General features: G+C 62.7%; 58 protein-coding genes (2 of these 58 running past the window's edge). 40 read left to right on the top strand and 18 right to left on the bottom strand.

Annotation, left to right across the window (positions count from 1 at the left end; translation table 11 throughout):
• The 9 genes from FEZ60_RS13880 to FEZ60_RS13840 form a co-directional block, all read left to right on the top strand.
• Positions 1-108 carry the end of a 3'(2'),5'-bisphosphate nucleotidase CysQ gene (locus FEZ60_RS13880; RefSeq protein WP_033235482.1) on the top strand. It extends 639 nt beyond the left edge of the window, so only the last 108 of its 747 coding nucleotides appear in the window; its start codon lies off the left edge, out of view; its stop codon occupies positions 106-108.
• Positions 105-1010 (top strand): sulfate adenylyltransferase subunit CysD, encoded by a 906-nt coding sequence (gene cysD, locus FEZ60_RS13875; protein ID WP_172936313.1) that lies wholly within the window; start codon positions 105-107, stop codon positions 1008-1010. The genes FEZ60_RS13880 and cysD overlap by 4 nt, the downstream gene beginning before the upstream one ends.
• Positions 1010-2911 carry a sulfate adenylyltransferase subunit CysN gene (gene cysN / locus FEZ60_RS13870; protein WP_172936312.1) on the top strand — a complete coding sequence of 634 codons (1902 nt, stop codon included), beginning with the start codon at positions 1010-1012 and terminating at the stop codon, positions 2909-2911. Before cysD ends, cysN begins: the two co-directional genes overlap by 1 nt.
• Before the next feature lie 24 nt (positions 2912-2935).
• Entirely contained in the window at positions 2936-3295 is a 360-nt protein-coding gene (locus FEZ60_RS13865) for a nuclear transport factor 2 family protein (protein WP_172936311.1), read from the top strand.
• On the top strand, positions 3289-4080 hold the full coding sequence (locus tag FEZ60_RS13860) for an SDR family oxidoreductase (RefSeq protein WP_172936310.1): 792 nt from the start codon (positions 3289-3291) through the stop codon (positions 4078-4080). Before FEZ60_RS13865 ends, FEZ60_RS13860 begins: the two co-directional genes overlap by 7 nt.
• A 38-nt stretch (positions 4081-4118) precedes the next feature.
• Complete coding sequence (locus tag FEZ60_RS13855) at positions 4119-5261, top strand: sulfotransferase (RefSeq protein ID WP_172936309.1); 1143 nt, start codon at positions 4119-4121, stop codon at positions 5259-5261.
• A gap of 35 nt (positions 5262-5296) precedes the next feature.
• The gene (locus FEZ60_RS13850; protein ID WP_045063830.1) at positions 5297-6358 is read left to right on the top strand and encodes a DUF1214 domain-containing protein; all 1062 of its coding nucleotides are present in this window, start codon (positions 5297-5299) and stop codon (positions 6356-6358) included.
• 119 nt (positions 6359-6477) lie between these two features.
• A complete protein-coding gene (locus FEZ60_RS13845) occupies positions 6478-8091 on the top strand; it encodes an ABC transporter substrate-binding protein (protein ID WP_172936308.1) in 1614 nt (537 codons plus the stop codon).
• Positions 8092-8216: 125 nt separating this feature from the next.
• Positions 8217-9092, top strand: a complete 876-nt coding sequence (locus FEZ60_RS13840; protein WP_172936307.1) for a TIGR03619 family F420-dependent LLM class oxidoreductase — start codon at positions 8217-8219, stop codon at positions 9090-9092.
• 5 nt (positions 9093-9097) lie between these two features.
• Here FEZ60_RS13840 and FEZ60_RS13835 read toward each other — a convergent pair whose 3' ends face one another.
• Positions 9098-9658 (bottom strand): TetR family transcriptional regulator, encoded by a 561-nt coding sequence (locus FEZ60_RS13835; RefSeq protein ID WP_172936306.1) that lies wholly within the window; start codon positions 9656-9658, stop codon positions 9098-9100.
• Between the two features lie 135 nt (positions 9659-9793).
• Between FEZ60_RS13835 and FEZ60_RS13830 the strand changes: the two genes are divergently transcribed.
• Positions 9794-10816: an ABC transporter permease gene (locus tag FEZ60_RS13830; RefSeq protein ID WP_172936305.1), complete on the top strand. Its 1023-nt coding sequence runs from the start codon at positions 9794-9796 to the stop codon at positions 10814-10816.
• Between the two features lie 38 nt (positions 10817-10854).
• On the opposite strand, the gene FEZ60_RS13825 is transcribed toward FEZ60_RS13830, so the two are convergent.
• Positions 10855-12786: an acyl-CoA dehydrogenase gene (locus tag FEZ60_RS13825; protein WP_033235472.1), complete on the bottom strand. Its 1932-nt coding sequence runs from the start codon at positions 12784-12786 to the stop codon at positions 10855-10857.
• A gap of 43 nt (positions 12787-12829) precedes the next feature.
• Entirely contained in the window at positions 12830-13177 is a 348-nt protein-coding gene (locus tag FEZ60_RS13820) for a hypothetical protein (RefSeq protein ID WP_033235471.1), read from the bottom strand.
• 110 nt (positions 13178-13287) lie between these two features.
• Here FEZ60_RS13820 and hemL point away from each other — a divergent pair, with 110 nt between their 5' ends.
• From hemL to FEZ60_RS13785, 7 genes are all read left to right on the top strand, one after another.
• Complete coding sequence (gene hemL, locus FEZ60_RS13815) at positions 13288-14613, top strand: glutamate-1-semialdehyde 2,1-aminomutase (RefSeq protein ID WP_051730613.1); 1326 nt, start codon at positions 13288-13290, stop codon at positions 14611-14613.
• Positions 14614-14672: 59 nt separating this feature from the next.
• A complete protein-coding gene (locus FEZ60_RS13810; RefSeq protein ID WP_033235469.1) occupies positions 14673-15332 on the top strand; it encodes a histidine phosphatase family protein in 660 nt (219 codons plus the stop codon).
• Positions 15329-15940: a TlpA disulfide reductase family protein gene (locus FEZ60_RS13805; protein WP_033235468.1), complete on the top strand. Its 612-nt coding sequence runs from the start codon at positions 15329-15331 to the stop codon at positions 15938-15940. Before FEZ60_RS13810 ends, FEZ60_RS13805 begins: the two co-directional genes overlap by 4 nt.
• Positions 15937-16767, top strand: a complete 831-nt coding sequence (locus FEZ60_RS13800) for a cytochrome c biogenesis CcdA family protein (RefSeq protein ID WP_033235467.1) — start codon at positions 15937-15939, stop codon at positions 16765-16767. Before FEZ60_RS13805 ends, FEZ60_RS13800 begins: the two co-directional genes overlap by 4 nt.
• Entirely contained in the window at positions 16764-18428 is a 1665-nt protein-coding gene (locus FEZ60_RS13795; RefSeq protein WP_172936304.1) for a cytochrome c biogenesis protein ResB, read from the top strand. The genes FEZ60_RS13800 and FEZ60_RS13795 overlap by 4 nt, the downstream gene beginning before the upstream one ends.
• Positions 18425-19387: a c-type cytochrome biogenesis protein CcsB gene (gene ccsB, locus FEZ60_RS13790; RefSeq protein ID WP_045063821.1), complete on the top strand. Its 963-nt coding sequence runs from the start codon at positions 18425-18427 to the stop codon at positions 19385-19387. The genes FEZ60_RS13795 and ccsB overlap by 4 nt, the downstream gene beginning before the upstream one ends.
• A gap of 177 nt (positions 19388-19564) precedes the next feature.
• Positions 19565-21211, top strand: coding sequence for a MinD/ParA family protein (locus FEZ60_RS13785; RefSeq protein ID WP_172936303.1), 1647 nt, complete (start codon positions 19565-19567; stop codon positions 21209-21211).
• Positions 21212-21330: 119 nt separating this feature from the next.
• Here the strand turns inward: FEZ60_RS13785 and FEZ60_RS13780 are convergent, their stop codons facing one another.
• Both FEZ60_RS13780 and FEZ60_RS13775 read right to left on the bottom strand, forming a co-directional pair.
• A complete protein-coding gene (locus tag FEZ60_RS13780; protein ID WP_033235464.1) occupies positions 21331-21537 on the bottom strand; it encodes a hypothetical protein in 207 nt (68 codons plus the stop codon).
• Between the two features lie 138 nt (positions 21538-21675).
• Positions 21676-21882 carry a BldC family transcriptional regulator gene (locus FEZ60_RS13775; protein ID WP_033235774.1) on the bottom strand — a complete coding sequence of 69 codons (207 nt, stop codon included), beginning with the start codon at positions 21880-21882 and terminating at the stop codon, positions 21676-21678.
• A gap of 285 nt (positions 21883-22167) precedes the next feature.
• Between FEZ60_RS13775 and FEZ60_RS13770 the strand changes: the two genes are divergently transcribed.
• Positions 22168-22506, top strand: coding sequence for a DUF4229 domain-containing protein (locus tag FEZ60_RS13770; protein WP_230590287.1), 339 nt, complete (start codon positions 22168-22170; stop codon positions 22504-22506).
• The gene (locus FEZ60_RS13765; RefSeq protein ID WP_172936302.1) at positions 22503-23606 is read left to right on the top strand and encodes a pyridoxal-phosphate dependent enzyme; all 1104 of its coding nucleotides are present in this window, start codon (positions 22503-22505) and stop codon (positions 23604-23606) included. The genes FEZ60_RS13770 and FEZ60_RS13765 overlap by 4 nt, the downstream gene beginning before the upstream one ends.
• Here FEZ60_RS13765 and FEZ60_RS13760 read toward each other — a convergent pair.
• Complete coding sequence (locus FEZ60_RS13760; protein ID WP_172936301.1) at positions 23572-24108, bottom strand: GNAT family N-acetyltransferase; 537 nt, start codon at positions 24106-24108, stop codon at positions 23572-23574. The two genes, FEZ60_RS13765 and FEZ60_RS13760, sit on opposite strands and share 35 nt — an antisense overlap.
• A 93-nt stretch (positions 24109-24201) precedes the next feature.
• Here FEZ60_RS13760 and FEZ60_RS13755 point away from each other — a divergent pair, with 93 nt between their 5' ends.
• From FEZ60_RS13755 to FEZ60_RS13740, 4 genes are all read left to right on the top strand, one after another.
• A complete protein-coding gene (locus tag FEZ60_RS13755) occupies positions 24202-24939 on the top strand; it encodes a 1-acyl-sn-glycerol-3-phosphate acyltransferase (RefSeq protein ID WP_095886722.1) in 738 nt (245 codons plus the stop codon).
• 72 nt (positions 24940-25011) lie between these two features.
• Complete coding sequence (locus FEZ60_RS13750; protein WP_033235460.1) at positions 25012-25245, top strand: HTH domain-containing protein; 234 nt, start codon at positions 25012-25014, stop codon at positions 25243-25245.
• A 4-nt stretch (positions 25246-25249) separates the two neighbouring features.
• On the top strand, positions 25250-25795 hold the full coding sequence (locus tag FEZ60_RS13745) for a Clp protease N-terminal domain-containing protein (RefSeq protein ID WP_095886721.1): 546 nt from the start codon (positions 25250-25252) through the stop codon (positions 25793-25795).
• Between the two features lie 39 nt (positions 25796-25834).
• Positions 25835-26215, top strand: coding sequence for a phage holin family protein (locus FEZ60_RS13740; protein ID WP_033235458.1), 381 nt, complete (start codon positions 25835-25837; stop codon positions 26213-26215).
• A gap of 46 nt (positions 26216-26261) precedes the next feature.
• Here FEZ60_RS13740 and FEZ60_RS13735 read toward each other — a convergent pair whose 3' ends face one another.
• Positions 26262-27131 carry a 1,4-dihydroxy-2-naphthoate polyprenyltransferase gene (locus FEZ60_RS13735; RefSeq protein ID WP_095886720.1) on the bottom strand — a complete coding sequence of 290 codons (870 nt, stop codon included), beginning with the start codon at positions 27129-27131 and terminating at the stop codon, positions 26262-26264.
• 61 nt (positions 27132-27192) lie between these two features.
• Here FEZ60_RS13735 and FEZ60_RS13730 point away from each other — a divergent pair, with 61 nt between their 5' ends.
• Positions 27193-30387, top strand: a complete 3195-nt coding sequence (locus FEZ60_RS13730) for a BTAD domain-containing putative transcriptional regulator (RefSeq protein ID WP_346343359.1) — start codon at positions 27193-27195, stop codon at positions 30385-30387.
• A 10-nt stretch (positions 30388-30397) separates the two neighbouring features.
• Here FEZ60_RS13730 and FEZ60_RS13725 read toward each other — a convergent pair whose 3' ends face one another.
• Together FEZ60_RS13725 and FEZ60_RS13720 are read right to left on the bottom strand one after the other, a co-directional pair.
• Entirely contained in the window at positions 30398-31225 is an 828-nt protein-coding gene (locus FEZ60_RS13725) for an ABC transporter permease (protein WP_033235455.1), read from the bottom strand.
• Complete coding sequence (locus FEZ60_RS13720; RefSeq protein ID WP_033235454.1) at positions 31222-32229, bottom strand: daunorubicin resistance protein DrrA family ABC transporter ATP-binding protein; 1008 nt, start codon at positions 32227-32229, stop codon at positions 31222-31224. The genes FEZ60_RS13725 and FEZ60_RS13720 overlap by 4 nt, the downstream gene beginning before the upstream one ends.
• Before the next feature lie 242 nt (positions 32230-32471).
• On the opposite strand from FEZ60_RS13720, the gene FEZ60_RS13715 reads away from it, so the two are divergent.
• The 4 genes from FEZ60_RS13715 (at position 32472) to FEZ60_RS13700 (ending at position 38342) form a co-directional block, all read left to right on the top strand.
• Positions 32472-33365 (top strand): type IV toxin-antitoxin system AbiEi family antitoxin domain-containing protein, encoded by an 894-nt coding sequence (locus FEZ60_RS13715; RefSeq protein WP_172936299.1) that lies wholly within the window; start codon positions 32472-32474, stop codon positions 33363-33365.
• Positions 33366-33634: 269 nt separating this feature from the next.
• On the top strand, positions 33635-34861 hold the full coding sequence (locus FEZ60_RS13710) for an ABC transporter substrate-binding protein (protein WP_172936298.1): 1227 nt from the start codon (positions 33635-33637) through the stop codon (positions 34859-34861).
• A gap of 26 nt (positions 34862-34887) precedes the next feature.
• Positions 34888-37608, top strand: a complete 2721-nt coding sequence (locus FEZ60_RS13705; RefSeq protein WP_172936297.1) for a branched-chain amino acid ABC transporter permease/ATP-binding protein — start codon at positions 34888-34890, stop codon at positions 37606-37608.
• Entirely contained in the window at positions 37605-38342 is a 738-nt protein-coding gene (locus FEZ60_RS13700; protein WP_172936296.1) for an ATP-binding cassette domain-containing protein, read from the top strand. The genes FEZ60_RS13705 and FEZ60_RS13700 overlap by 4 nt, the downstream gene beginning before the upstream one ends.
• An 18-nt stretch (positions 38343-38360) precedes the next feature.
• Here the strand turns inward: FEZ60_RS13700 and menE are convergent, their stop codons facing one another.
• The 5 genes from menE to FEZ60_RS13675 are packed head-to-tail and all read right to left on the bottom strand — an operon-like array spanning position 38361 to position 41657.
• Entirely contained in the window at positions 38361-39500 is a 1140-nt protein-coding gene (gene menE / locus FEZ60_RS13695; RefSeq protein ID WP_172936295.1) for an o-succinylbenzoate--CoA ligase, read from the bottom strand.
• A complete protein-coding gene (locus FEZ60_RS13690; protein ID WP_033235450.1) occupies positions 39497-39802 on the bottom strand; it encodes a DUF3349 domain-containing protein in 306 nt (101 codons plus the stop codon). Before FEZ60_RS13690 ends, menE begins: the two co-directional genes overlap by 4 nt.
• 4 nt (positions 39803-39806) lie before the next feature.
• Positions 39807-40139 carry a DUF3349 domain-containing protein gene (locus FEZ60_RS13685; RefSeq protein WP_033235449.1) on the bottom strand — a complete coding sequence of 111 codons (333 nt, stop codon included), beginning with the start codon at positions 40137-40139 and terminating at the stop codon, positions 39807-39809.
• A gap of 55 nt (positions 40140-40194) precedes the next feature.
• Positions 40195-40458: a hypothetical protein gene (locus FEZ60_RS13680; RefSeq protein ID WP_141484749.1), complete on the bottom strand. Its 264-nt coding sequence runs from the start codon at positions 40456-40458 to the stop codon at positions 40195-40197.
• Between the two features lie 14 nt (positions 40459-40472).
• Entirely contained in the window at positions 40473-41657 is a 1185-nt protein-coding gene (locus tag FEZ60_RS13675) for an inorganic phosphate transporter (RefSeq protein ID WP_033235447.1), read from the bottom strand.
• A gap of 262 nt (positions 41658-41919) precedes the next feature.
• Here FEZ60_RS13675 and FEZ60_RS13670 point away from each other — a divergent pair, with 262 nt between their 5' ends.
• The 5 genes from FEZ60_RS13670 (at position 41920) to FEZ60_RS13650 (ending at position 47507) form a co-directional block, all read left to right on the top strand.
• Complete coding sequence (locus FEZ60_RS13670) at positions 41920-43344, top strand: ABC transporter substrate-binding protein (RefSeq protein WP_045063800.1); 1425 nt, start codon at positions 41920-41922, stop codon at positions 43342-43344.
• Between the two features lie 75 nt (positions 43345-43419).
• Positions 43420-45672, top strand: a complete 2253-nt coding sequence (locus FEZ60_RS13665) for an ABC transporter permease (RefSeq protein WP_172936294.1) — start codon at positions 43420-43422, stop codon at positions 45670-45672.
• Positions 45665-46408, top strand: a complete 744-nt coding sequence (locus tag FEZ60_RS13660) for an ABC transporter ATP-binding protein (RefSeq protein WP_092801985.1) — start codon at positions 45665-45667, stop codon at positions 46406-46408. Before FEZ60_RS13665 ends, FEZ60_RS13660 begins: the two co-directional genes overlap by 8 nt.
• Positions 46405-47148: an ABC transporter ATP-binding protein gene (locus tag FEZ60_RS13655; RefSeq protein ID WP_172936293.1), complete on the top strand. Its 744-nt coding sequence runs from the start codon at positions 46405-46407 to the stop codon at positions 47146-47148. Before FEZ60_RS13660 ends, FEZ60_RS13655 begins: the two co-directional genes overlap by 4 nt.
• Positions 47145-47507: a hypothetical protein gene (locus tag FEZ60_RS13650; RefSeq protein ID WP_172936292.1), complete on the top strand. Its 363-nt coding sequence runs from the start codon at positions 47145-47147 to the stop codon at positions 47505-47507. The genes FEZ60_RS13655 and FEZ60_RS13650 overlap by 4 nt, the downstream gene beginning before the upstream one ends.
• A gap of 75 nt (positions 47508-47582) precedes the next feature.
• On the opposite strand, the gene FEZ60_RS13645 is transcribed toward FEZ60_RS13650, so the two are convergent.
• Complete coding sequence (locus tag FEZ60_RS13645) at positions 47583-47969, bottom strand: VOC family protein (RefSeq protein WP_033236479.1); 387 nt, start codon at positions 47967-47969, stop codon at positions 47583-47585.
• 49 nt (positions 47970-48018) lie between these two features.
• Positions 48019-48912, bottom strand: a complete 894-nt coding sequence (locus tag FEZ60_RS13640) for a 1,4-dihydroxy-2-naphthoyl-CoA synthase (protein ID WP_172936291.1) — start codon at positions 48910-48912, stop codon at positions 48019-48021.
• An 83-nt stretch (positions 48913-48995) separates the two neighbouring features.
• Here FEZ60_RS13640 and FEZ60_RS13635 point away from each other — a divergent pair, with 83 nt between their 5' ends.
• From FEZ60_RS13635 to FEZ60_RS13625, 3 genes are read left to right on the top strand one after another with little or no spacing between them, the layout of a single operon-like run.
• Positions 48996-49640 carry a PaaI family thioesterase gene (locus FEZ60_RS13635; protein ID WP_045071274.1) on the top strand — a complete coding sequence of 215 codons (645 nt, stop codon included), beginning with the start codon at positions 48996-48998 and terminating at the stop codon, positions 49638-49640.
• A 1-nt stretch (position 49641) separates the two neighbouring features.
• Positions 49642-50652: an o-succinylbenzoate synthase gene (locus tag FEZ60_RS13630; protein ID WP_116101726.1), complete on the top strand. Its 1011-nt coding sequence runs from the start codon at positions 49642-49644 to the stop codon at positions 50650-50652.
• Between the two features lie 48 nt (positions 50653-50700).
• Positions 50701-51147, top strand: a complete 447-nt coding sequence (locus tag FEZ60_RS13625) for a hypothetical protein (RefSeq protein ID WP_033236504.1) — start codon at positions 50701-50703, stop codon at positions 51145-51147.
• A gap of 67 nt (positions 51148-51214) precedes the next feature.
• Here FEZ60_RS13625 and FEZ60_RS13620 read toward each other — a convergent pair whose 3' ends face one another.
• Both FEZ60_RS13620 and FEZ60_RS13615 read right to left on the bottom strand, forming a co-directional pair.
• On the bottom strand, positions 51215-52042 hold the full coding sequence (locus FEZ60_RS13620; RefSeq protein ID WP_116102011.1) for a siderophore-interacting protein: 828 nt from the start codon (positions 52040-52042) through the stop codon (positions 51215-51217).
• Positions 52043-52085: 43 nt separating this feature from the next.
• The gene (locus FEZ60_RS13615) at positions 52086-52685 is read right to left on the bottom strand and encodes a flavin reductase family protein (protein ID WP_045071007.1); all 600 of its coding nucleotides are present in this window, start codon (positions 52683-52685) and stop codon (positions 52086-52088) included.
• Between the two features lie 67 nt (positions 52686-52752).
• Here FEZ60_RS13615 and menD point away from each other — a divergent pair, with 67 nt between their 5' ends.
• The 4 genes in view from menD to FEZ60_RS13595 are tightly spaced (at most 57 nt apart) and all read left to right on the top strand, a layout consistent with a single transcriptional unit that may run on beyond the window.
• The gene (gene menD, locus FEZ60_RS13610) at positions 52753-54366 is read left to right on the top strand and encodes a 2-succinyl-5-enolpyruvyl-6-hydroxy-3-cyclohexene-1-carboxylic-acid synthase (RefSeq protein ID WP_172936290.1); all 1614 of its coding nucleotides are present in this window, start codon (positions 52753-52755) and stop codon (positions 54364-54366) included.
• Positions 54363-54806, top strand: coding sequence for a DUF3592 domain-containing protein (locus FEZ60_RS13605; protein ID WP_033236475.1), 444 nt, complete (start codon positions 54363-54365; stop codon positions 54804-54806). Before menD ends, FEZ60_RS13605 begins: the two co-directional genes overlap by 4 nt.
• A 57-nt stretch (positions 54807-54863) precedes the next feature.
• A complete protein-coding gene (locus tag FEZ60_RS13600; RefSeq protein ID WP_346343358.1) occupies positions 54864-56006 on the top strand; it encodes a glycosyltransferase family 1 protein in 1143 nt (380 codons plus the stop codon).
• A 37-nt stretch (positions 56007-56043) separates the two neighbouring features.
• Positions 56044-56444, top strand: the 5' portion of a protein-coding gene (locus FEZ60_RS13595; RefSeq protein ID WP_033236474.1) for a demethylmenaquinone methyltransferase. 298 nt of this gene lie beyond the right edge of the window; the window shows 401 of its 699 coding nt (coding positions 1-401); its start codon is at positions 56044-56046; its stop codon lies beyond the right edge, outside the window.

Raw genomic sequence — 56444 nt, 5'->3', positions numbered from 1 at the left:
ATCGACGGCAGCGAACTTCGCTACAACCAGGAAAACCCGTGGCTGCCGGATCTGCTGATCTGCCGACCTGAACTCGCCCCGAAAGCACTGGAGGAACTGGGCCGATGACCACGACACTGACGCACCTCGAACGACTCGAAGCCGAGAGCATTCACATGATGCGTGAAGCTGCCTCGCAGAGCGAGAACCCGGTGATGCTGTACTCGGTGGGCAAGGACTCCGCCGTGATGCTGCATCTGGCACGCAAGGCTTTCTACCCGTCGAAGCTGCCGTTTCCGCTGCTGCACGTCGACACCACGTGGAAGTTCCGCGAAATGTACAAACTTCGTGACAGTACCGCTGCTGCAGGCGATCTCGATCTGATCGTCTACACCAATCCGGACTGCGTCAAGCAGGGGATCAACCCGTTCACTCACGGCTCGGCCGTCCATACCGACATGTGGAAAACCGAAGGCCTCAAACAAGCCCTCGATCACTACAAGTTCGACGCGGCATTCGGCGGCGCCCGCCGTGACGAAGAAAAATCCCGGGCCAAGGAACGGATCTTCTCGATCCGATCGGCAGCGCACCGCTGGGATCCGAAGCAGCAGCGACCGGAGCTGTGGCGGATGTACAACGTCCGCAAAGCGCCGGGTGAAAGCCTGCGCGTCTTCCCGCTCTCGAACTGGACCGAGCTGGATGTGTGGGAATACATACGCCAGGAAGAGATTCCGATCGTTCCGCTGTATTTTGCCGACAAGCGTCCCGTCGTCGAACGTGACGGCGCCCTGATCATGGTCGACGACGACCGGATGCCCTTGTTGCCGGGAGAAACTCCGGAACTCAAGAGCGTCCGTTTCCGCACCCTCGGCTGCTACCCGCTGACCGGTGCCGTCGAATCGACCGCCACCAGCTTGACCGAGATCATCTCGGAAATGTTGCTCACCACCACCTCCGAACGCCAGGGACGGGTCATCGACCACGACTCGAGTGCGTCGATGGAAAAGAAGAAGCAAGAAGGGTACTTCTGATGACTGTTTCCTCGGATCTGATCGCCGACGACATCGAGGCATACCTCGAGCGCCACGCGAACAAGAGCATGCTGCGATTCATCACGTGCGGCAGCGTCGACGACGGCAAGAGCACCTTGATCGGCCGTCTGCTCTACGAATCGAAACTCGTCTTCGACGATCAACTGACGGCACTCGAAGCGGATTCGCGCAAGAGCGGCACCCAGGGTGAAGGGCTCGATTTTGCGCTCCTCGTCGACGGTCTCGCAGCCGAACGTGAGCAGGGCATCACGATCGACGTCGCCTATCGCTACTTCACGACAGAACGTCGCAAGTTCGTTGTTGCCGATACCCCCGGGCACGAGCAGTACACCCGAAACATGGTGACCGGCGCATCGACAGCCGATCTCGCGGTGATCCTTGTCGACTCACGCAAAGGCATCCTGACGCAGACGCGTCGGCACTCGTATCTTGTGTCGTTACTCGGGATCAAGCACGTGGTGCTCGCGGTCAACAAACTCGACCTCGTCGACTACTCGCAGGAGGTCTTCGACGCCATCATTGCGGACTACACGAGCTTCGCTCACGAGATCGGTCTCGACGGGTTTGTCGCCATTCCGATGTCGGCATACAAGGGCGACAATCTCACCGAGCGCAGCGCGAATACCCCGTGGTATTCCGGGCCCAGCCTGATCGAACATCTCGAATCCGTGGACATCGACGATGCCGCCGCCTCGGCTCCGTTCCGGATGCCGGTGCAGTGGGTCAACCGGCCGGACCTCGACTTCCGGGGATTCTCGGGCCAGATCGTCTCCGGGACAGTCTCTCCCGGTGATCCGATCCGCGTGCTCCCCAGCGGAAAGACGTCCACCGTCGAGCGCATCGTGACGATGGGCGGCGACCTCGATGTGGCCGGCGCGGGCCGCTCGGTCACCATCACACTCACCGACGAGATCGACATCAGCCGCGGCGACGTGCTGTCCATCGGCGACAATCCGCCGGCCGTCGCAGACCAGTTCGAGGCCCACATCGTGTGGATGGGCGAGGCACCCATGCTGCCCGAACGACCGTTCCTGTGCCAGATCGGTACCGTCACGGTCACTGCGCGTATCACGAAACCGAAACACAAGATCAACGTCAACACCCTCGAAAAGACCGCGACGACAACCCTCGAGCTCAACGAAATCGGTGTGTGCAACATCAGTTTCGATCGCGCGGTCCCGTTCGACCCGTACACGGGAAACCGTGACACCGGCAGTTTCATCCTCATCGATCGCCTCACCAACGGCACGGTCGGCGCCGGCATGATCACGCACTCGCTGCGCCGATCCGACAACATTCACTGGCAATCCGTCGACGTGGACGAGGCCGCGCACACCAGGCTCAAGGGACATAAACCCGCCGTTCTGTGGTTCACCGGGCTCTCCGGTTCGGGGAAGTCGACCATCGCCAACGACGTCGAGCGCCAACTGCACGCTCTCGGCGCACACACCTATCTCCTCGACGGAGACAATGTCCGTCACGGTTTGAATCGAGACCTCGGGTTCACCGAAGCCGACCGCGTCGAGAACATCCGCCGCGTCACCGAAGTGACCCGCCTGATGGCGGACGCCGGCCTGATCGTTCTCGCGTCGTTCATTTCGCCGTTCGAGGCGGAGCGTCATGCGGCCCGTGAATTGATCGGGGACAGCCAGTTCGTCGAAATCTTCGTCGATACCGCTCTTGCCGTCGCAGAGGAGCGAGATCCCAAGGGACTGTACAAGAAAGCGCGACGTGGGGAGTTGGTGAACTTCACCGGCATCGACTCACCGTACGAAGCGCCGCAGAGTCCCGATATTCACATCGACACCAGTGTCACGACGACCGAGGATGCTGCGAGCGTCATTGTCGACTATCTCCGCGCCCGCGGAACCATTTCTTGACCCGCCTGAACATGAGGAGCCTTCATGCCTGACAGGGCTGAAATCATTTCTGTCGTAGAAGATTACGTCAAGTATCTCGGAAGCCACGATGTTGACAATCTGGTTGCGCTGTTTGCCGCCGACGCCGTTCAACACGAACCGTTGGGTGTCAAGACCTATCGCGGGGTCGACGAGATTCGCGCATTCGACACGGCAAACGCGCAGGTCGACTTCACAGTCAGCCTGCTCGGTCCGATTTCGGTGACGGGAAAGTACGCAGCAATGCAGCTTCGGGTGCAGCGCGTCGGTATGGCCGACTTCGCTGCCTCCGACCTGTTCGAGTTCGACGAGAACTGCAAGATCGTTTCTCTGAGTGTGGTTCTCGATCCGCAGGCACTGTGTTGAGCGCTCAGGGCCTGCTGGCCGGCAAAGTTGTCGTGGTCTCGGGAGTCGGCCCGGCACTGGGTCGTTCGATTGCAGTGCAGAGTGCGGCGGCCGGTGCGAAGGTTGTTCTGGCCGCCCGCACGTCCGAGCGTTTGGAATCGGTGGCAACCGAGATCCGTGATCGCGGCGGAATCGCTTTGGCGGTACCGACGGATCTCACCGACGTCGATTCGATTGCGTCGCTGGCGAAGACTGCCGTTGCCGAGTTCGGTGCCGTGGATTGCCTTGTGAACAATGCCTTTGTCCAACCGGCGCAGGTCCCATTGCTTGAAGCTGACATGGCTTCCATCCAGTCGGGCATCGACATCAACTTGCTTGCGGCGTTGAACGTCACACGCGCATTGGTGCCGGCATTGACCGAGGCGCAGGGGTCCGTCGTGATGGTCACGTCCATGGTGCTGCGCAATCAGCTTCCCGGGTTCGGGGCATACCGCGTGATGAAAGCCGGACTTCTGGCAATGGCCCGCAGTCTGTCGATCGACCTCGGTCCCAAGGGGATTCGAGTCAACTCCGTTGCCCCCGGCTATATCTGGGCGGACTCGGTCAAGAACATGTTCGAGAAGAAGGCTGCGGCCACCGGAGTCGACCCCAAGGTCATTTACGACGAGATCGCAGCGGGCGCCGATCTGCGCCGGCTACCAGAACCCGATGACATTGCCAACGCTGTCGTCTTCCTCCTGTCCGATTCGGCCAGGGCCATCGCCGGGCAATGTCTCGACGTCAACTGTGGTCACACGCACCACTGATCAACACACAAGACCGATCAATTTTCAAAGGACGTGTCATGACACAGGATTACGACGGCATTGGTTCCATCGAGGACTTGCACCAGGCAGCGTGCGAAGAAGCCGGGTACGACGACTTCGGTAACGACGGCTATCTCGAAGGGCTTCGGGTTCTGCTCGAGTCGTTCCAGCAGGAAGCCGACCTCACTCCGCACGGCAAGGTGATCGCTCGCAAGATGATCATCGGAGCGCTCGCGGGACGCCTGAAAAGCGAGGCCGGATTCGCGAAATACCCCGAGCACGTCGATGTTCCGATCGAGCGTCCGATCTTCGTAGTCGGGTTGACCCGGACCGGCAGCACCGCGCTACACCGGTTGCTGGGCGCTGACCCGGCACATCAGGGGGCCGAGATGTGGCTCGCCGAGACGCCGCAGCCGCGCCCCGAGCGCGACAAGTGGTCGGAGAACGAAGATTACGTTCGCTCAGACGCCTTCTACCGAGCCCGTCAGCGCAACGAGGCTGACCTGATGAAGGTGCATTTCATGGGGGCGGAGGAGGTCGAGGAATGTTGGCGTCTACTGCAGCAGACGATGCTCTCGACCGCGTTCGAGACCGTTGCGTACGTACCGAGTTACACCCGGTGGCTGGCGAAGCAGGACTGGACCGAAACGTATGCGCGGCACAAGAAGAACCTGCAGTTGATCGGGCTGCACGATTCGGATCGACGATGGGTGCTCAAGAGTCCGAGCCACGTCTTCGCGATCGACGAGATCATGTCGGTCTATCCCGACGCGTTGTTCGTTCGCACCTTCCGTGACCCCCTGACATCGATGGCGTCCACTTTCAGCCTTGCGGAGCAGGGCGGACACGACATGTCGAAGGCCTTCGACCGTCCGGCCATCGGACGCACCCAACTCGACCTGTGGGCGCGCGGTAACGCGAACTTCAACAATGCCCGTACCCGTTACAACTCCGATCAGTTCATCGACGTCGACTACAAGGACTTCATCTCCGACGCTGTCGGCACCGTCGAAAAGATCTATGCACAGTTCGACCTGCCATTCACGGACGAGGCTCGCGCAGCGGTGGATGCGTCGCATCAGGCGAGCCTCGCAGAACACCGTCGTCCGTCACACCGCTATTCGCTCGAGGAGTTCGGCGTGAGCGCCGCCGACGTCGAAGCGAAGTTCGCCGCCAGCTGATTGCTCGAAAAATCTACTAGAACAAGGAGACTCATATGAACGCTACTTGGGAAAAGTTCTGCGCAGATCTGCTCGAGGTCGGGAAGGTCCTCGAAGACGAGATCGTTCCTCAGGATCCGCTGACGCAGGCCGAGGGCGTCCGCTACCTGAGTCGGTTGCTCCGCTACGGTACAATCAACTGTGTCGAGTACACCGATCCGCGGTGGCCGCAGTTCACGTCCGCACCGAACCCGAACATGATGACGAAGATCGGTGCCGACAACCCGGACAACGTTTACATGCGCGCCAACATTTCCGGTAAGTACAGCTACCGGATCATCGGCAGTCGGGGCACGGTTCCGCTGATCACGTTCGGTTCACGCATCAACCGGTACCACATCGACGGCACGATGCTGCAGACCGGCGACCTGCACATCCACGACCTCGAGGTTGACGAGAATGGCCGTTTCGAGTTCATCGCGAGCGTGGACAAGCCGGCGGAAGGTGCCTGGCTGCCGCTGGCGGCCGACAGCAATCTCATCTCCGTTCGACAGACGTATCGGGATCGACGCAACGAGGTACCCGGTGAGCTGAGCATCGAGTGCTTGAACCCGGACGGCGACTTCGAGCCGCTGAGTCCGGAAGAGTTGGGCGTGCGCCTGGGCAAGTCGGTCGGGATCGTGAAGGGGATGGCGGAGACCTTCCTCGAATGGTCGCGCAAATTCCAACCGCACACCAACGAGATCTTCGACTGGGGACAGGACTACTTCCAGAACGCCGGCGGCGATCCGACGATCTTCTACTTGCACGGGTACTGGAAGCTCGCCGAGGACGAGGCGTGGGTCATCGAGACCGAAGTTCCGAACTGCGAGTACTTCAACTTCGTGCTGCAGAACTTCTGGGTGGAGTCGCTCGACTACAACCGGACGAACATCTACATCAACAACCACACCGCAAAGCTCAACGACGACGGAACCCTGACAATCGTAGTGGCGGCAAAGGATCCGGGTTACGGCAACTGGATCAACACCGATTCGCACGCGGAGGGGACCTGGGCGATGCGCTGGATCAAGGCGGACTCCCACCCGATTCCGACGTCGAAGGTAATCAAGCTCTAAAGCAGGCAGACTCACTCGGTCCTGTGTGAACAGTCGTACTACGCGGTCATTTCGGCCGCGTAGTACGACGTTCGCTGCGCGGGACAACGTCACTGATTCATCTTCAGCAGGGGAATCGTATGCACACCACAGTAATTCGGTCCACTACCCGCCTGGTTGCGCTCGGTATTGCCGGTGCACTTCTGTTGACCGGCTGCGCGTCGAGTAGCGGCGACTCCTCGGATGCGAATCCCCAGACGCGCAGTGGTGCAGCTGGGTACGTCGGCGCTCAGGACGCCGGGGAGCCGATAGATGGGGGTGCTCTCACCTTCGGGTCCTATTCGTTCCCTTCCTCGCTGGATCCCACCAAAACTCAGGCTGCCGGCTCGACCGGCGGGACCGAAATGGCCGCAATCTACGACACGCTTGTGCGCAGCGACTCCGCAAGCGGGAGCTTCGTGCCACAGCTGGCGAAGTCGCTGACGAATAATGCCGACTTCACCGCGTACACGGTCACCCTGCCCGAGGGCTTGACCTTCAGTGACGGAAGCCCGCTCAACGCGGAAGCGGTGAAGTGGAGCATCGATCGATTTGTGGCGGGCAAGGGGGATGTATCGCAGTCTTGGCTGAACATTGTGGAGCGGGTCGATACGCCGAACGAGACCACGATCGAATTTGTGCTCAAACGGCCGTGGCGTCAATTTCCGGCACTGTTGTCGCTCGGCCCCGGAATGATCGTTGCGCGAAGTTCCGACGCAGGGGGAGCGTTCACTCCGATCGGGGCCGGGCCGTTCACCTTGGCCAAGTTCGCGCCGCACGAAGAGTTGATACTCGCCGCGCGCCCGGACTATCAGGGAGGTAAACCTCCGCTGGACACGGTGCGTTTTGTTCCCACCTCTGGTGCCCAGGCTCAGTACGAATCGCTGAAGAGCGGTCAGATCGACATGACGTACATCCTTCGCGACGAGGCCGTGATCAAACGCGCTCTCGACGACGGATACTCCGGCTATCTCAGTCCCACCGGTCAGAACGGGATCGGCACGATCAACAACCGCGACGGCAGGCCAGGAGCCGACGTCCGCGTCCGCCAGGCAATCGCGTACGGGGTGGACCCGGAAGCCGTCAATACACGTGCGAACAACGGATTAGGCACTGCCAGTTCCGAACTGGTACCGGTGTCGTCGCGGTGGTTCAACAACACCGAAGGCATACCGTTCGATTCGTCGAAGGCAAAGACCCTGCTCGATCAGGCGAAGGCGGACGGATACGACGGCAAGCTCCGCTACCTCACGACCTCGGAGCCTGGCCAACAGGCCACGGCATTGACGGTGCAGGCGTCGCTGAACGCCATCGGTTTCGACGTCACCATCGACTATGCAACCGACGTCACGGATCTTGTTCGCCGGGTGTACAAAGACCACGATTTTGACATGACCAGGGGCGGCGCTCCGGTCGGGGAGGAAGCGCCGTACATCAATTTGTACAACAGTATGGCCAGTGATTCGAAGAACAATCCTTCCGGTTTTGCAGATCCGGAAATGGACACGCTGATCACAGCTGTGCAGACTGCGCCCACCGACGATGCTGTCCGCGACGCCATCAGCAAGGTGCAGGAGTACGCCAACGCGGCTGTGCCCTACGTAATCTGGGGCCCGGCAGCGGTATTGACGGCGTGGGACGACAACATCCACGGCGTCACACGCAACATCACGGACATCATGTTCTTCGACGAAGCCTGGATTTCACCGAAGTGAGTTGACTGTGCGAGACGATCCGGATGGCCGTCCCGGTCATCAGGATCAGTCGAGTGATTGCCTGCTGCAAGGCATTACGGTCGGGTCTGACATGTCAGTCGAGTAGCGATGAAAATGGTGGAACGATGAAGTGGTCGTTGGCGGGCGCGATGATCGACGCTCTGGAACTGTGCGAGTTGGCTCAGGTTACGGAAGAGGCGGGCTTCGACGGTATCGCAATGCCGGATTCCGTGTTCTATCCGGAGCAGGTGTCGGCGCCGTATCCGTACACCGTTGACGGCAAGCGGATGTGGGCCCCCGAGACGCCGATGCCCGATCCTTTCATAGCGATGACGGCAATGGCTGCGGTGACGTCTCGAATTCAGTTTTACACCAATGTATTCAAGCTTCCGCTTCGTGATCCGTTGTTGACGGCCAAGCAGGTTTCGACCATGGCGGTGATGTCGGGAAACCGCATCGCGATCGGCGTCGGGTTGTCGTGGATTCCCGAGGAGTTCACCTTCACCGGTACGGAGATGCGTACCCGTGGCGCGCGGACCGACGAAGCGATCGAGATCATCAAGGCCGTATGTGCCGGTCGTGGTCCGGAATGGGTTGAATACCACGGCAAACACTACGATTTCGATGCTCTGATGATCAGTCCGGCTCCGGAGATCCCCGTACCGATCTACATCGGCGGCCACAGTGAACCGGGATTGCGCCGCGCCGCGAGGCTGGCTGACGGGTGGATGTCGGTGAACACCACTAAAGACGAATTGGCTTCGGCCATCGACCGTCTGACGCAGTTGCGGGCCGAGTTCGGCCGTGCCGACGTCCCCTTCGAGATCAACGTCTCGCCCACCGACGTACGCGACATCGATGGATACCGCGAACTCGAGGAGTTGGGCGTCACGGAAATCAGAGTGTCGCCGTGGTATCGCTACGGCGTAGACCCCGGAGATCGTCAGGGAAGACTCGACTCGATTCGAAAATTTGCCGACGAGGTTATTTCCCAGTACTGATCTGCTCAGTACTGATCTATCAGGGTCTGCATCGCCCGGCCGTAGAGTTTTGCCACCTTGTCCCGATCTGCGGTCGGCGCGATGCTCTCGGTGCTGAGCGCGCTCAGCAACCCCGACACCTGGGCGGAGACAAGCAGTGCCCGGGTGTAGGTGTCGTCGCCCGGTAAACGGGCGGCGAGGTTGGTGGCAAATGTGCTTGTCATTTCCCTCAATCGTCCGCGGATGCGGGGACTGTCGGATGCGCGTGTCAGCGCCGTGAACACCGACAGCATTCGGGCGTCTGCCTTGCCGAGGAGAAACGATGCGATTTGCTCGCCGAGTGTGTCGAGCGGACCGTCGAACTGGCCCTCGAAGTAATCCTCGACCGGTGTGGTTTCGAGGAACAGTGCTTCCTTGGATCCGAAATGCCGGATGACCAGAGCCGGATCGATACCGGCAACCTTCGCGATTGCCCGAACGGATGTGCCGCCGAACCCGTGCTCGCCGAACAGTTGGAATGCTGCGGCGCGAATCGCCTCGGGCGTCGAGGGATGATCCGCCTCTGGCGTCTGTCCACTAGGTGTCACGCTATCGACCTCTGTGCTCGCTCTCCCGCCGACCCCGTTGTCAACGCTGTTGACTCTATCGTGTCAACGGTGTTGACTGTTGAGTCTGTCAACGGTGTTGACAGCTAGATGCGGTTAGCGAAAAGAGTGTGAAATATGACAGATACCGACGTCAGGGTCCCGAGCGAAGCGGCGAAGGCGATTGAGCCACCCACAAACTGGAAGATGGTGGGCGGCGGACTCGCGTTTCCGCTTTTCTTCGTCATCATGTTCTGCCTGTGCTACGTCAGCGCCTTCCACTCACCGACGCCGAACAACGCGCCGATCGTGGTGGTGGGACCAGCGTCGGTGACCGCGCCCTTGATCGACGGAATCGAAAAAACGTCCGGCGGCAAATTCGACATCGTTGCCACGGATAACGCAGCCGATGCGATCGCTCGGATCGGCAACCGTGACGCCATCGGCGCCATCGAAATCGGTGACACCGTGACCGCGCACATTGCAACCGGTGCCGGTGCCTCCACGGTGTCGGTAGTGACGGGGCTGGCCCATTCCATCGCGGATCAGACGGGGCAGCAGGTGACGTCGGTGGACTCGGCTCCGGTCACCGCGCGTGATTCCTCGACCGTCGGACTGTTCTACTTCCTGATCGTCTGCACCCTCGGTGGTTACCTGACCATGACTGTGCTCAGTCAGGTCGCGCCGAGAATGCGACTGAGAGAGCAATATTCGATTCTCGCCGGCGCGGCAATCCTCACCCCGCTCATCGCCTTCGGAATCACCAGCATCTTCATGCATGCATTTGGCGCGTCGTTCGGTGAGATCCTGCAATTGCTGGGGATTTCGATGGTCTACACCTTCACCGTGGGTGCAGTGTGCATTCTGCTCAACAAACTGCTGGGTCAAGCCGCGATCTTTGCGGTGTTGACGGTACTGGTCTTCATCAACTTCCCGAGTTCGGGCGGCGCTATTCCGGTGTCGTTCCTGCCGGGGTTCTGGCAGCACATTCATTCGTTCTGGCTCGGATCGGCGGCTATGGAGCCCATTCGGTCCGTCATCTACTTCGACGGCAACGGCGCCGGCCAGCACCTGATCGTTCTGGGTGTCTGGTTGGTTGCGGCTCTCGGGTTGACCGGCCTGGTCGCTGCCCGTCAGTCGAAGAAGGCGGCAGCGCAATAAAATTGGTGGGGCCGGGTGCTCCCGGCCCCACCAGATTTCTACTTCAGTCGTACTGCGTCCGTGCCGTCTCCGTCGAGCATCGCCGAACCCAGCAGAGATTCCGGGATTCCGAACCCGTCGATCAAGGTTGCGACATGCGGGCGCAGGGTGCGGCAGCGTTCGTTGATGCCGCGCGTGACGGCCTTCGAGCGCTCGACCGACAGATGCCGGTGCTCCATGAACCAGGCTTTGTCTGCTTCGATGACGGAGAGCGCGTAAAGGTCGCACACCTCGCCGAGAAGATCCTTTGCTGTCTCGTCCTCACATGAATCGATGCCGGCAACAAAGGCTTCCAGGATGACGCGCTCGATGTGCGCCTGCGCGGCTTTCAGCACGTGGTCCTGCACGAAGTTGAAGGCGTCGAACGGATTCTCCTCCCTCTTCTGTGCGGCCTGCAATCTCCGTGCGGCGGTGGAAAGCAGGTACTCTTCGCGGTCCTCGAACATCTTCATCTGAGTGCCGCGATTGAAGAGGCTGCCGTCCTCCTCGTTGTCCTGCCGAGTGTCGACAATCGTCTGCAGGATCTGTTGGGCCGCAGTACGTTTCTTGACCACATCGGAGACCGTCGTAGCGGCGAAACGCATCCAGTCGACCGGGCTCATGCCGCGAACTTCGTCGGCGTAGGACGTGAGCAGTTCCTTGGCGACCAACTGTGTCAGCACATGGTTGTCGCCCTCGAAAGTCGTGAAGACGTCGGTGTCGGCTTTCAATGCGGTGAGACGGTTCTCCGCGAGATAGCCTGCGCCGCCGCAGGCTTCGCGTGCCTCCTGAATAGCGCGAGTGGCATGCCACGTGTTGGCGGCCTTGAGTCCGGCGGCGCGACCCTCGAGTTCACGCTGCTCCTGAGGGTCAGGGTTCTCGCTGCTCTGGATGTCATGCATCGCGGCCACCAGTTCGTTCTGTGCGAACTGCAATGCGTACGAGCGGGCGATCAGCGGCAGCAGGCGCTTCTGATGGACGAGGTAGTCCATGATCAGGACTTCATTGTCACTCTTGGGGGCGCTGAATTGCCTGCGCTGCAGGGCGTACCGACCCGCGATGGCCAAGCCGACACGTGCTGCCGCTGCTGCGGAACCGCCCACGGTGACGCGTCCGCGAACCAACGTGCCCACCATCGTGAAGAAGCGGCGGTTCGGGTTGTCGATTGCGGAACTGTACGTGCCGTCCTCGGCAACGTCGGCGTATCGATTGAGCAGGTTGTCGCGAGGGATACGCACGTGATCGAACATGATGCGCCCGTTGTCGACTCCGGGCAGTCCGCCCTTGAAGCCGCAATCCGACGTCGTGACGCCAGGAAGGTCGTTTCCGGCGGCATCGCGGATCGGAACGACGAAGCAGTGCACGCCCTGGCTTTCGCCTCCGGTGATGAGTTGCGCGAACACTGCTGCGACGGTGGCATGTTCAGCGGCCCCGCCGATGTAGTCCTTACGTGAGGACGGAGTGGGGGAGTCGATGACGAATTCGCCGGTGGCCGCGTCGTAGGTCGCGGTGGTCTCGAGTTCCTGGACATCGCTGCCATGACCGGTTTCGGTCATGGCAAAACACCCGAGAAGTTCCAGGTCGATGAGGGGTTTGACGTAAGCCTGGTGGTGTCGTTCGGTGCCGAGGTTCTCGATGGCTCCGCCGAACAGTCCCCACTGGACGCCGGCCTTGACCATGAGAGACAAGTCGGACATTGCGAGCATTTCGATACTGGTGACGGCGCCGCCCGCATCTCCGGTTCCGCCGTGCGCTACCGCGAAACCGTTTGCGGCATAACCGAGATCGGCAAGAACTCGCATCTGTTCGAGGGTCTTGGAGCGGGCGATGGCGAGATTCGGAGTGAAATGCGGAGCAAAACGCTCGTCGGACAGTTCGCCGCGAACTCGCTCCCGCACCTCCCGCCAGCGTCCGTCGAGAGTATTCCTGAGGTGGTCCGCTGTGGTGGCCATGGGATCGACCCTAGCGCGAGGGTGCGACCTGTCAGCAGTTTCCTCAGCAGTTTCCAGCGGCGCCGGCTTCGATTCCTTCTCGGAACAGTTGTTTGTCGGCTTCCGGCATCGCTTGATACGACGGGTCGTTCTCCACGATTTTCAGGAAGTCCGCCGCAGCGTCCGCCGGGGCTCCGCCGCTCTGCGTCTGCTGCGTGACGTAGACCGATACAGCCGAGCAACCACCGAGAAAGGCAGGCTCGGTCCGGGGCACGGCGGGGACCGAACTGACGGACGAATTGGCAGCGGAAGTCACCGTCGTAGCGCTCGGGGCCTCGGTTTCCCCGTCGGAGCTGCAGGATGTGACAAGAATCGCAACTGGAATCAACAGCGTGGTCAGCAGTCGCCTCATAGCCCAAATAGTCCCATAATTGGCCTGTTGGGGCCGGAAAACGCACTTCGGCGCCGTAACTCCTACACCCTGTCGTTGTCAGATTCGACAGAACTGGGACACTGGAGGTCGTGACTGTGTCTTCCGGTGATTTCGACGTGCATGCAACGAACTCGGCTCGGCTCTTCGAGCGTGCCGGCAAGGTTATTCCAGGCGGCGTCAATTCGCCGGTCCGAGCGTTCGGTTCGGTGGGTGGAACACCCCGATTCATCCGTGAGGCGTCCGGCTACACGCTGACCGACGTCGACGACAACAAGTACGTCGATCTCGTGTCGTCGTGGGGGCCGATGATCCTCGGACACGCCCATCCCGCAGTCGTGGAAGCCGTCCGCGAGGCAGCCCTCGGCGGACTGTCCTTCGGTGCTCCCACCGAAGGTGAAATCGCGCTGGCCGAAGAAATCGTTGCCAGGGTCGCCCCCGTCGAGAAGGTTCGCCTCGTCAACTCCGGCACCGAGGCCACCATGAGCGCCGTGCGCCTGGCTCGCGGATTCACCGGTCGCACCAAGATCATCAAGTTCTCCGGCTGCTATCACGGTCACGTCGACGCATTGCTTGCCGACGCCGGATCGGGTCTTGCCACCTTCGGACTGCCCACATCACCCGGTGTGACCGGCGCACAGGCCGAAGACACCATCGTGGTCCGCTACAACGATCTCGACGCCGTAGCCGCGGCGTTCGCAGCCAACCCGGACGCCGTCGCGTGTGTCATCACTGAGGCCGCTGCCGGAAACATGGGGGCCGTCGCGCCGCTGCCCGGTTTCAACGAGGGACTGCGCGCGCTCACCCGCGAGCACGGCGCTCTGCTGATCATGGACGAGGTGATGACGGGATTCCGCGTCAGCGCGTCCGGTTGGTACGGCATCGACAACGTCGCCGGCGACCTCTACACCTTCGGCAAGGTCATGAGCGGCGGTCTTCCGGCCGCGGCATTCGGCGGTCGCGCCGACATCATGGGCCATCTCGCACCGGACGGCCCGGTCTACCAGGCAGGCACCCTCTCCGGTAACCCGGTTGCCGTCGCTGCCGGTCTCGCCAACCTTCGCGCTGCCGACGCCGAGGTGTACGCCAAGCTCGGAAAGAACGCCACCACCCTCGGCACGCTCATGTCCGATGCGCTCACCGCAGAAGGCGTCGTCCACCAGGTGCAGTACGCGGGCACGCTGGTCAGCGTGTTCTTCTCCGAAAACACCGTCACGAACTACGACGAGGCGAAGGCCGCGCAGACGTGGCGGTTCCCCGCGTTCTTCCACGAACTGCTCGCTCGCGGTGTGTACGCACCGCCGAGTGCGTTCGAAGCGTGGTTCGTCTCGGCCGCGCTCGACGATCGGGCATTCTCGATCATCGCCGACGCTCTGCCGCACGCAGCAAAGGCTGCCGCGGCAGCCGTCAAGCCCTGAGACATGCACGATCCCGCTATTCCTTCAGCCCGTACCTACTTCAGCTAGGACTCTCGACTGTGACCGACGTCGACCATCCAGACCACACGTCCACCCGCACGATCGTGCATGTGCTTCGCCATGGTGAAGTGCACAACCCGCGCGGGATCCTGTACGGACGGCTACCGGGATTCCGGTTGTCGGTGGCGGGTGAGGCGCAGGCACGGGCGGTCGCGGCTGTTCTTGCCGATCACGACATCACCCATGTTGTCGCGTCGCCGTTGCAGCGGGCACAGGAAACCGCGACTCCGATCGCCGAGGCTCACGGCGTCGACATCACGACCGACGACAACGTCATCGAAGCCGGCAACGAGTTCGAAGGCCTCAAGGTTGCCGTCGGTGACGGCGCACTCTCGCGCCCGCGGCACTGGTGGAAGTTGCGCGATCCGTTCACTCCGTCATGGGGCGAGCCCTACCTGCAGATTGCGCATCGCATGCTCGCAGCCGTGAATGCCGCTCGCGTTGCTGCCGTCGGACACGAAGCTGTCATCGTCAGCCATCAGTTGCCGGTGTGGACTTTGCGACGGTTCCTGCAGGGCGAACGCCTGTGGCACGACCCGCGTCACCGCCAGTGCGGCCTGGCGTCGCTCACATCGCTCGTCTACGAAGGCGACACTCTCGTCGACATCATCTACTCCGAGCCGGCAGGCGCATCCGATCCGAGAGTGACTGGAGCATGATTTTCCGCAAGGTCGCAGTAGCAGTCGCCACGGCTGCTGCAGCGATGCTCGTTCTCTCGTCCTGCGCGACCGGCGACGACGCTGTCGCAACGGGCGGCACGTTCGACTTCGTCTCGCCGGGTGGCCAGACGAAGATCTTCTACGATCCGCCGTCCGATCGCGGCACCATCGGAAAGCTCACCGGGCCGGATCTGATGACTGAAGACGCAACTGTCGCCCTCAGCGATTTCGAGGACAAAGTTGTCGTCCTCAATGTCTGGGGCCAGTGGTGTGGCCCGTGCCGCGCCGAAGCCGACGACTTGGAGCAGGTCTACGAGCAGACGCGTGATTCCGGAGTGCAGTTCCTCGGCATCAACGTTCGCGACGACACCAAGAACAAGGCACAGGACTTTGTCGTCGACAACAAGGTCTCGTACCCGTCGATCTACGACCCGTCGATGCGATCGCTGATCGCGCTCGGCAAGGGATACCCGACATCGGTCATCCCGACCACCATCGTCCTCGACCGCCAGCACCGCGTTGCCGCTGTGTTCCTGCAGGAATTGCTTGCCGAGGATCTTCTGCCCGTGGTGGAACGAGTGGCAGCGGAAGAGCCTGCGCAGCAATGACACTCGCAAGTACTGAAACACTCGGCGCCGGCGTCGGTGAAGCATTTCAAAATGCCGCCTCGTCCGGGCCGCTATTTCTTGCACTGGGCGCGTGCCTGCTCGCCGGTCTGGTCTCGTTTGCCTCACCGTGCGTAGTGCCGCTCGTTCCCGGTTACCTGTCCTACCTGGCCGGGGTGGTCGGTGCGGACGCTCCGGCAATCACGGCAGACGAAGCCAGGACGCGAACGATTGCCCGCAGTAGCCGTCTGCGAGTGGCAGGCGCCGCCGGACTTTTCGTGGCCGGCTTCACCGTCGTCTTCGTGTTGGCGACGGCTTCCGTGTTCGGGGTCATCTCCACCCTGCTGATCAACCGCGACGTGCTGATGCGCGTCGGCGGCGTAGTGACTATCGCGATGGGTCTCGTGTTCATCGGCCTGGTGCCCGCGCTGCAGAAAGACGTCCGCTTCGAGCCGCGTCGAGTGTCCTCCCTGGTGGGCGCTCCGCTACTCGGGGGTGTTTTTGCGCTCGGCTGGACGCCCTGCCTTGGCCCGACGCTTGCCGGTGTGATGTCCGTGGCCGCCGGAACCGAAGGTATGACCGCGGCTCGCGGTGTCACGTTGATCGTGGCGTACTGCATCGGGCTCGGCTTGCCGTTCATCATTCTGGCTCTCGGGTCGGCTCGCGCCTTGAACGGTGTCGGTTGGCTGCGCCGCAACGCGCGAACAATTCAGATTTTCGGCGGAATCATGTTGGTGGCGGTGGGTATTGCCCTCGTCACGGGCGCGTGGGACCAGTTCGTCGGCTGGGTTCGTGACGCATTTATCTCGGAGGTGACGCTGCCGATATGACAGCTGACGACAATCACGACAACTCGACTTCGGCATTGCCTCGGCAGTCGACGATCGGCCGAGTCATCGCGCTCGGACGCAACACGTGGCGCGGTCTCACCTCGATGAAGACGGCGCTCGTGCTGCTGTTCCTCCTCGCAATCGCCGCTATTCCAGGCGCGCTGTTGCCACAGCGTTCCCTCAACGAGGGCAAGGTGGCCGAATACATCGCCGCGCGGCCCACCTTGGGTCCGTGGATGGACAAGCTCGAACTGTTCGACGTGTTCAGCAGTTTCTGGTTCACCGCGATCTACGCCCTGCTGTTCATCTCACTCGTCGGCTGCATCCTGCCGCGCTGCGTCGAACACGCAAAGGCTCTGCGTACCCGCCCGGTGGCGGCGCCGCGCAACCTCTCCCGCTTGCCGCACCACACGTCGGCCGTCGTCCCTGGCGAGACGCCCGAACAGTTGGCGGTGCGTCTGTCCAAGGAACTCAAAGGATGGCGCGTCGAGACCCGCACCGACGACGCGCGGTCGAAGCGCGACGGTGAAATCACGATCTCGGCGGAGAAGGGGTACCTCCGTGAATTCGGTAACCTCGTATTCCACCTCTCGCTCGTCGGGCTCCTGATTGCCATCGCCGCCGGAAAGCTGTTCGGCTACGAGGGCAACCGCATCGTGATCGCCAACGACGGACCGGGATTCTGCACGACGTCGCCTGCCGCCTTCGACTCCTTCATCGCCGGACTCGAGCTCGACGGCACCGGGATGACGCCGCTGTGTTTACGGGTCAAGAACTTCGAGGCCGACTACCTCGAAACCGGACAGGCCGAGATGTTCACCTCGGACATCGCGTACCAGTCGGGCGATGACATCGACTCCGACACTTGGCGCGACACGACCATCGCGGTGAACCACCCACTGCGCATTGCCGGTGATCGCGTGTACCTGCAGGGCCACGGTTACGCACCGACCTTCACGGTCACTTTCCCCAACGGGGAGACCCGCACCGAGACTCTGCAGTGGCGACCCGACGATGCCGTCACCTTCCTGAGCAGTGGTGCGATGCGCTTCGACCCGCCAGGCGGCATGTACCCGGATGCCGACGAGCGACGCAAGAATCAGATCGCCATCGAAGGACTGTTCGCGCCGACGGCACTGTTCCACGGAAATCTGCTGTCGTCGAGCTTCCCGGCGATGAACGATCCGGCCGTTGCCATCGACATCTACAAGGGTGACACCGGACTGGACACCGGTAATCCGCAGTCGCTGTTCGAGCTCAACACCGAACTCATCAATCAGGGCCGACTGGTCAAGCAGGAACGTGTCAACCTGATGCCCGGCGAGAGCGCAACATTGGCGGACGGCACGCAGGTACGATTCGACGGCGCCGTCGACTTCGTCAACCTGCAGGTTTCGCACGACCCGGCTCAGCAGTGGGTCCTGGTCTCGGCACTGACGATGATGGCGGGGCTACTGGTTTCGCTGCTGATCAAGCGTCGCAGAATCTGGGCCCGTATCTATCTCGACGACGAACGACGTACGGTAGTAGAGCTCGGCGGACTTGCCCGTACCGACCACGCCGGCTGGGGCGACGAGTTCGATCGTCTCGCAGATCGACTACTAGACAGCCACTCGACTAACTCGGTGACCACACCGCACGTGCAGGAGAATGCCCGATGACAACCAACGAGACTCTCGCTCAGTACAGCGACTGGGCCTTCAAATCAGCCTTTACGGTGCTGGTTCTGGCGTTTGTGCTGCTGATCGTCGAGTACGCGTCGGCTCGCGCCAAATCCGTTCAGGAGAAGGAACTGGTTGCCGCAGGTGGTGGGGACGCCCTCACTCCGGGTCGCGTGACCGAGCAGCCGGTCAAGCCGCTCTCCGAGCGCTTCGGCGGGATGGGCCGCGCAGTCCTGGTTGTCGGCACCGTTCTGATCATCGCGTCGATCGTGCTCCGCGGATTTGCCACCTCGCGATTCCCGCTCGGCAACATGTACGAGTTTGTTGCCATGGCGTGTGCTGCCGCGTTGTTGGTCGGTCACGTTCTGCTGGCCAAGGCAACGTACCGATCGATGTGGGTCTTCCTGCTCGTACCGGTGCTGATTCTGATGTTCCTTGCCGGAACAATCCTCTACGCCGACGCCGCTCCCGTGGTTCCCGCCCTGCGGTCATACTGGCTGCCGATTCACGTGACCATCGTGAGCGTCGGATCCGGCATCTTCATGATCGGTGGCATCGCCAGCATCCTGTTCCTGCTGCGCCTCAAGTTCCCGCCCGGTGAAGAAGGTTCTGGCATCGGTGGCCGGATCGCCGAGCGGCTTCCCGACGCACAGACACTCGACCGCCTGGCGTACAAGAGCACCATCATCGCCTTCCCGCTGTTCGGTGCCGGAGTCATCCTGGGCGCTATTTGGGCGGAAGCGGCCTGGGGCCGGTTCTGGGGCTGGGATCCAAAGGAAACGGTGTCGTTCATCGCCTGGGTGATTTACGCCGCGTACCTGCACGCGCGCGCAACATCCGGTTGGCGTGAGACGAAAGCCGCCTGGATCAACATCGCAGGTTTTGTGGCAATGCTCTTCAATCTGTTCATCATCAACATGGTCGTGTCCGGCTTGCATTCCTACGCGGGGCTGACCTGAGTCGATCCGGTACGGTGGGTTGTCGCCGACCGGTCGGGTTTTGTGCCCGCCAGTGCAGCTGCGGCAGGGTACACGGTAGCCGGGTACCAGCCACGAAACTAGCTACGCGATAGCTGTATGGTCGTGTCTGTATCGGGCTGGGTGATCGACACGGAACAGATTTCGACAGGGGCGGACATGGCTGACAAGAAGGACGACGCGGGAGCGGGGATCTGGGAACCGGTGCGTCCGGCGCCTGCTCCGCATCAGCAGGCCGCACCGAAGCCTGTTCATGCACCGACTCCTGCATCGCCGAAGGATGTTGATCCGGGAATGCGAAGCTTGTTCGTCGCGCCGACGGACAACACAGCGCCGGGCCCCAACGGCCATGACTCCGTACCGATGTACCCGGCGCCGCCGACGCCCCCGCCCGCTACTACTGCCCCGGCTGCAGCGTCGAATCCGATGCCGGCCCCGAACTCGATGCCTGTCCCAAATTCGACGCCTGCCCCCAACGCGGGGCGTGTGCCTGCTATTCAGTACCCCGGTGGGCCTCCCGGGCCGGCAAATGGACACTTTGCGTCCGGGCCATTCGCGGCCTCACTGCCGCCGCAAACCTATGAACCGTCGCCTGGGGTCGGCCGGACGAATGGTGCAGGCAATCCGGGTGCGGTGAATCCTGTTGCGGCGCAACAAGCTCCGGCGCCCCGACCGCAGTTTCCGGCTGCGCCCGCACCTTTGGGGCAGATGCCGCCTGCTGCTCGGGTTCCTGTTTCGCCACCCGTGCCCAACCCTCAGATGCCCAACCCGCAGATGCACGTCCCGCGTCCGCCTGCTGCGGGGCCGGCGTCGATCGTGGGAACGCAGCCCGCGCCCGGTCGGCCGGAATCATCGCTGCCGATGTCGGCGCAAGATCTCTCCAACGCGCTGTTGCTCAAGCCTGTGAAGCCCGCTCCGGTCGGCGGGTGGCGCAAGGCGGTGTACACGTTGTCGGGACGGAGTCTCAACCTCGGTAACGGCGCCAAAGATCAGCAGATGCTCGAGTTGACTCACAAGATCAATCAGCCCATGCAGGGCTGCTACAAAGTTGCGGTACTCAGCCTCAAAGGCGGAGTTGGGAAGACAACGACAACAGCGACTCTCGGCTCGACGTTTGCATCCGTGCGCGGTGATCGCGTCATCGCAATCGACGCGAATCCGGATCGTGGAACGCTCAGTCAGAAAGTTCCTCTCGAAACCCCGGCCACCGTCCGTAACCTTCTGCGTGACGAAGCGACCATCGAGAAGTACAGCGACGTTCGTGGTTACACGTCACAGAGTCGGCACCGTCTGGAAGTGCTTGCCTCCGACAGTGATCCGGCGGTTTCCGAAGCATTCAGCGGGGAGGACTACACCCGCACCGTCACCATGCTCGAAAAGTTCTACAGCATTGTTCTCACCGATTGCGGAACCGGATTGATGCACTCGGCAATGACAGCGGTTCTCGAACAGGCAGATTCGTTGATCGTCGTCAGTTCCGGTTCGGTCGACGGCGCTCGTAGTGCCTCAGCCACCTTGGACTGGCTCGACGCACATGGACACAGCGCGCTGGTCTCCAACGCCGTCGCCGTCATCAATGCGGTACGGCCTGGTTCGGGAAAGGTTGATCTACCCCGGGTAGTCGAGCATTTCGAACAGCGGTGCCGCACCGTTCGGCTGATTCCGTTCGATCCGCACCTCGAAGAAGGCGCCGAGGTTGACCTCGATCGACTTCGGTCCGGGACCCGTGACGCTCTCTTCGAGCTTGCTGCCGCGGTTGCCGACGACTTCCCGCGTTCGCACTACGGACGTCCGCTGCAGCGCTGAAACTTGCACAGGGCGGTGACCCTACAAGCTGCACAGGGCGACCGCCCTACTGCTGTAGGGGCGATCGCCCTGGCATGGGACCTACTGTGACGAATAGGACCTACTGTGACGAATAGGACCTACTGCGACGAATCAGTCGGAGCGCCGTCCTGGCCTCCCTGCTGCTTGCGTCGAGTTTGCTGATTTACGTTCCACAGGAACTCGGGATCGTCGTCAGGTCCCTTCACGCCGCCACCCGAGGCTCGGGAAGTGGGGGACGGTCCGAATGCTTTCCACATCAGGACGACCAATGTCACCAAACCTACTAACGCCAACAGATACAGCACGGCGCACCTCCTTCAAGTACAAGGAAGAGCCTACTCAGTCTCGGGTCTGGATCACCAGAATCCCTGGGACGTGGGTGCGGCTTGGTGCGCCGTGCTGTATTCGGGTAGAGCATTTGGGTAGAGCGCGAGCTCCGGTATTCAGTTGGCTTCGGTGGTCAGCGAGCGCAGAAGCTGCATGACCTCGGTCTCGCGGAAGCGACGGTGTCCGCCCGGAGTGCGAAGTGATCCGAGTCGGCCGGCGTGCGCCCAGCGGGTCACGGTCTTGGGATCTACGTGAAACAGAGCCGCGACCTGGCCGGGTGTCATGAGTGCGTCTGCGGCTACGTTGTATGTTGGTGCGCTCATCTGATGTTCCTCCGTCTTGGCGTCGAACATGTGTTTCGAAACAGTAGCTCAAAACCTACGCCGAGTTTGTTTCGGCGGCCCCTGTCCACGTTCGACCTTTTTTGGATTGGTAGCGCAATGTTTGCACAGAGTTGCCCAGTTAGTCGATCCTTAATATTTAGATAAAGAAAAAGTAAAGGACAAACCGGATAAAGCGGGCCGATTATTTTAGTCGCCCGGAGTAGGTAACCTTGCAGTGTGAGTAAGTTGCCTGAACGTCCGGAAAACCAGCCTTCTACGCCCGACCTGGCCAAGTCGGAGCCCGTTAACTCTGGGCAAGCAATTGCCTCTGGTGGGGTTGTCACGAAGGGGCAATTGGCGAGAGATGTCGTGCTGTACTCGGTTGCCCGACTCGTGCTGGTAGTCGTAATCGGTGCCGTCATCATGTTCGGTGGAAAGGCTGTCGGTGCAGAGGTTCCCCTGCTCGTAGCTGCCTTGTTTGCCGTGTTGATCGCGCTTCCGCTCTCGCTTCTGCTGTTTGCCAAGTTGCGTAAGCGCGTCAATGTCGGCATTGCCGCAGTTGACGCTCAGCGTCGCGAAGATCGCGACGATTTGCGCGCCAAACTGCGTGGTGACCAGCGGTGACCTCGGAGGTGGTCGACGTCTCGCGCCGTAGTGCGAGAAGTTGGGTCGACAACGCGGTCCGACTGATCGAAGCCGACGCTCAGCGCAGCGCCGACACCCACCTCCTGCGGTACCCGCTACCGAACGACTGGCCCGTCCAGCTCTATCTCAAAGACGAGTCGACGCACATCACCGGCAGCCTCAAGCACCGTCTCGCGCGCTCGTTGTTCCTGTACTCCATCTGCAACGGTTGGGTTACCGAACGCACGCCCGTTATCGAGGCTTCGTCCGGATCGACGGCCGTCAGTGAGGCGTACTTCGCGAAGTTGCTGGGGCTCGAATTCGTGGCTGTGATGCCCGCTCACACCAGTCCTGCGAAGATCGCCCTGATCGAAGCGCACGGCGGACGTTGCCATTTCGTCACCGACCCGTCGTCGATCTACTCCGAATCCCAGCGGCTCGCGCGCGAGTCGGGTGGGCACTACATGGATCAGTTCACTCATGCCGAGCGCGCAACGGACTGGCGTGGAAACAACAACATCGCCGCGTCGATCTTCACTCAGCTCGAACGTGAGGAAAACCCGGTCCCGGAGTGGGTTGTCGTCGGCGCAGGCACCGGTGGAACGGGCGCGACCATCGGCCGCTTCCTGCGCTACGGCAAATTCGACACCGGGCTGTGTGTCGTCGATCCCGAACACTCGGTGTTCTTCGACGCCTGGCGGGCCGGTGATCCGTCCATAGTCGGTACTCGCGGCTCGCGAATCGAAGGCATCGGTCGACCTCGCGTCGAGCCTTCGTTTGTCGGTCAGGTCGTCGATCGGATGATCAAGGTGCCCGACGCCGGCTCCATTGCTGCCGCACGTCACGCCAGTGACGCGTTGGGGCGCAAGGTCGGTGGTTCCACCGGAACAAATCTGTGGGGCTCCTTCGCCTTGATTGCGGAGATGATGGCGGCAGGACGAAGCGGCAGCGTCGTCACCTTGCTCTGTGACGGCGGAGAACGCTATTCGGGGACGTACTACAACGATGATTGGGTTGCGTCCGAAGGTATTTCACTCGAGACGCCGACAGCGGTTCTGGACGAGTTCATCCGATCCGGGACGTGGACGGCCGGCGCCTGAGCGTTGGACGGCTCATCGTGATCCTGGGCCATGAATCGAGTCCGGCCGCTTGCTCGTGCGTGCGGATCCGGATGAGATCCGGGGACATCGTGCTCTCGGGTATGCGCTCGAATCCGAGTCGCTCGTAGTAGGGCGCGTTCCAGGGGACGTCGGCAAACGTAGTCAGGGTCACCACGTGGTGATGGTGTGCTCCAGCCCAGTCGGCGATGGAGTCGATCAACTGCGCGCCGAAGCCTTTGCGTGAGTGCAGGGGGTGCACTGATACCTGCTCGATATGAACCCCGACGTCGATGATGTCGACAAGGGCGTATCCGAGAATTGTGTTCGCGGCATCGGTCATCACCCAGATGTGATCGGCTTCGAGGTACTTCGTGAGTTCGTCGAGAGTCGGGGGCGGATCGTCGGCAATAGCGTCCATTCCAACGTCTCGGAAGGGCTCACCCGCGGCTGTTTCGATCAGTTGCAGTGCAGGTAGGTCATCTGGGACAGCCAAGCGAATCACAGAATCCGTTGTACCTCGAGTGTCGAATTTCGCCCAACCGAGTCGCCCGGAATCCCAAACCTACGCAACCGTAGGTTGTGTATCGTTTGGCCTATGGACGCTCCCGAGGTTTCGCTCGACAACTACGAGGCTGTGTACGAGTACTACCGCGGTCACCAGCAGAATCGGTTCGTGGCCAAGCTTGCCTATGCCGCGCTGGCACTGAAATATCGTCCGCGAATTGCTTATGCACCTGGCGCGGAAGCCGCGTTGGCGGCTCTACTCGGGCGTGGGACGCAACTGGTGGTTGCGGTCAATCACCTTACGGAGAGTGACCAATTCACGCTTGCGGCGACGGCGTGGCGCACCCCACTGCGGCGTGTGATCGGGCGGACTCGCGTGCTGGCGAAGGATGAGCTCTTCGTTGATCCAGCTCAGCGCAAGAAGGTCGACATGATGGGCAGCATTCCGGTGTTCCGCAGCAAGAATCACGGACTGCGGGCCGTGTCGGACGCGGGCCGCGTGATGATGGACGTTGCGGCGCAGCGCTTGAGCAAGGGGGACTGTCTGGCGATTTTCCCCGAGGGAACCTGCAATACCGAGGATCCCCGGACGCTGCAGCACGTCAACAGCGGAATCGGCCACATCGTTTCGCGCGCAGAGAAATTGGGATGCTCGCCTGCACTCCTGTCGGTTGGAATCAGCTACGGGCCGGAGGCGGGTCAGGTCAAGAGCGCCCGGGTTTTCATCGGCACTCCGGTAGTCGACCTGGGTGGAAAACCGATGGACATCGCTCGCGTCGTACAAGCTGATCTGCAGCGTGCCGTGGACGGCGCCGTGGCGAGTTACTGATCACTGCCCGTCATTCACCCCAATATGTCAACTCTGGTTGACGCCTGCCGGCTGTCAACCTATATTGACACCATGACCGAAGCGACCTCACTCGCCACCGCCGCGGGCAGTCCCGATCCAGCCGAGGGCTTGCGGGCCGTTCGGGCGCTGCGACGCCTGCTCGAACGACTCGAAGCCATCCAGGTTGCCAACGCGCGCAAGCAGGGATGGTCCTGGCAAGCGATTGCCGAGACTCTCGAGGTGAGCCGTCAGGCCGTCCACAAGAAGCATGCAAGCGCAGAGTCGCAACGAGGGAAAGGCAGGTAGGGAAATGTTCGAGAGGTTTACCGCAGACGCACGCGCGGTTGTCGTCGACGCGGTCGGCAGTGCCGATCAGGTGACTCCCCAGGAATTGTTGGAAGCACTATTGGCCACCGACCGTGGCATCGCCACAGCGACCCTTCGCGAGTGCGGTGTCACCGCCGAATCGCTGCACAGCGAGACTCCGACGAACGATCTTGATCAAGACGCCGATGTGCTGGCGTCGATAGGCATCGACCTGGCCGCCATTCGGGAGAGCCTCGAGCAAGCGTTCGGGAAGGGAGCGCTCGACGAGCCTGCCGTGCCTGCCGGGATCGGTTCGCGTCGTGGCAGATTCGCCTTCCCGCGCTCGAGATTCGAGAAGGACGCGAAGAAGGTTCTCGAACTGTCACTGAGGGAAGCGGTTGCGCACAAGAGCAACCACATCGGCGCCGAGCACATACTCCTCGGCATCCTGCGTGTCGCCGATGGTCCGACGCGCACGGCACTCGAAGCGCAGGTCAGCATCCCCGAGATCCGTAGCCGGCTGGAATCGGCGATGCGCCCAGCGGCCTAGACGCCACGACATGACGGGATCATGTGCCAGCATTCAGACATGACATTTCTGGCACGTCTCATAGTCAACGGAATAGCTATCTGGCTCGCCTCCATGTGGGTCACCGGAATCACCATCGACAGCAATCAAGACGATACGTGGGGAAACATCCTGGTCATCGCCATAATTGCGCTGATCTTCACCGTCGTCAACGCGTTCATCAAGCCGTTGCTGAAGCTACTGTCCCTCCCGCTGTTGATTCTCACGCTCGGGTTGTTCACGCTTGTCATCAACGCGCTCATGCTGATGTTGACGGCCTGGATCTCGACGTCGCTGGACGCCGGCCTGACCGTCGACGGATTCTGGACCGCTGTCTGGGGCGCACTGATCATCTCCGTCGTGAACTTCGTCCTCAGCGCGTTTGTGCCCGAGAATCGCTGATCAGGGCCTTCGCTGATCAAGCTTTCGCTGATCAAGCTTTCGCTGATCAGGCCAGGCTGAGCGCAACTGCCGTCGTGGCACCCCAGACAAGCATTGCAAGTCCGGTGTCGCGCAGGGCAGGAATGAGAGCCATGCCCTGACCGCCCGAGCGCAGTGGTGCGTTGGCTCGGACTGCAAGTGGCAACGCGAGCAGTCCGAGCAGCGCCCACGGTGTTCGTAGAACAAGCAGCAGTGTTGCGATGAACGGAACAGCCAGCAGGACGACGTGCAACGTGCGGGTCTTCGCGTCGCCGAGGCGGACGGCGAGTGTGATCTTGCCGGATTCGGAGTCCGTCGGGATGTCTCGCAAGTTGTTGGCCACAAGAACCGCGCTAGAGAAGGAACCGATGGCAACGGCGCCGGCAAGTCCGGCAAGATCAATGCGTTCCGCCTGCACGAATTGAGTTCCCAGAACTGCGACCAGGCCGAAGAACACAAACACGGCGATCTCGCCGAATCCGCTGTACCCGTACGGCTTCTTGCCGCCCGTGTAGTACCAGGCGCCGATGATGCAGAACACGCCAACCGCGACCAGCCACCACGCCGTCGTAGCGGCCAGGGCAAATCCGGCAACAGCCGCGACGGAGAAGCAACCGATGGCTGCGGCCTTGACGGTGCCGGGGCTGACCAGCTTCGATCCGACCAGGCGAATCGGCCCGACGCGATCGTCGTCCGTCCCGCGAATTCCGTCGGAGTAATCGTTCGCGAAGTTCACCCCGATGATCAAAGCCAGGGAAACGATCAGGGCGAGGAGCGCCTTCCACCACACCGCGTGATCCAGTGACGCCGCTGCTCCGGTGCCGACCAGCACCGGGGCAATCGCATTCGGGAGGGTGCGCGGTCTCGCGCCTTCGATCCATTGAGCAGCTGTAGCCATACAACGATCTTTGCACTGTGCAATACCATCGAACGCGGTGGATCAGGACAAGACTCGAGACGTGACTGGCATAACTCTGCTCGGCCCCGTGTCGATCGGGGCGGCGAATCGGTGGGTCGGAGTGCCCGGGCCGCGAGCGCGCGCCCTGCTCACCGCGTTGGCGCTCGATCCGGGGCATCCATGTTCGCCGCAGAGCCTGATCTCCGACATCTGGGGGTCGGAGCCGCCGCGTTCACCGACCAATGCCCTACACACGCAGGTGTCCAGGCTGCGATCCGCGCTCCCGGAAGGCGCCCTGGAGGTGACGTCGGCGGGCTATCGGCTCACGGTGACACGGGATCAGGTTGATCTCGCGCGAGCCGAAGACGAGGTCCGAGCGCTTCGCGGTATTGACGCACACCCGCGCGAGTTGCTGACGAGAGTCACTGCAGCTCTGAATCTCTGGCGGGGGAGCCCGGGCGACGATGTTGTCGGGCCGGCGGGTGAGCAGTTGGCTTCGCGTGCCAAGAGCCTGCGCCGCGAACTTGTCACACTGCGACTGCGCTCGCTGCTCGAGCTCGGGGATTTCTCCGAGGCACTTCCTCTTGCGCGAGAAGCTCACGCCGACAATCCTTTCGACGACACCGCTGCCGGGAACCTGATGCGATCGCTCGCAGGCTCGGATCGTGTCAACGAGGCGCTCGAGATGTTCGCGGTGCACCGCGAGCGCCTGGCTGACCGGTTGGGTGTTGATCCATCGCCGGCTCTGGTGGCGCTGAACGCGGACTTGCTCGCTGCGCCGACTGCGTCGACTGCGGCGGCCCGGAGTTCCCGCGCGATCGGTTTGCGCGCGGCACCCAACGCCATGTTCGGCCGCCGAGACGATATCGAGAGAATCGAGGCACTCCTCGAACGGTCTCGCGTCGTCACGATCCTCGGACCCGGCGGCGCGGGAAAAACCCGTCTGGCACACGAATTGGGGTCGCGGGCCTCGGCCCGCACGTCCGTTGTTCTGGTCGAACTGGCGTCGTTGCGAAGCAGCGACGACGTGATCGCGGCGATCGGTAGCACCCTCGGAATCAGTGAAGCCGATCTGGCACCAGGTCGCCTGACAGTCGGGCGAACGCACTCCGCCCGCGAGCGGTTGGTCGAGGTTCTTTCGGCCGGTCCGATGACGTTGATTCTCGACAACTGTGAACATGTACTCGGGGCCTGCTCGGACATCGTTGCCGAGATGATTGCAGCCAGTGCGCAGGTGACCGTTCTGACGACAAGTCGATCACCGCTCATGCTCAGTGCAGAGGTCGTCTATCCGTTGCCTCCGTTGGAGATTCACGGTGATTCCGGGTCTGCGGTGGAATTGTTCACGGCTCGGGCCAGAGCCGTGCGACCATCCGTACATCTCGATTTGGTGGCCGTCGGAAAGCTGTGCGCGACGCTCGACGGCTTGCCGTTGGCCATCGAACTCGCAGCGGCCCGCGTGCGGACGATGAGCGTCGAGGAAATTTCGGCGCGCCTGAGTGATCGATTCGCGCTCTTGCGATCCGGTGACCCCACGTCGCCGGATCGCCATCGCACTCTGCACGCGGTGATCGACTGGAGTTGGAATCTGCTCGGCCCCGAGTATCGAGTGGCACTGGCTCGATTGTGCCGATTCCCGGCAGGTTTCACATTGTCTTCGGCGCGAGCGGTCGCCGAGTGGGACGGCGTGGACGACATAGCCGACGCGATCGAGGCTCTGGTCAACCAGTCGTTGCTTACCGTCGTCGACGGGCCGGACGGGTTGCGCTACCACATGCTCGAGACGGTTCGCGAATACGGCGAGGAGAAACTCGGCGATCTCGGTGAGGGGACGGAAGTTCTTCGGAGACTTAGTGGCTGGGCCGTTGCGATCGCCGGGGACGCTCGCCGACGGGCTCGTTCCGATCAGCTGCGCCTTGTGGGCGAGATCGACGCCGAACATGACAATCTCCTTGCTGTGCTGCGTTGGGCAGTCGACGGCAAAGACGGCGTGACCACAGCGAGTGTCTTCCCGGTTCTCGGAGTGCTCTGGTCGATTCGGGGTGCACACACGGAAGTAGCGAACTGGGCACCGAAGGTGATCGAAGCAACTCGAGATCACGATTTACGTGACGTCGACGGCGACTTGGCGGCCACGACGTTCATGTTGGTGGCGATGCATCTACTGTTCGCCGAACTCAGTCGCGATCACGTTCGAGCAAGGGTTCGCCTCCGAAAGATGCTGCGCGAGCGCGGCGATCTGCGGCCGATGTTCGTGTTTTTCATCCGATTGCTGAATAGTCCCCGCTCCGGGTACGGCGTTGCGCGATTGTTGGCGGAAGGAGTCCGCAGCGCTGACACCGAGACCCGGACGGCGGCGTTGTTCGCGCGGTCGAACTTGCGCGAGAACATCGGCGATGTGCGGGGTGCACGTAGTGATGCCGAGGATCTTCTGCGGTACGCCCGAGAGATCGGAGACGAGTGGGGCGTCGCGATGGCCGCTCAACACGTCGGCTCGGTCCACAGTCAATCGACGAGATATGCCGAAGCTGCCGAGTACTACGCGCTGGCAGCGGCGGCCAGCGAAAGTCTGGGAGCTCACGAAGAAGCGGTGCAGCTCATCGGGTTTCAGGCAAGCGCGTTGATCGCCGACGGCGATTCCACGGGCGGGCGCGCGTTGCTGGATCAACTGCGGCCCGCGCTGGCGCAAGTCGGCGCCAGCTCTGCGATCGAAAATCATCAGCGGCGGTCGGCGATGTCGGCCAATCTTGCCGAGGCAGATCTGGCAGAGGGTCATGTCGAACTCGGTCTACGCCAATACCGAGAGGCGCTGGATCTGCTCGGCGACGCGATGGGCAATGTGTACGGAGATCCGTTTGTCATCCTGCTCAGCGCCGCCGCGGTATGCGCGCATGCACTGGCCGGGCAGTCGGCGAAGGTTGCGGATCACGTACACCGGATGGTCGAGTCGAGTCTGATCAAGTTGCATCCCAACGGATATACCGATCTGCCACTGACGGGTTCGGTTGCGGCGGCCGTCGGTGCCTACGATCTGTCGACCGGGAACGTCGGACCCGGTATCGAACTGTTGGCCCTCGCCGTCGTGATGCGGGGACGGCAGGATTTTGCCTCGCTGCAGCATGAACGGCTCATCGCATTCGCGCGCGGAATTGTCGGTGACGAACAGTGGTTTGACGCGGTGAACACGGTTTCGAGATACCCACGCGCCACGACCCGCGAAGCAGTTCTTGCCGCGCTTCGCGGGTCGCGTGGGTAATCGTCTCTCTTTACGTCTTGCGCATGTACATCCGTACGGTCAGCGGTGCCATCACGGCCACGATGACTGCCGCTCCGACGAGCGACCACACCACGTGAATACCGAAGTGGCCTTCGTTCGCGAGTTCGCGAACTGCGGTCACCAATTGTGAGACCGGATTGACGTTCACGAACTTCTGCAGCCAGCTCGGCATGGTGGCGGGATCGACGAACGCATTCGACATGAACGTCAGGGGGAACAGCACGAGCATCGAAACGCCCTGCACCGTAGACGCTTTGTTCATCATCACGCCCATGAGTGCAAAGATCCAACTGATCGAGAACGCGCACACCATCACCAGAATCGCGGCAGACAGGATGCCGATCGCACCGCCGGCCGGGCGATATCCCATGGCAAAACCGACGATGAACGTAATGGTGGTGGCGATGCCGTACCGCACGACGTCGGCGAGCAAGGCGCCGGACAGGGGAGCGATACGGGCGATCGGCAACGACTTGAAGCGGTCGAACACACCCTTGTCCATGTCTTCACGAAGCTGAGTGCCGGTGACGATGGAACCGGTGATGACCGTCTGGACGAGGATGCCGGGGATGATCGTCGGCAAGTACGCCGTGACGTCGCCGGCGATGGCGCCGCCGAAGATGTACGTGAACATCAGAGTGAAGATGATCGGCTGGATGACAACGTCGAACAGTTGCTCGGGATTGTGCTTGATCTTGAGAATGCCGCGGTACGCCATCGTGAACGTATTCGCGAAACTCTGCTCGAGACTGATCCGCCGCGGAGCCGAAGTGAGATCGGCGACTGGCGATTTGGTAGTGGTGAGAGTAGTGGTCATGCGGGAATCCGATCGGAGTTGTTGTCGGAATCGGCGTCGTTGCGTCCATGGTCTTCGGGTTGATGCCCGGTGATGGTGAGGAACACTTCGTCCAGACTGGGCTTCTGCACGTTGATCTCGTCGACGGCGATGCCGCGCTCCCGCAAACGGATCAGGAGATCGGCGGTTACGGATGGGTCGCTCAGCGGGGCGGTGATCCGGCCGACCTCGGGAGTGACACCTACCTCGACACCGAGCATCGACGCGATAATGGATCGGGCTTCGTCGGTTCGATCGCGCTCGACGAGTTTGAGATGCAACGACGAAATGCCCACCGACGCCTTGAGCTCGTCGGCTGTGCCGTTTGCGATCACTCGGCCACGGTCGATCACCGCGATCCGATCGGCCAACTGATCGGCCTCGTCCAGGTATTGCGTGGTCAACATGACCGTCGAACCCTCGGCGACCAGTCGCCTGATCGTCTCCCACATTTGGGCGCGGGTACGCGGATCGAGGCCGGTCGTGGGTTCGTCGAGGAACAACAGAGGCGGGCGGGCGATCAGGCTGGCCGCGAGGTCGAGGCGTCGACGCATTCCGCCGGAGAAGTTCTTGAGAGGTTTGGCTGCGGCTTCGGTGAGGTCGAATTCCTCGAGAAGCTCGAGTGATTTCTTGCGGGAGTCCTTGCGGCTCAGACCGAGCAGACGGGAGAAGATCACCAGGTTCTCGGTGGCCGTCAGGTCCTCGTCGACGGACGCGTATTGCCCGGTCACGCCGATCAGGGATCGCACTGCCACGGGTTCGCGGCTGACATCGCGGCCGAAGATGCGGGCCTCACCGCCGTCGGGGCGCAGGAGGGTGGCGAGCATGCGAACGGTGGTGGTCTTGCCCGCGCCGTTGGGGCCGAGCACGCCGAACACCGATCCAGTGGGCACGGTGAGGCTGACTCCGTCGACAGCGCGTTGCTCACCGAACATCTTGACTAGGCCCTCGGCCTCGATGGCAAGAGGTGAAGCTGTGTGGTTCATGGGATCAAGCGTGACAGAGTGCGCTTGCATTTGCCTTGCGTGGAACTTGCGCAGCCGTGCGAGGGTGACTGTGCCCCGCGCCGCAGGGCGATTATGCAGCCGCAGCCCTGATCGAGCGCGCGTGTGCTGATTCTGCGCGCGGCAGTATTATCCATAGCGGCAGGCTTCTCCACAGTGGCAGCGTTATCCCCAGCCGAACATTTGTTGCTGACGTATGCCGATAGAGGCGGCACGCTCGCCACATGGGAATTCTCACGCGGGCACAGGCCCATCGGGACGGCATCAGCGACGCGCAGTTGCAGCGGGCCGTCAGGTGCGGAGAGCTGCACCGAATCGCAGCGGGAATCTACATGCGGGCCGATCACTACCGTGAACTCGATGTGCGAGCCCGTCACCGCCACACCGCCCTCGCCACCGCTGCAGCCTGCGGACCGGGCGCAATCGTCAGCCATGTATCCGCGGCAGTGATGCACGGTCTGGACTGCGGCGGGTTAGGCCTGAATGTTGTGCACGTGACGCGGAACAGAAGCTCGGGTGGGCGAAAGAGTGCCACCTTCCACCTTCATCCGGCACCGCTGGTTCCGGAGGAGATCGTGCTTGTCGACGGTGTGGCAACGACGTCGCTGGCGCGCACGATTGTCGATATCGCGCGCACGACATCGTTTGAGAATGCCGTGGTGATCGGCGACTGTGCACTGCGCCGGGGGATGAGACGTGACGATCTTGCATCCGTGCTCGAACGTTTGCACGGCCGCCGCGGAATGAGCCGGGCGCGGGTGGTTGCCGAGTTCATCGAACCCGGTGCCGAGAGCCCAGGGGAGTCCATCAGCCGGGTGCGCATGCGCGCCGACGGATGGCCGATGCCGACCTTGCAGCAGGAGATCCGCCTCGGCGGACGGTTCATCGGGAGGGTCGACTTCTTCTGGGAAGAATTCGGGGTGGTGGGCGAGTTCGACGGCATGGTGAAGTACCGCAGCGAGAATCCGGGTGCGGTGGTGGAGCGCGAGAAACTGCGCGAGGACGCAATCCGAGATGCGGGGTTCGAGGTATTCCGCTGGGTGTGGGCGGATCTGCGGGACTTCGAACGGGTGCGGGAGCGCTTCGATCGGGCGTGCGTGCGCGGCGTCGCGCGCTGAATGTTCGGCCGCGCGGGTGATCAGGCCTGCGGCTGAACATTCGGCCTGCGGGAGCTTGTCGAGCCGTGCGCGAACCAGGCAAAACGTAACATTGCATAGCGCTCCGTAACGAAATTTCGCGAAACCGCCCTTACGGAGCGACTCGCTCTAATACGCTGCTGCCAAGTCGGACGGACTGGCGCTTCCTCGGCTGAGTAGTCGCAGCTCAGTGGATCAGGCCAGGGCAGGGCGTCCGAAACATCGCTGTCTACACACAAAAGGACGCGCACGTGAACTTGAAGAGAATGACCCCAGCAATCGCCGCGCTCGCGGCTGTAGGACTGCTCGTGTCGAGCTGTAGCAGCGATAGTGGTTCGGACCCGTCCGAGAACGCCGCGACCGGAGATCCGATCAAGGTAGGTCAGATCGCTCCGATCGAGGCGCCGGGGCTCGGCTCCGCCGCTTACGCCGCCGGCATGGTCGCATCGGTCGACGCTTTCAACGATCGGGGCGGCGTGAACGGACGCCCCCTCGAGCTGATTCAGTGCGACTCCATGGGTGATCCGAACAAGGAGGTCGACTGCGCGAACAAGATGGTCTCCGAGGGGGCCGTCGCGACGCTCGCGGACTTCACTCCGGTTTCGTCGGAGGCGTCGTCGAAGATCCTGCTGGACGCCGGAATCGCCCGCATCGGGCTGAACCCGGTGAACATGGCCGACTTCACCGCGACCAACGTCTACACGCCGTTCTCCGGTTCACTGCTCAACCTGTACGGAATGATCGACATGCTGGTGGCACAGGGCAAGACCAAGCTTTCCTTGATGCGCCCCGACCTTCCGGTAACCGCACAGCTGGTCGGCTTGCTGACCCCTGCGGTGCAGGCCAAGGGGGCGGAGATCGTCAACGACGTCGCAGTGGGTACCGGTGCGACCGATTACACCCAGTTCATCGCGGCGGCGGAGCGCAACGGCGCGCAGGGCGTGATCATGGCGCTGGGTGCGGCCGACGCGAACCCGATCGCGCAGTCGTTCGAGCAGCTCGGATCGAAGCTGACTTTCGCGTTGGGGTCGGCGGGCTTCTCCCAGGCGGACCTGCAGGATCTCGGCACCTTCGCCACGTCCTCGACGTACACCGGCCCGACTCCCGCAGCGTCGTCGAGCACCGACGACTTTCCCGGTCTGAAGGATTTCCTGGCAGACATGGAGAAGTCCGGTAAGGACGAACTGGGGCGCGAGAACCTCAACGGCGACGCGATGAACCCGTGGTTGACGGTGCGCGCATTCGGTGAGGTCGCAAAGGATCTCAAGGATGTCAACAAGAACACGGTCATGCAGGGATTCGAGAATGCCAAGGCCCTTGACATGGCGGGCCTTGTGCCCTCTTGGACGCCGAGTGCGGTCGAGCCTTTCGGGATCTTCCAGCGCGTCTCGAACTCGATGATGTACCGGATGACGTTCGACGGTGACGTTGTCATCACCGATCCGGTTCAGTACGACCTGCGCAACCCTACTGCCTGAGCCGAATTCACCCTGGAGATTGACGAATGACTGAGTTCCTACAGTTTGCGATTCTCGGCCTGGGGGCTGGCTCTGCCTACGCGCTCCTGGCGCAGGGCATCGTGCTGGTTTATCGCGGTTCCGGGGTGGTGAACTTCGCGCAAGGCGCGATCGCCATGGTGGGGGCCTACTTCAGTTTGGAAACCCTTCAGCGCGATCATGATTGGGGCCTGGTTCCGGCTTTCCTCGTGGCAACGGTAGTGGCTGGACTGATCGGACTGGCATTTCAGCTGCTGGTGTTGCGGTGGCTCACCAATGCCGCGCCGATCGTCCGGCTGGCCGCCACCCTCGGCTTGATGGTGATCCTGCAGGCCGGGGTGCAGCAGTACTACGGCAGCACCCCGATCCGGGTGCGTGCCTTCCTGCCCGACGACGCGTATCACTGGGGAGGTGTTGTGGTACAGCAGGATCGGATGATCCTGCTGGGTATCGCGGTGGTGTCGACGGCGGCGCTGTGGGCCTGGACCACGTTCACCCGGGTGGGCTTGGCCATTACCGCGGCCGCCGAGCACGAGCGAGCGGCCGCTGCGCTCGGCTGGTCTCCGCAGCGTCTGGCAACGTTGACCTGGACCGTTGGCGGAGCGCTCGCCGGTGCCGCGGGAATCCTGGTGGCGCCCTTGACCGGGCTCACTCCGTCGGCGTTTGTGGTGATCGTGACGGTCTCGGCGCTTGCCGCGGCTTTGCTCGGTGGTTTCCGCTCCTTCCCACTCACTCTGCTCGGCGGATTGTTGCTGGGTGTGGGTGAGAGCCTGGTCGTCCTGTATCAGGACGGCCTGCGGGATCTCCTCGGGATGGAGACGCTCACCGGCGTCAATCGGGCTGTGCCGTTCGCGGTGATCCTGGTGGTGCTCGTTGTGCGGGGGAAGGGGTTGCCGCTGCGCAGTCATGTTTCCGAGCGGCTGCCCAAACTCGGATCAGGCGAGATCCGTTGGGCAGGTGCCATACTCGGAGTTCTGGTGGCTGTCGGCATTATTGCGGCCGGTGGCGACTGGCTGCGGTCCTTGACGCTGACTCTGGCTGCGGCGGTGTTCCTGCTCTCGATCGTGGTCCTGACGGGTTTTGCCGGCCAGCTCTCGCTCGCCCAGTACACCGTCGGTGGCCTTGGTGCGCTGTTCGCCGCGCGGCTCGTCGGGCAGGCCGGTTGGCCACTGGTGCCGGCGGCGCTGGTGAGCGTGGTGGCGGTGATTGTGATCGGGGTGGTGTTCGCGCTGCCGGCGTTGCGAACGCGGGGTGTGAATCTGGCGGTTGTCACACTGGGGCTCGGGTTCACCATCCAGGAGATGGTGTTCAACAATCCGACCTTCACCGGCGACAAGCTCGAGGGTTCGGTGAAGATCAACCAGCTGAGACTGTTCGGGCTGGAGGTGACGCCAACGCGTTACCCCGAGCGGTGGGCTCTGCTGTGCCTCGTAGCGCTGGTGCTGTGTGCACTGATGGTCGCGAATTTGCGACGCTCGCGCACCGGCAGACGGTTGATCGCTGTGCGGACCAACGAGCGAGCGGCGGCGTCGCTCGGGATCAGCGTGTTTGCCGTCAAGATCTACGCGTTTGCGTTTGCAGCCGGTTTGGCTGCTGTGGCAGGCATTCTCCTCGGTCTACGCAACACCGCGGTCACCTATCTCGAGTTCAACGTGTTCGCGTCGATCAATGCCGTAGTCCAGACGGTGACCGGCGGCCTCGGCTTTGTACTGGGTAGCGTCATCGGTGCGCTGATGGCGCCGGGAGCGCTGTTCAGCCGACTGCTCTCGGGCTTGGCTCTGGCCGCACTGCTCGGCGGTGTGATCCTCATTGTCACTCTGCTCACCAACCAGAACGGTATCGCCGACATGATTTCGCGCGGGCTTCGGTCGGTTCCAGGGCTGAGCACGCTCGGCACCCGCAAAAAGGGCCGTGGTCATCAACTTTCGGATGAATCGCCAACTGGTTCGGTAACCCCGACGCCATTGATCGTACGGGGATTGACGGTGCGATTCGGCGGCGTCGTCGCGGTCGACGGTGTCGACCTCGATGTTGCGCCGGGGCAAGTGGTAGGTCTGATCGGACCCAACGGGGCCGGGAAGACCACGGTGATCGACGCGATCACCGGATTTGTCAGCCCAGCGGCGGGGCAACTCACCCTGGGGGACAACAACATCACCGGGTGGTCCACTGCGCGCAGGTCCAAAGGTGGGCTCCGCCGCTCCTTCCAGTCGCTCGAGCTGTTCGAGGACGTCACCGTCGGGGAGAACATCCATGCCGGCGCCGACGAATCGACTTGGCGCACATGGGTTACCGACCTGATTCGCCCCGGCCGTCATCCACTCTCACCGAGTGCGTCGACCGTTGTGCGGGACTTCGAGTTGGAGAACGATCTGGACAAGTTACCGGGCGAACTGTCGTACGGTCGGCGACGGCTGGTGGGCATCGCCCGAGCGGTTGCCTCCGCACCGTCCGTCATCCTGCTCGACGAGCCGGCAGCCGGACTGGACGACGCCGAGAGCCGTGAACTCGCAGTTGCCATCCGGCACTTGGCCGTACAACGCGGCGCGGGGGTGCTTCTCGTCGAACACGACATGGGACTCGTGATGTCCACGTGCGATCGGATCGTGGTGCTCGAAGCCGGCCGGGTGATCGCGTCCGGAACACCGGACGAGATTGCCTCCAGCCCGGCTGTCCGCGACGCCTATCTGGGTACCGACATCGAGACGACAACGGAGGCAACACGATGACAAGCACCAGTGAGAAGACGGTGGCGGCGGACGTTGTCCTCGAATGCCGTGGCCTGAGTGCGGGTTACGCGGGGGCGGTGGTCTGCCGTGACCTCGACATCACGGTGCGATCGGGGGAGGTGGTGGCACTTATCGGCGCCAACGGCGCCGGCAAGTCCACCACCATGCTCACCGTGGCCGGAGAACTTGCCCCGATATCGGGCGAGATCTCGGTACTCGGCTCCAGTCGGCGTTCGTCCCTGTCGTCGTTGGCGCGTCGCGGTCTGAGCTACGTGACCGAGGAACGGTCCGTGATCATGGGCCTGACCGGGGCCGAGAACCTCCGCCTGGCAGGTGTATCCGCAGACGCAGCCTGCGCGATATTCCCCGAGTTGCGCGCTCTCCTGAAGCGTCCGGCAGGCCTACTGTCAGGTGGTGAACAACAGATGCTGACGCTGGCCAGAGCGCTGGCCCGGGAACCTCGTCTCCTGCTGGCCGACGAACTGTCGCTTGGGCTTGCGCCGCAGATCGTGCAGCGCCTACTCGCCGTGGTGCGGGAGGCCGCGGACCGCCAGGGTCTCGGTGTACTCCTCGTCGAACAACACGTGCGGCAGGTGCTCGCGGTAGCGGATCGGGTGTACGTCCTGCGCCGAGGCGCAGTGATGATGGAAGGCACCGCAGCAGAGATCGGTGCGGACCTCGACGCCGTGCAACGTGCCTATCTGGCGCAGAGTCCAACGAGCACAGAGCAATAGGCTCCAGTGCGCAGAACTTCAGCCGAACCTGGCCACCAGAGCCGCCCGGTCGAGTTTGCCTGGGCCACGGAGGGGGAGTGCGTCCACGACGAACAGCTCGCGCGGCGCTGCGGTCACATCGAGAGTGCGCTGAGCGTGGGCGCGCAATTCTTCGAGCGTCGGGGGTGCGCCTTCGGGTACAACGCACACCACGACCCGTTGGCCGAGGCGCGGATCGGCGACGCCGATGACAGCGCACTCCCGAACAGCGGGATGATCAGCGAGTGCGGCTTCGACGACCTGCGGCACCACTGTCAGTCCGCCGGTGGAGATCGCTTCGTCGAGGCGTCCGCTGATGCGCAGTACGCCGTCGACTACCGATCCGGCGTCGTCGGTGCGAAACCAGCCGGGCTCGGAAAAGGCCGGGTGATCCGGGAGTCCACGATACCCGGACGCGAGCATCGGCCCGCCCAGCAGAACTCGGCCGTTGTCGATGCGAATCCGCGCCCCGGACAATGGGATTCCGTCGTACACGCATCCGCCGGCGGTTTCGCTCATGCCGTAGGTTCGCACAACTTCGATGCCCACCGCGGTGGCTTGCTCGAGAACCGGTACGGGAGTTGCGGCTCCACCGAGCAGTACGGCGTCGAGGGAGGCAAGCGCGTCGACAGCACTGGGATCTGACAGCGCTTTGACCAACTGTGTCGGGACCATCGACGTGTACTTTCGCGGGCCACTCATCGCGGCAACCGCAGCGGGAAGCGCGGCGGGATCAAAACCCGAGCTGACGTCGACGACAACGGGTTCTGTTCCGGCGAGAGCGCTGCGCAGCAGAACCTGCATGCCCGCGATGTGGTGCGGCGGAAGGACGAGTAGCCAGGAACCGGGCCCGCCGAGGTACTCGTGGGTGGCCTCGCCGCTCGCGCGTAGTGCGTCGGCGCGCAGCATCGCTCCCTTCGGAGTGCCGGTGGTTCCCGATGTCGCCACAACCAGGGCAATGCCGTCGTCGATGGGTTCGCCGGGATGCAGAGCGTCGGAGAGCCTGGCTCTCTCGCGCGAATCAGCGGCCGGGACAGGGAGAACGGCGGGGCCTGTGCCGTCGAGTATCCGGGCGATGTGCGGCAAGACTTCGAGGACGGACGCGCCCTGCGGAATCGGTAGTGCTTCGAGGGTATTCATCGTCGAACGTCCGGTCCGGCCAGCGGCCAGCCGCCGGCAGCAAGATGACTGCGGACACGATCGACGTCGGTCTCCAGCGGCATCTCGTTGGTGATCTTGGTGATCAGGACCTGGATGTCGGTCTTCTCGATCGGGAGATCACCGTCTTCGATCAACGCGTCGGCAACCGCGTCGACTTCCGTTTCCGAGAGTCGACGCGTCAGCAGAGCAAACAACGGAATGTAGTCCTGTTCGGGAACGCCGTTGGGATAGCCGGCCCGCAACCAACCGACTATCGAGGTGAGGAAGGGCGGAAGGGCCATGACGTCAGCTCACATCTCGAACTTCATGTTCGGCGTTGTCGTCGAAGACGGGCCACCCGCCTGCGCGCAGACGCGCAGTCACACGTTCGACGTCCTCTTCGGAGGATTCCTCGTGGAGGATCCCCTCGATGATCGCCCGGAGCGTGTCGTAGTCGACGTGCCGATCCGGAACTTCGTGCGCGGATTCGATGGACATCGCGACGACCTGTTCGATTTCCTCGTCGGTCAGGCGTCGACGCAATACGGCGAGCAGCGCAAAATGATCTTTGTCCGGGATTCCTTCGGGGTATCCCGCCCGCAGCCAGTCGAGCACGCTGCGCAATGAATACTTGCTCAAATCCTCGGCCTCTTTTTCGTTTCGGTGGTGGAGTCGGATCGCCCTTGCGCCGGATTCAGAAGACGTTGATTCCGAACGTGCTGGCCAGGAAGTTCTTCATCAGCAGCAGTATCCCAGCGAAGATCGTGATCAGCACGACGGCAAAGCACAGATAGGCTCCGGCCTTGCCGAGCGCAGTCGGCCCGTCGGAGCCGTCGGCGTTCTGCAGACTCAGCGATTTGAGGCCGAGCGCAAATATCGCGGGCAATCCGGCGCCGAAGAGCAGGCCGACGGCAACTACCTGCCAGAGTGATTCGAGAGTGTCGGTGAGGAGATGCATTCTCGTCTGCCCTTTCAGGAGTTGTGGGTGGTCTCGGGGGTCGGTGTCGGATCTGCGACGGGCACAGCTTGATTCTCGTCCCACTCAGCGGTCACGTTGGCCGCGTCGACAGGTTCTTTACGCGAACGCACGTACATGAAGATCGCAAACGCGATCAGGGCGGCGAAGACGACCAGAACACCGGCGAGTCCGCCGATGAAATGTGCGATGGCCCAGCAGATCGCGCCGACGATTGCGGCCGACGGGAGAGTGATCAGCCACGCGGCACCCATGCGTCCGGCGACGCCCCAGCGAACTTCAGCGCCCTTGCGGCCGAGGCCGGTGCCGAGGATGGATCCGGTGGCAACGTGAGTCGTGGACAGCGGGAGTCCGAGGTGGCTCGACGTAAGAATGATTGCGGCCGAGGATGCTTCGGCAGCTAGTCCCTGAGGTGCGGAAATCTCGACGAGACCCTTGCCGAGTGTGCGGATGATTCGCCATCCGCCGAGGTAGGTACCCAACGCAATTGCGACGGCACACGTGAACTTGACCCAGAACGGCATCTCCGTCTCGGCGGTGATGGATCCGTGAGCCACCAAGGCCAAAAAGATGACGCCCATTGTCTTCTGGGCGTCATTGGTGCCGTGCGCAAGGGAGATCAGTGAAGCGGTGCCGATCTGACCGAAACGGAATCCCCGCTCACGCTCGTCTTCCTTGACGGACGCGGTGATCCGGTAGACGAGCTTGGTGCCGACGCCGGCAACCAGTGCCGCCACGACGGGGGCCAGGAGTGCCGGAACGACAACCTTGGTGAGTACGCCACCCCACTCGACGCCGCCCATTCCGATGGACGCGATCGCCGCGCCGATCAGACCGCCGAACAGCGCGTGGGACGAACTCGACGGGAGGCCGAGCAACCACGTCGCCAAGTTCCAGATGATGCCGCCGACCAGACCGGCAAAAACGATCAGCAGAAGGTCCTGTCCGCTGACCGCGCCCAGGTTGACGACGCCTTTGGCGACCGTCGCCGCAACCTCGACGGACAGGAAGGCACCAACCAAGTTCAGGATTGCGGAGAGTGTGACCGCGACCTTCGGTTTGAGTGCGCCGGTGGCAATGGATGTGGCCATTGCATTGCCTGTGTCGTGAAATCCGTTCGTGAAATCGAACGCGAGGGCGGTGACAACTACCACCAGGAGGATTACGAGCTCTGCGGTCACAACGTGAATTGTGCGTATCGAACGCGTAAATGTACAGCCAACGAGATGTGACCTTCCGTGACATGAGGTAGAGGCGGGCGCGTGGGCTGCGCTACCGCAGCTGAGGGCGTGTTCAGTGACACTGCTCCGAACTCTTGTGTTGCGTTTCACTTTTCCGTCTCACTGACCGGGAAAGCACATTCGTCGCGTTTTGATCGCTGATTACCTACGGCACTGAGCGCGCTGTTCGGCAGCGCACGTGTGTGAGAAGGAGAGTTTCGAAGTGAAGCCCAACAAGACCGCGAAGCTGGTTGTGGCACTGGCCGCAACTGCTGCATTGGTCTCTGCCTGTGCAGGCGACCGCGGTGACGACCCGTCGGCAACGTCGAACGGTGCATCCGTTGCGACGGCCGACGTTGCGTCGAAGAGTTCCGATGCCAAGTTCGGAACCCTGGATTCGCCGTGCGGCGACGGAGATGCGAAGGGCGCGACGGATCAGGGTGTCAGCGACACCGAGATCAAGATCGGCTTCGGCGACGACCGCGGCTACGTGAAATCCCCAGGCCTCAACAAGGAGATGAGTGACGCGGTCAACGCCCTCATCTCGTGGTGCAACGATCAGGGCGGCATCAACGGCCGCAAGGTTGTCGGTACCGACTACGACGCGGCGATGACGCAGGCCAACTCGGTCATGCAGGAAGCCTGCGCCAGCCAGTTCATGTTGGTCGGTCACGGATTCGCGATGGACCAGACAGCAGAGCAGACCCGCGTGGCCTGCAACATGGTTGCGGTTCCCGGATTCACGGTGTCGCCCGACGCCGCCAACGGACCGATGACGTTCCAGGGTGTCCCGTTCCCCGTCGACTACGCCAACGGTTCGCAGTGGTTCCAGATGGCCGAGATGCATCCGGACCTGCTGAACGACTTCGACGTCGTCAACAGCACGATGCCGACGATCATCACCTCCACCAACAAGATTCGGTCCATCGCCCAGGCTGCGGGCTTCAAGCTCAAGGACTGCGGCGTCACGCTGAATTACGAGGGCGAATCCAGCTACGTGCCGTTTGCCGAGAAGTTCAAGGAATGCGGTGCCAAAGGCATCTGGACCTCGCGTTCGGCCAGCCCGGCCGAGCTGAACTTCGTCAAGTCTCTCGATCAGGTCGGCATCGATCCGATCTTCTTCGGTGAGGCCACCTGGTACGGCGAGTCCATCGCCTCCTGGAACAAGGACACCGGCCTGCTCGACAACCTGAACGCCGGCATGACCTTCCAGATGCTCGAGAACGCGGACAAGGTTCCCGCTGTCAAGAAGTACGTCGACCTGGTCAACGAGCAGGGCGGCAAGACGGCACTTCTCGGTATGCAGGCTGCATCGTCGTTCCTGCTGTGGGCCACCGCTGCGGATGAGTGCGGCAGCGACCTGACGCGCCAGTGCATGGTCAACGAACTGTCGAAGATCGACGACTGGGACGGCGGCGGATTGCATGCCGCTACCGATCCGGGCAAGAACATGCCGGCCACCTGCGGCCTCATGACGTCACTGAAGGGCGCCGAGTACTCACAGGCGTTCCCGACGACGGCAGGCGAGTTCAAGTGCGACCCGAAGTACATGGTTGCCACGGACAAGAGCACGTGGGGCACCGATCTGGATGCCGATCGCATCTCCACGAAGTACCAGAACGCGAATGTGATCAAGCCGCAGTCCTGATTCACCTGAGGAAGGTGGCGCGCTCCGCGTATGCGCGCAGCGCGCCACCTTTCCTCCCCTAACGAGGGTTCAGTTATGAACACTTTTGTCACTTTCACGATCCTGGGTTTGGTCCTGGGATCGGTGTACGCGATCGCCGCTTCCGGGTTGGTGCTCACGTACAACACGTCCGGAATTTTCAATTTCGCGCACGGCGCTCAGGCGATGCTCGGCGCGTTCATCTACTGGCAGTTGCGGTACGGCTGGGAACTCCCGACCGTGGTTGCGCTGTTGATTTCTTTGGTTGTGGTCGGCCCGTTGATGGGGCTGGGCCTGTATGTGTTCATCATGAAGGGCCTGCGCGATACGGCGGAGGTCACCAAAATTGTTGTCACGGTGTCGATCCTGCTGGGTATGCTCTCGATCTCGCATTGGTTCTGGCATCCGGAGACCGCGCGCACGATGCAGATGTTCTTCGGTGATCAGTCCAAGATCACGGTGTTCGGTGCGAGCATCCGCTACCACGAGTTGATCTGCATCCTCGTCGCGATCGGTATCGCGGTGGGTCTGCGGATCCTGTTCACCAAAACCCGCGCCGGTGTCGCGATGCGCGGTGTTGTCGACGATCCGGATTTGTTGCGCCTGAACGGTCATAACCCGGAACGCTTGGCGGCGTTGTCGTGGGCGATGGGATCGACGTTGGCGGTGTTGGCGGGTATCTTGATCACCCCGATCAGCGGCGGCACCCTCGAAGCGAACATGTTGACGCTGTTGGTGATCGACGCGTTTGCCGCCGCGATGTTCGGTCGGCTGCGCAGTATTCCGCGCACGTTTGTCGGCGCCGTGGTTCTCGGTCTCGCCGGTACGTACGTGTTGGCGTACTTCCCGACGAGTTGGAGTTGGACGTCGAATTTCCGTGTCTCCCTGCCGATGATCGCGTTGTTCGTGGTGCTGATCGTGCTGCCGCAGGACCGTCTGCGCGGCGCCGTCACTCGTACTCGCGAGCGGTATCACGTCCCGTCGGTCCGCAAGGCCGTCATCTGGGGTGTCGCGCTCATTGTCATCGTGTACCTGCTGCGTCTGCTGATGGTGACGTCGGCGATCACGACGTTGACGATCGGGATGACGTTCGCGATCATCGCGCTCTCGCTGACGTTGCTGACCGGGTATGCCGGTGAATTGAACTTGGCGCCGGTCTCTTTCGGTGCCATCGCCACCATCGTGGCGTTCCATTTCGGTATCTCCGGTAGCGGGTTGGCGGCGCATCTGAACCTGTGGGGCATCATCGTCGGTGTGCTTGTCACCGCCGTCATCGGTGGTCTCGTCGCATTGCCGGCGCTGCGTCTGCGCGGGTTGTATCTGGCTTTGGCGACGATGGCGTTCGGTGTGTTCCTCTCCAACATGGTCCTGCGTGATACCACCGAACACGAGATGTTCGGCATCCGATACTCGCTGTTCAAGGACGGCAACATCGCGATCCCGCCGCTGAAGGTCGGGCCGCTCGATCTCAGTAACGACACGGTGTTCCTGATGACCGTCACCGCACTGTTCTCCGTGCTCGGTGTCGGAGTGATCGCGTTGCGCAACAGCGGTTACGGCCGTCGACTCGCAGCGATGAAGGACAGCCCCGCCGGATCGGCGATGCTCGGCCAGTCCCTGGTTCGGCTCAAGCTCAGCGTGTTCATGATCTCCTCCGGCATCGCCGGATTGGGCGGCATCCTGATGTCGAGCGCGATGGGCTCGGTCTCGGGTGAAAGTTTCGCGATCATGGTCTCGTTGTCGCTGCTGATGCTCACCGTCGTCGCCGGGATCGGTTATGTCAGTGGCGCCCTGTTCGGTGGTTTGATGGCGGGCATCGGTTTTGCCGTCATCATGGTCTCGTTCACCAACCTCGCGTCGGCGCAGCCCGAACTCGAGGGAATGTGGCTGCTGCTGGGCAACATCGCGGCAGTGAGCCCGGCGTTGATCGGTATCGGTGTCGGCGCGAACCCCAGCGGCACCATCCACCAGGTCGTCGAAGGGTACCGCCGTTTGATGAACGCGAAGCCGGTCCTCTACGGCGGCGCCGCCGTGATCGCGGTGACGTATCTGCTCGCCTTGGGTGGGGTGCTCGGGAACTGGTGGTTTGCCTCCATCACCATCGCGGTGGTGTTCTTGTTGCCGGTGATCGGTGAAATGGTCATGCCGGCAGCAGTTCTCACCCCCGAGGAGTTGGCGGCGAAGAAGACGCTTGTCCCGGAAGAGGTCGGGATCGACGTCCCGTACAGCGACGAGGTGCGCGGCGAACTCGACCGTGAACTCGGCATCGACCTGCGCAAGTCCGAAAAGGAGTTGGCCGCTCATGTCTGAGACGCCTTTGCTCGAAACCCGCGGTGTCACGGTACGTTTCGGTGGCCACGTGGCCGTCAAGGATGTGTCCCTGACGGTGGCCCCGGGAACGGTGACCGGGTTGATCGGCCCGAACGGTGCCGGGAAGACCACCCTGTTCAACACCATCACCGGGTTGCAGAAACCGACGTCGGGACAGGTCTTCCTCGATGGTGTGGACGTGACGAAGTTGGCTCCGCACAAGCGCGCCAACAAAGGTTTGGCGCGCACGTTCCAGCGCCTCGAGTTGTTCGTCTCGTTGTCGGTGCGCGACAACCTGCGCGTCGCCGGCGATATCCACAAAGCGAACAGCGGCAACAAGATCGACGTCGACGCCGAAACGGATCGACTGCTCGAGCTGACCGGCCTGAGCGATGTAGCGGCCAAGGATGTTTCCGACATCCCCACCGGCCGCGCCCGAGTCGTCGAGGTCGCGCGAGCCTTGATGACGAACCCGCGGATTCTGCTTCTCGACGAGCCGGCATCGGGTCAGACGGAGCAGGAAACGGAGGTGTTCGCGCAGATGCTCACCGACCTCGCAGCCGGGGGTCTGGGAATTTGTCTGGTCGAGCACGATATTCCGTTGGTGATGAAGGTGTGCTCGACGATTCACGTACTCGACTACGGAGCGGTGTTGGCCTCGGGTGATCCGGAGAAGATCCGCACCGACCCCGAAGTGATCGCCGCGTACATCGGCACCGAGGAGGAGGCAGTATGACCGCAGCAACGATCGACCTGGCAGCGGCCGAGACGATCCGTCCGGAGCCGTTGCTCGAATTATCGGGTGTGCGTGCCGGTTACGGGGCCATCGAAGTCCTCCACGGCGTGGACCTCGTGCTGCAGCCCGGCGCTGTTGTGGCGTTGCTCGGGCCGAACGGCGGCGGAAAAACCTCGACGTTGAAGGTGTGCTCCGGTGTCCTACCGCTCACACGCGGGGAGTTCAAACTCGCCGGACGGGTCGTCAACGGAATCGAAGCGTCCGAACTCGCCCGGTTGGGTGTGTGTTCCATCCCGGAAGGCCGCGGGATCTTCGCGAACCTGTCGGTGCGGGAGAACCTGTGGATCGCCACCGGAACCGGAGCCTCGCTCGCGGACCTGGAAGAGGTTGCGTACACACGTTTCCCGATTTTGGGGGAGCGGCGTAGTCAGTTGGCGGGTTCGATGTCGGGCGGTGAGCAGCAGATGCTCGCTCTCTCGCGGGCATTGGGAACTCATCCGACGGTGTTGCTGCTCGACGAGTTGTCGATGGGTCTGGCACCACGGATTGTCTCGCAAATGTACGACGTGGTGGGTTCACTTGCCGCGGAAGGTATTTCCATCCTCGTGGCGGAGCAGTTCGCGCGGGCGGTGTTGCCGATCGCGACGTCGGCGGCGTTGATGTTGCAGGGTCGCGTTACTCGGGTCGGTGACCCGCATGAGATCGAAGAAGAACTTTCTACCAGTTATCTAGGAGGATGACGATGACGACAGTTGAAGATCGCCGTGATGAGTTCAAGAAGAACATCACCGACCTCAAACTCGACAAGGGACAGTCCGGCGGCGACGCGAAAACACTGTTCGGCGGCCTGATCCTGATGATCGTGGGGGTAGTCGGCGCATTCGTCCTCTACATCTCCTCGCTCACCGAATCGGACCTGCGCAACATCGCGTCGTACCAGATCTTGGCGATCGCGTTCCTGGCGTTGACGGTCATCGGAGCCGCGATGTTCATCGCCGCGTCCGTCGCCAAGGTCCTGCGGTTGTGGCTGGTGCGTCAGCTGCTCGAAGGCCAGGCCCAGACCGATCAGATCGCACAGGCACTGAACACCCGCATCTGAACCCGGCTCAACTGAAAATGCCCGCCACGGAAACTGTGGCGGGCATTTTCGTGCGCCCGGAGACTCGCTCGGAGACTACTGCGGCGTTCGGGAGTCGCGTCGGATCGGATGATCGTCCGGAATCTGCACCATGACGATCGGCGTCCCGTCGGGATCGGCGATCCACATTTCGTGAAGACCCCACGGTTCCTGACGTGCCTCTCGGGCAATCTTGACTCCGGCGAGCACCAGTTCCGTTTGCACGGCCGTGAGATCGCGAACCTGCAGCCAGATCGCGCCCCGGAACCCACCGTTGCCTGCGGCGCCGTGTGCGGCGATCTCGATCAACCCCTGGCCGGCGAAGAACACTGTGCCGCCGGGGTATTCACGGGCGATAGCCAACCCGAGGGTGTCTCGGTAGAAGCTCAGAGTCAGCTCGTAGTCGTCGGGGCGCAATATCGTTCGGCTGCTCAGAATCTCCACGGAACCATCCTTCCACGTCTCGCTCGGCGATATCAGAAATGCTCGGCAATCAGAAATACCAGGGATACGGCGACCAGTCGGGATCACGCTTCTCGAGGAAGGAATCGCGGCCCTCGACGGCTTCGTCGGTCATGTATGCCAAACGTGTTGCCTCACCGGCAAATAGCTGCTGGCCGACCAGGCCGTCGTCCTGCAGGTTGAACGCGTACTTGAGCATGCGCTGAGCTTGCGGGGACTTGCCGTTGATCTTGCCTGCCCACTCGATGGCAACGTTCTCGAGTTCGGCGTGATCGACAACCTTGTTGACCGCGCCCATCTGGTGCATTTCCTCAGCGGAATAGGTGTCGCCGAGGAAGAAGATTTCGCGAGCGAACTTCTGGCCCACCATCTTTGCGAGGTAAGCGCTGCCGTACCCGCCGTCGAAGCTTCCGACGTCGGCATCGGTTTGCTTGAAGCGGGCATGTTCACGACTCGCGAGGGTGAGGTCGCAGACGACGTGCAGGCTGTGTCCGCCGCCGGCGGCCCAACCGTTGACCAGGCAGATGACCACCTTGGGCATGAAACGAATCAATCGCTGCACTTCCAGGATGTGGAGGCGTCCGGCACGAGCTTTGTCGACGGTGTCGGCCGTTTCGCCTTCCTCATACTGGTAGCCGCTGCGGCCACGGATGCGCTGATCGCCGCCGGAGCAGAAGGCCCAGCCGCCGTCCTTCTCGCTCGGTCCGTTGCCGGTGAGCAGCACGGCGCCGACGTCGGACGTCATCCGGGCATGGTCGAGTGCCCGGTACAGCTCGTCGACGGTGTGTGGGCGGAAGGCATTACGTACTTCGGGGCGGTCGAAGGCGATACGAACGGTGCCTTGACTGACATGCCGGTGATACGTGATGTCGGTGAGATTCTCGAATCCGGGAACGGGGCGCCAAAGCTGCGGGTTGAAGGTCACGTAGGTCACGATAGAGGCAGGCATCGTAACCCCGACGAGTACCTGGAGTAGAACATGTTCCCCCACGCGCTAACGTGCAGGTCATGAGCGAACCCACCGTAGAAGGCAAGGAGACCGTCGTTCCCGACGAGCGTCGAGGCGGTTTCCCGGTCTTCCGCCACACACCTGCAGGTCCCGACTTCGGTCGTTTCGTCGAGGCGATGCGCAGGTTGCAGGACCTGGCGGTGTCGACGCACGTCCCTGACGAAGTTCTCGCGGAGATCGCCACGCAAGCGGAGGAACTTGCCGATCGACTGGCCCCGCACGAGGTGCCCGAAGGGGCGTCGCCTGCAGGCTCGAATATTCAGTTGCCTGGTCGCGGCAGTCTCCTCATGCCGCCCTGGACAATCGAGAGATTCGACGCCGAAGGTGTGCGCAGCACCGGCATGTTCCGCCGCTACCACCTCGGTGGCAACGGCGCGGCGCACGGCGGAATCGTGCCGTTGCTGTTCGACGACATCTTCGGCATGACCACCCACGCGGGTGGCCGCCCGATGTCGCGAACCGGTTACCTGCACATCAACTACCGCGCGATCACCCCGCTGAACACGCAATTGGTGATCGAAGGAAAAGTGGATCGGGTGGAGGGCCGTAAGACGTTTGTCAGTGCACGGCTGACCGACCTCGACGGAAAGCTACTTGTCGACGGTGACGCGCTCATGATCGAGCTACTCCCCGGTCAGCCCTGACATGTCTCCCATCTTCGAGTTGCCGTCGTTCGACGATCTGATCGCCGACGCAGTTGTGGTGAGTTTGCCGATGCGGGTGCGTTTTCGCGGGATCACGACGCGTGAGGCGCTGCTTCTGCGCGGCCCGGCAGGATGGGGGGAGTTCGCTCCGTTTGTCGAGTACGACGACGAGGAAGCCGCGCACTGGCTGCGCGCCGGCATCGAAGCCGCGTGGCTCGGCCCCCCGCCTGCGATTCGGGCCACGGTGCCGGTCAACGCCACGGTTCCCGCGATCGACGCGTCGGCGGTGCCGGAATTGTTGGAGCGTTTTCCCGGATCGCGAACAGCCAAGATCAAGGTCGCCGAAAAAGGACAGTCGTTGGCGGATGACATTGCCCGGGTGAACGAGGTCCGTCGGCACATCCCCAATGTGCGTGTCGACGCAAACGGTGGGTGGAGCGTCGACGAGGCCGTTGTGGCGCTGCGGGCGCTGACCGAAGGCGGTGAACTCGAGTACGCGGAGCAGCCGTGCGCAAGCGTCGAGGAACTGGTGCGGGTGCGCGCAGCGGGGACGGGTGTGCGGATTGCCGCGGACGAGAGCATCAGGCGCGCGGAAGATCCGCTGCGAGTGGTGCGCGCTGGGGGAGCAGACGTCGCGATAGTGAAGGTGCCCCCGCTCGGCGGTATGCGCGCGGTGGTCGCGTTGAGTACTCAACTGGCCGAGTACGGCGTGCCGGTGGTGGTGTCCAGTGCGCTCGATACGGCAGTCGGGATGGCGTCGGGGCTCGCGGCCGCAGCTGCGTTGCCCGAGTTGCCGTTTGCGTGCGGATTGGGCACTGGCGGGCTGTTCGTCCGGGACGTCGCAGTTATCGATCCGGCAATCTCGGGTGCTCTGTCCGTCGACGCGGTCGAGCCTGATCCGTCGATCCTCGCGCAGCTGACGGCCACGCCCGAACGCACCGCGTGGTGGCTGGGCCGCGTCCGCCGCTGTCATCGGATACTCGATCAACGAGGCGCGCTGAATTTCGTATAGTGTCGGGCCCGACCTGATGAACATCAGTCAAGAATGAAGGGATCGAAAGTGGTTGCAGCTCTGAACGAAACCCTGCTCGAGGATTCACGGCTTCCCGCGGTCGTCGCGGACGTGCAGACCTTGATCGACGCAGAGGTTTCGGATAAGTCGGGGGCCTCAGGGCTAGCTCTCAAGGGCGGCTACGGCGCAGTCAAGAAGGTGAGCCCGTCCATCGTGCCGGACGCAGTCACCGCACTTCTGCCCGAATTCGTGGCAAAGCTCGAGCCGTACTGGCAGGAATTCTCCGCCTCGGGCGGCGGAAGCTTCGCGGAGTTCATCACGGCTCGCGGCGACGCCGTTGCCAACTCACTGCTCCAGGTGACGGACGAGCGCATCGAAGGCAGCGACAAGGCCGTCGTCAAGTCGATGTACTCCAAGCTGCGTGGTTCGGCGCAGAAGCACGTAACGGCCGCACTGCCGCGTCTGGGTGATCTGATCCAGAAGCACGCCGCATAAGTTCGACCAGCACGACACAGAGCGGCCCGGGAGGTTTCACTCCCGGGCCGCTCTTCGTTGTGCCAGATCAGTTCGCAGCGTGGCCGTCGCGCCAGAACCCGGTGAACGTGATGTCGGTTTTCGGGAACTTGCGGTCGTTCACGAGGTGGCGTCGTAGCCCGGTGGTGAGGGCCTGCTCGCCGGCGACAAACGTGTACGACGGGCCTTCGGGAAGTTCGGCCGCGCGAACAGCCTCGAGGGCAAGTGCTCCGGGCTTGGTGTCTGTGTCTTCCCGGATGATCCAATGCACGTTCACGTGAGCGAGCTGCGGGAGGTCCTGCTTGTCCTCGACGTTCGGGATCTCGATGAAGACCTCTGCCCGCAGATCGGCGTCTGCAGTCTCGAGAATTCCGGCGATTGCCGGTAGGGCACTTTCGTCTCCGACCAGGAGTTGCCAGGTGCAGTCGGCGGTCGGGTTGTAGATGCAGCCCTCGTCGAGAAGCGCTACCTTGTCGCCGCTCGAGGCCGTGTCAGCCCACGCGGATGCCGGACCGATATCGCCGTGAAAGGCGAAGTCGATGTCGATTTCCGCTGCGTCGCCGAAGAGCCCGGATCCGGCGGGCCGGTACTCGCGGATCGTGTAATTGCGCACCACGGGACGGGTGTCCTTGGACATCACCAGGTACTGCGCATACCAGAGGTTGTTTGCCGCGGACGGCAATTGCAGCTCACTCTGGCCGGCTTGCGGGATGAAGAGGCGGAACCAGTGATCGGCGCCCATCGGGGTGATGGTGCCCAGCTCCTCGCCGGCAATCGTGATGCGGATGAAGGTGGGACTGATCCGTTTGTTCGCGACAACTTCGGCTGACGTGATGCTGCGTGACACCGGTTTCACGAACTTGGAGCGCTTGGCCATGACGGAACCCTCGATCGACGACAGTAGGTCAGGCAATCCTAACTTATCGCTTTGGTCTGCTGGGCCGCTCTTTCACGACAACCTCCGGCGGCAGGCCCCATTCCGAGCGGCCCAACCGACTCAACGGTGCCAACGCCGCGAACTCCGGCAAGCCGTCGTCGGCCAACGCGTCCGGGCGAACCGCGACGGCAACAACGTCGCCCATCACCACAAACGAATCACCGACCTCGATGACCTGGCGCAACGTGCATTCGATCGCAACCGGCGATTCCGCGACGCGAAGCGGGCGCACGCGTTCACTCGGCTCACTGCGAATACCCAACTCGAGAAACTCGTCGGCGCCGGGAGCGTAGGGGGCCGAACTGTCGTTGATCATGTCGAACAACGACGCCGTTGCCACGTTGATCACGAACTCGCCGGTCGCCTCGATATTGCGCAAACTGTCCTTGCGGCCAACCGAGGTGAACTGCACCACCGGCGGAGCCGCACTGGCCACGGTGAAGAAGCTGTGCGGCGCCAGATTGCCGACGCCGTCGGCCGAGAGCGTCGACACCCAGGCGATCGGCCGCGGAACCACCGTCGCCGTGAGCAACTGGTAGAACCGGCGGGGTGAGGTGTCGGAGGGATCGAAGAGTGTGCGCACTCACACATGGTGCCGCAGACTCGCCCCTCGGAACGGCCCGGCCCGAACATCTGACACTCTTGAAGGCGTGAATCCGTCCACAGCACAAGCCACAGCCGTCGTCGACGAACTGGTTCGTGGTGGCGTGCGTGAAGTCGTGCTCTGCCCAGGCTCACGCAACGCGCCGCTCGCATTTGCCCTTCAGTCCGCAGACATCGAGGGACGCCTGCGTCTGCACATGCGGATCGACGAGCGGACAGCCGGCTTCCTCGCGCTCGGACTGGCAATCGCAGGCAAGCGTCCGGTGCCGATCGTCATGACGTCCGGAACGGCCGTCGCGAACCTCGGACCCGCAGTGCTCGAAGCGAACTACGCACGAGTGCCTCTGGTAGTCCTGAGCGCCAACCGGCCGTACGAAATGCTCGGAACCGGCGCCAACCAGACCGTCGAGCAACTCGGATTGTTCGGCAGCCAGGTGCGCGCCACCATCAGCCTCGGGCTGGCCGAAGACGATACGACGCAGAACAGCCAGTGGCGTTCCGCGGTGTGCCGGGTACTCGCCGCTGCCCGTGGAACCCGGTCAGGCAACGCCGGGCCCGTGCACTTCGACATACCGTTGCGCGAACCGCTGGTTCCCGACGTGCATGTGCAGGGGCCGGTTCCGGAAGGTCGGCCAGGCGGCGCAGCGTGGACCACCACGCAGAACGCAACACTCGACGTCCCCCTCGACCTGGATCTGACCGCAGACACCGTTGTCGTCTCCGGCCACGGCAGCGCGCTGCGACCCGAACTCGCCGGACTGCCGACCGTCGCCGAACCCACCGCGCCGCTGCACGGAATTGCGTTGCATCCCCTGGCTCTGGCGCAACTCAAACCCCGGCAGGTAGTCATCACCGGCCGTCCCACGCTGCATCGTCAGGTGTCCAAGGTGCTGGCCGACCCGAGCGTCGACGTCTATGCGCTCACTACCGGGCCGCGCTGGCCCGACGTGTCCGGCAACGTCCTTGCCACCGGAACCAGGGCCGTCGTGAGCGGAACACCGGACCCGGCGTGGATCGCGCGATGCATGTCGCTGACCGAGCACGCCGACGCGGCCGTCGCCAAGCAGCTGGCTGCCCACCCCAAGGCCACCGGCCTGCACGTAGCCGCAGCGGTGATGGGTTCTCTGGGCGACGGTGACCAGTTGCTGCTCGGAGCCTCCAACCCGGTACGCGACGCGGCGCTGGTGAGTTACCCGAAGTCGTCGGTGCGAGTGCTGTCCAACCGCGGCGTCGCCGGGATCGACGGCACGGTCTCGGCCGCGGTCGGCGCTGCTCTGGCCTACGACGAGGGACGAACAATCGCCCTGATGGGCGACCTCACCTTCCTGCACGATGCCTCCGGGCTCCTGATCGGGACCGGGGAACCGCGGCCTCGCGACCTCACGATCATCGTCGCCAACGACGACGGCGGCGGAATATTCGAACTGCTCGAGCAAGGCGATCCGCAGTACGCCGGAGTGTTCGAGCGGGTCTTCGGCACGCCACACGGCATGGACCTGGCAGCACTGTGTGCCGCCTACCGCGTTCCGCACACCGCCGTGAGCGTTGACAAGCTCACGGAAGCGCTGGCACAACCCGCCGCAGGTATCCGGGTTCTGGAGGTTCCCACCGACCGCAGCGGTTTGCGGGAACTGCACGCATCAGTGCGAGCGCAACTGTGAGCGACGTGGTTCTGCGCCGTTTCCGCATCGGAATCCTCGTCGTTGCGATCGGCATTTCGGTTCTCGCGGTCATCCTCGTACTCGGTGCCTGGCGGAACGACCGGACCATCGAATCGAACATGGGGACCGCAACCGCCGAGGTGCTTTCCGCCGGTTCGCTGCGGTCCGCTATCAGCTTCGTGACGCCGGACGGCGCGAACCACAATCCCGAACTCGGCGTGCTCTATCCCACCAATCTGACTGTCGGACAACGCATCGAGGTCGAGTACTACAAGACCGACCCCGACCTGGTCCGGGTGGCCGGCCGCAGCGCGAGTGTCGCGCTGATTCCCGCCGGATCGGTCATCGTCGTGACGTGGCTCCTGGCCGGACCCGCCGTCTGGTACCTGCGCAAACGTGAGGCCCTGGTGCGCACGTCAGAGCCCGTCACCTCGAATTAGCCTGCGCTTCACACGAACACGGCACGGACTTTCCCTCGCACTGTCACCGTGATCGGTGTGAGAGTAGCCATCGTTGCGGAGTCATTCCTGCCCAACATGAACGGCGTCACCAACTCGGTCCTACGCGTGCTCGAACATCTCGCTCGAACCGGCCATGACGCGATGGTCATCGCGCCGGACACCGTGGGAAATGGGCACGCCCCCACCCGGCACGACGGCGTCGCCGTGCACCGAGTGCCTGCCGTCATGGTTCCGAAAGTCAGTTCGCTACCGGTCGGACTGCCACAACCACGATTGACCGCCGCCGTTCGCGCCTTTGCGCCCGACGTCATGCACCTCGCGTCTCCCTTTCTCCTCGGCGCTGGGGGAGTAGGCATCGCCAAACGACTCCACGTTCCTACCGTCGCCGTCTATCAAACCGATGTCGCGGGCTTTGCCGAAAGCTACGGACTCGGCCTCACCAGCAGGGCAGCGTGGGCGTGGACCCGGCGAATTCACAAGAGTTGCACCAGAACCCTCGCGCCGTCCACGTCCGCCGTCGACGCCCTCGAAGAACACGGAATTCCCCGGGTCCACAAGTGGGCGAGGGGCGTCGACGCAGCAAGATTCGCGCCGTCGCGTCGTAGCTCCGCTCTGCGCCGAACCTGGAGCGGGGACAGTGATCGCCTGGTTGTCGGCTTTGTGGGACGGCTGGCACCGGAGAAACACGTCGAACGATTGTCCGCGTTGGCCGGAGATCGCAGCCTGCAACTCGTGATCGTCGGCGACGGGCCGGACCGAGAGCGCTTGCGCGCGCTGTTGCCCGACGCGGTCTTCACCGGCGCGCTCGGCGGAACCGATCTTGCCGAGGCCTACGCCAGCTTGGACGTGTTCGTGCACCCGGGAGAGCACGAGACGTTCTGCCAAGCCGTCCAGGAAGCGCTGGCGAGCGGTATACCCGTCGTCGGGCCGGACGCGGGCGGCCCGCGGGATCTCGTCTCGCATTGCCGCAACGGCTACCTCCTGCCGGTGGACAGATTCGGCGAACTTCTACCCAGCGCAATCGACGCCCTCCGTCAGCGCGATCTGCGAGTGCAGTTCGGTTCGGCCGCTCGGCGGTCGGTCCTGTACCGGACGTGGCCGGCTATCTGCGACGAGTTGCTGAATCACTACGAGGACGTGCAAGGTCTTGGCCGGCGAACAGGCGCCCGAGCAGCCTGAACCAGCCCACTTCGCGAGTGTTGGTAGCGTTTGACGTGTGGCGACTACACACGGAACCCGGGCAACTCTCGACAAACAACCGCGCGAGGTCGCGTCGATGTTCGACGACGTCGCCGAGCGATACGACCTGACCAACACCGTGCTGTCCTTCGGCCAGGACAAAGGCTGGCGCAAGGCAACGCGAGAGGCCCTCGACCTCAAGCCGGGCGAGAAGGTTCTCGACCTCGCCGCAGGCACCGGAGTCTCGACCGTTGAACTGGGCCGGTCGGGCGCGTGGTGCGTCGCCACCGACTTCTCCAAGGGCATGCTGCAGGCAGGCCGCTCCCGCAAAGTCCCGATGGTGGCCGGCGACGCCATGTTCCTGCCATACGCCGACGACGTATTCGACGCCGCGACCATCTCCTTCGGTCTGCGCAACGTCTCCGATTTCGAGGCCGG

Source organism: Rhodococcus sp. MS16 (assembly GCF_013277795.1).
Taxonomy (GTDB): Bacteria; Actinomycetota; Actinomycetes; order Mycobacteriales; family Mycobacteriaceae; genus Rhodococcus_F; species Rhodococcus_F globerula.
Note: the sequence above shows the minus strand (reverse complement) of the source record. Positions and strands in the feature narration are given on the sequence as shown.

What these genes read in the sequence shown, in the direction of transcription:
- cysD (WP_172936313.1), top strand. Translation starts at nt 105, where the DNA reads ATGACCACGACACTGACGCACCTCGAACGACTCGAAGCCGAGAGCATT.
- cysN (WP_172936312.1), top strand. Translation starts at nt 1,010, where the DNA reads ATGACTGTTTCCTCGGATCTGATCGCCGACGACATCGAGGCATACCTC.
- FEZ60_RS13865 (WP_172936311.1), top strand. Translation starts at nt 2,936, where the DNA reads ATGCCTGACAGGGCTGAAATCATTTCTGTCGTAGAAGATTACGTCAAG.
- FEZ60_RS13855 (WP_172936309.1), top strand. Translation starts at nt 4,119, where the DNA reads ATGACACAGGATTACGACGGCATTGGTTCCATCGAGGACTTGCACCAG.
- FEZ60_RS13850 (WP_045063830.1), top strand. Translation starts at nt 5,297, where the DNA reads ATGAACGCTACTTGGGAAAAGTTCTGCGCAGATCTGCTCGAGGTCGGG.
- FEZ60_RS13845 (WP_172936308.1), top strand. Translation starts at nt 6,478, where the DNA reads ATGCACACCACAGTAATTCGGTCCACTACCCGCCTGGTTGCGCTCGGT.
- FEZ60_RS13840 (WP_172936307.1), top strand. Translation starts at nt 8,217, where the DNA reads ATGAAGTGGTCGTTGGCGGGCGCGATGATCGACGCTCTGGAACTGTGC.
- FEZ60_RS13830 (WP_172936305.1), top strand. Translation starts at nt 9,794, where the DNA reads ATGACAGATACCGACGTCAGGGTCCCGAGCGAAGCGGCGAAGGCGATT.
- FEZ60_RS13825 (WP_033235472.1), bottom strand. Translation starts at nt 12,786, where the DNA reads ATGGCCACCACAGCGGACCACCTCAGGAATACTCTCGACGGACGCTGG.
- FEZ60_RS13820 (WP_033235471.1), bottom strand. Translation starts at nt 13,177, where the DNA reads ATGAGGCGACTGCTGACCACGCTGTTGATTCCAGTTGCGATTCTTGTC.
- FEZ60_RS13805 (WP_033235468.1), top strand. Translation starts at nt 15,329, where the DNA reads ATGATTTTCCGCAAGGTCGCAGTAGCAGTCGCCACGGCTGCTGCAGCG.
- FEZ60_RS13800 (WP_033235467.1), top strand. Translation starts at nt 15,937, where the DNA reads ATGACACTCGCAAGTACTGAAACACTCGGCGCCGGCGTCGGTGAAGCA.
- FEZ60_RS13795 (WP_172936304.1), top strand. Translation starts at nt 16,764, where the DNA reads ATGACAGCTGACGACAATCACGACAACTCGACTTCGGCATTGCCTCGG.
- ccsB (WP_045063821.1), top strand. Translation starts at nt 18,425, where the DNA reads ATGACAACCAACGAGACTCTCGCTCAGTACAGCGACTGGGCCTTCAAA.
- FEZ60_RS13785 (WP_172936303.1), top strand. Translation starts at nt 19,565, where the DNA reads ATGGCTGACAAGAAGGACGACGCGGGAGCGGGGATCTGGGAACCGGTG.
- FEZ60_RS13775 (WP_033235774.1), bottom strand. Translation starts at nt 21,882, where the DNA reads ATGAGCGCACCAACATACAACGTAGCCGCAGACGCACTCATGACACCC.
- FEZ60_RS13755 (WP_095886722.1), top strand. Translation starts at nt 24,202, where the DNA reads ATGGACGCTCCCGAGGTTTCGCTCGACAACTACGAGGCTGTGTACGAG.
- FEZ60_RS13750 (WP_033235460.1), top strand. Translation starts at nt 25,012, where the DNA reads ATGACCGAAGCGACCTCACTCGCCACCGCCGCGGGCAGTCCCGATCCA.
- FEZ60_RS13745 (WP_095886721.1), top strand. Translation starts at nt 25,250, where the DNA reads ATGTTCGAGAGGTTTACCGCAGACGCACGCGCGGTTGTCGTCGACGCG.
- FEZ60_RS13740 (WP_033235458.1), top strand. Translation starts at nt 25,835, where the DNA reads ATGACATTTCTGGCACGTCTCATAGTCAACGGAATAGCTATCTGGCTC.
- FEZ60_RS13735 (WP_095886720.1), bottom strand. Translation starts at nt 27,131, where the DNA reads ATGGCTACAGCTGCTCAATGGATCGAAGGCGCGAGACCGCGCACCCTC.
- FEZ60_RS13725 (WP_033235455.1), bottom strand. Translation starts at nt 31,225, where the DNA reads ATGACCACTACTCTCACCACTACCAAATCGCCAGTCGCCGATCTCACT.
- FEZ60_RS13720 (WP_033235454.1), bottom strand. Translation starts at nt 32,229, where the DNA reads ATGAACCACACAGCTTCACCTCTTGCCATCGAGGCCGAGGGCCTAGTC.
- FEZ60_RS13715 (WP_172936299.1), top strand. Translation starts at nt 32,472, where the DNA reads ATGGGAATTCTCACGCGGGCACAGGCCCATCGGGACGGCATCAGCGAC.
- FEZ60_RS13705 (WP_172936297.1), top strand. Translation starts at nt 34,888, where the DNA reads ATGACTGAGTTCCTACAGTTTGCGATTCTCGGCCTGGGGGCTGGCTCT.
- FEZ60_RS13700 (WP_172936296.1), top strand. Translation starts at nt 37,605, where the DNA reads ATGACAAGCACCAGTGAGAAGACGGTGGCGGCGGACGTTGTCCTCGAA.
- menE (WP_172936295.1), bottom strand. Translation starts at nt 39,500, where the DNA reads ATGAATACCCTCGAAGCACTACCGATTCCGCAGGGCGCGTCCGTCCTC.
- FEZ60_RS13690 (WP_033235450.1), bottom strand. Translation starts at nt 39,802, where the DNA reads ATGGCCCTTCCGCCCTTCCTCACCTCGATAGTCGGTTGGTTGCGGGCC.
- FEZ60_RS13680 (WP_141484749.1), bottom strand. Translation starts at nt 40,458, where the DNA reads ATGCATCTCCTCACCGACACTCTCGAATCACTCTGGCAGGTAGTTGCC.
- FEZ60_RS13665 (WP_172936294.1), top strand. Translation starts at nt 43,420, where the DNA reads ATGAACACTTTTGTCACTTTCACGATCCTGGGTTTGGTCCTGGGATCG.
- FEZ60_RS13660 (WP_092801985.1), top strand. Translation starts at nt 45,665, where the DNA reads ATGTCTGAGACGCCTTTGCTCGAAACCCGCGGTGTCACGGTACGTTTC.
- FEZ60_RS13655 (WP_172936293.1), top strand. Translation starts at nt 46,405, where the DNA reads ATGACCGCAGCAACGATCGACCTGGCAGCGGCCGAGACGATCCGTCCG.
- FEZ60_RS13650 (WP_172936292.1), top strand. Translation starts at nt 47,145, where the DNA reads ATGACGATGACGACAGTTGAAGATCGCCGTGATGAGTTCAAGAAGAAC.
- FEZ60_RS13635 (WP_045071274.1), top strand. Translation starts at nt 48,996, where the DNA reads ATGAGCGAACCCACCGTAGAAGGCAAGGAGACCGTCGTTCCCGACGAG.
- FEZ60_RS13630 (WP_116101726.1), top strand. Translation starts at nt 49,642, where the DNA reads ATGTCTCCCATCTTCGAGTTGCCGTCGTTCGACGATCTGATCGCCGAC.
- FEZ60_RS13620 (WP_116102011.1), bottom strand. Translation starts at nt 52,042, where the DNA reads ATGGCCAAGCGCTCCAAGTTCGTGAAACCGGTGTCACGCAGCATCACG.